The 55,170-nt window shown below is 72.7% G+C and carries 55 protein-coding genes and 2 tRNA genes (2 of these 57 only partly in view); 18 read left to right on the top strand and 39 right to left on the bottom strand.

The window, feature by feature from the left end; all coding sequences use genetic code 11:
* Window positions 1–192 carry the 3' portion of a hypothetical protein gene (locus tag IEZ24_RS14710; protein ID WP_129454729.1) on the top strand. It extends 150 nt beyond the left edge of the window, so 192 of the gene's 342 nt are visible here — the last part of the coding sequence; its start codon lies beyond the left edge, outside the window; it ends in the stop codon at window positions 190–192.
* A gap of 39 nt (window positions 193–231) precedes the next feature.
* Here IEZ24_RS14710 and IEZ24_RS14705 read toward each other — a convergent pair whose 3' ends face one another.
* From IEZ24_RS14705 to IEZ24_RS14685, 5 genes are all read right to left on the bottom strand, one after another.
* Window positions 232–591, bottom strand: coding sequence for a hypothetical protein (locus IEZ24_RS14705; RefSeq protein ID WP_129454728.1), 360 nt, complete (start codon window positions 589–591; stop codon window positions 232–234).
* The gene (gene ffh, locus IEZ24_RS14700; RefSeq protein WP_129454727.1) at window positions 588–2,177 is read right to left on the bottom strand and encodes a signal recognition particle protein; all 1,590 of its coding nucleotides are present in this window, start codon (window positions 2,175–2,177) and stop codon (window positions 588–590) included. The genes IEZ24_RS14705 and ffh overlap by 4 nt, the downstream gene beginning before the upstream one ends.
* Window positions 2,178–2,290: 113 nt before the next feature.
* Window positions 2,291–4,513: a [protein-PII] uridylyltransferase gene (locus tag IEZ24_RS14695; protein WP_129454726.1), complete on the bottom strand. Its 2,223-nt coding sequence runs from the start codon at window positions 4,511–4,513 to the stop codon at window positions 2,291–2,293.
* A 49-nt stretch (window positions 4,514–4,562) separates the two neighbouring features.
* Entirely contained in the window at window positions 4,563–4,901 is a 339-nt protein-coding gene (locus IEZ24_RS14690; protein WP_091196194.1) for a P-II family nitrogen regulator, read from the bottom strand.
* Window positions 4,898–6,220, bottom strand: coding sequence for an ammonium transporter (locus tag IEZ24_RS14685; protein WP_242498440.1), 1,323 nt, complete (start codon window positions 6,218–6,220; stop codon window positions 4,898–4,900). Before IEZ24_RS14685 ends, IEZ24_RS14690 begins: the two co-directional genes overlap by 4 nt.
* 201 nt (window positions 6,221–6,421) lie before the next feature.
* Between IEZ24_RS14685 and IEZ24_RS14680 the strand changes: the two genes are divergently transcribed.
* A complete protein-coding gene (locus IEZ24_RS14680; RefSeq protein WP_129454725.1) occupies window positions 6,422–7,366 on the top strand; it encodes a rhamnan synthesis F family protein in 945 nt (314 codons plus the stop codon).
* Entirely contained in the window at window positions 7,356–10,346 is a 2,991-nt protein-coding gene (locus IEZ24_RS14675) for a glycosyltransferase family protein (protein ID WP_129454724.1), read from the top strand. Before IEZ24_RS14680 ends, IEZ24_RS14675 begins: the two co-directional genes overlap by 11 nt.
* Window positions 10,347–10,546: 200 nt before the next feature.
* Here IEZ24_RS14675 and ftsY read toward each other — a convergent pair whose 3' ends face one another.
* The 5 genes from ftsY to smc form a co-directional block, all read right to left on the bottom strand.
* Entirely contained in the window at window positions 10,547–11,707 is a 1,161-nt protein-coding gene (ftsY, locus tag IEZ24_RS14670) for a signal recognition particle-docking protein FtsY (RefSeq protein WP_129454723.1), read from the bottom strand.
* Between the two features lie 12 nt (window positions 11,708–11,719).
* Window positions 11,720–12,631: a class I SAM-dependent methyltransferase gene (locus tag IEZ24_RS14665; RefSeq protein ID WP_165356053.1), complete on the bottom strand. Its 912-nt coding sequence runs from the start codon at window positions 12,629–12,631 to the stop codon at window positions 11,720–11,722.
* 66 nt (window positions 12,632–12,697) lie between these two features.
* A complete protein-coding gene (locus IEZ24_RS14660) occupies window positions 12,698–12,874 on the bottom strand; it encodes a hypothetical protein (protein ID WP_165356052.1) in 177 nt (58 codons plus the stop codon).
* 103 nt (window positions 12,875–12,977) lie between these two features.
* Window positions 12,978–13,436, bottom strand: a complete 459-nt coding sequence (locus IEZ24_RS14655; RefSeq protein ID WP_129454721.1) for an acyl-CoA thioesterase — start codon at window positions 13,434–13,436, stop codon at window positions 12,978–12,980.
* Window positions 13,433–16,987, bottom strand: a complete 3,555-nt coding sequence (gene smc / locus IEZ24_RS14650) for a chromosome segregation protein SMC (RefSeq protein WP_129454720.1) — start codon at window positions 16,985–16,987, stop codon at window positions 13,433–13,435. The genes IEZ24_RS14655 and smc overlap by 4 nt, the downstream gene beginning before the upstream one ends.
* 121 nt (window positions 16,988–17,108) lie before the next feature.
* On the opposite strand from smc, the gene IEZ24_RS14645 reads away from it, so the two are divergent.
* Complete coding sequence (locus tag IEZ24_RS14645; protein WP_129454719.1) at window positions 17,109–17,750, top strand: sensor domain-containing protein; 642 nt, start codon at window positions 17,109–17,111, stop codon at window positions 17,748–17,750.
* Window positions 17,751–17,790: 40 nt separating this feature from the next.
* Here IEZ24_RS14645 and IEZ24_RS14640 read toward each other — a convergent pair whose 3' ends face one another.
* The 4 genes from IEZ24_RS14640 to IEZ24_RS14625 form a co-directional block, all read right to left on the bottom strand.
* Window positions 17,791–19,335, bottom strand: a complete 1,545-nt coding sequence (locus IEZ24_RS14640) for an LVIVD repeat-containing protein (protein WP_129454718.1) — start codon at window positions 19,333–19,335, stop codon at window positions 17,791–17,793.
* A 96-nt stretch (window positions 19,336–19,431) separates the two neighbouring features.
* Entirely contained in the window at window positions 19,432–19,926 is a 495-nt protein-coding gene (locus IEZ24_RS14635) for a GNAT family N-acetyltransferase (protein ID WP_129454717.1), read from the bottom strand.
* Window positions 19,919–21,025 (bottom strand): pyridoxal-phosphate-dependent aminotransferase family protein, encoded by a 1,107-nt coding sequence (locus tag IEZ24_RS14630; RefSeq protein WP_129454716.1) that lies wholly within the window; start codon window positions 21,023–21,025, stop codon window positions 19,919–19,921. The genes IEZ24_RS14635 and IEZ24_RS14630 overlap by 8 nt, the downstream gene beginning before the upstream one ends.
* Window positions 21,026–21,053: 28 nt before the next feature.
* Window positions 21,054–22,415: an FAD-binding oxidoreductase gene (locus tag IEZ24_RS14625; protein ID WP_129454715.1), complete on the bottom strand. Its 1,362-nt coding sequence runs from the start codon at window positions 22,413–22,415 to the stop codon at window positions 21,054–21,056.
* 75 nt (window positions 22,416–22,490) lie between these two features.
* Here IEZ24_RS14625 and IEZ24_RS14620 point away from each other — a divergent pair, with 75 nt between their 5' ends.
* Window positions 22,491–23,366 (top strand): class I SAM-dependent methyltransferase, encoded by an 876-nt coding sequence (locus IEZ24_RS14620; RefSeq protein ID WP_129454714.1) that lies wholly within the window; start codon window positions 22,491–22,493, stop codon window positions 23,364–23,366.
* Here IEZ24_RS14620 and IEZ24_RS14615 read toward each other — a convergent pair.
* From IEZ24_RS14615 to IEZ24_RS14570, 10 genes are all read right to left on the bottom strand, one after another.
* Window positions 23,361–24,641 carry an MFS transporter gene (locus IEZ24_RS14615; RefSeq protein ID WP_129454713.1) on the bottom strand — a complete coding sequence of 427 codons (1,281 nt, stop codon included), beginning with the start codon at window positions 24,639–24,641 and terminating at the stop codon, window positions 23,361–23,363. The two genes, IEZ24_RS14620 and IEZ24_RS14615, sit on opposite strands and share 6 nt — an antisense overlap.
* A gap of 69 nt (window positions 24,642–24,710) precedes the next feature.
* On the bottom strand, window positions 24,711–24,905 hold the full coding sequence (locus IEZ24_RS14610) for a hypothetical protein (protein WP_129454712.1): 195 nt from the start codon (window positions 24,903–24,905) through the stop codon (window positions 24,711–24,713).
* A 94-nt stretch (window positions 24,906–24,999) separates the two neighbouring features.
* Window positions 25,000–25,857, bottom strand: coding sequence for a bifunctional DNA-formamidopyrimidine glycosylase/DNA-(apurinic or apyrimidinic site) lyase (gene mutM, locus IEZ24_RS14605; RefSeq protein WP_129454711.1), 858 nt, complete (start codon window positions 25,855–25,857; stop codon window positions 25,000–25,002).
* Between the two features lie 3 nt (window positions 25,858–25,860).
* Entirely contained in the window at window positions 25,861–26,667 is an 807-nt protein-coding gene (rnc, locus tag IEZ24_RS14600; protein ID WP_129454710.1) for a ribonuclease III, read from the bottom strand.
* Window positions 26,622–26,807 carry a 50S ribosomal protein L32 gene (gene rpmF / locus IEZ24_RS14595; RefSeq protein ID WP_129454709.1) on the bottom strand — a complete coding sequence of 62 codons (186 nt, stop codon included), beginning with the start codon at window positions 26,805–26,807 and terminating at the stop codon, window positions 26,622–26,624. The genes rnc and rpmF overlap by 46 nt, the downstream gene beginning before the upstream one ends.
* A 45-nt stretch (window positions 26,808–26,852) precedes the next feature.
* On the bottom strand, window positions 26,853–27,446 hold the full coding sequence (locus tag IEZ24_RS14590) for a YceD family protein (protein WP_129454708.1): 594 nt from the start codon (window positions 27,444–27,446) through the stop codon (window positions 26,853–26,855).
* 79 nt (window positions 27,447–27,525) lie between these two features.
* Window positions 27,526–28,014: a pantetheine-phosphate adenylyltransferase gene (gene coaD / locus IEZ24_RS14585; protein ID WP_129454707.1), complete on the bottom strand. Its 489-nt coding sequence runs from the start codon at window positions 28,012–28,014 to the stop codon at window positions 27,526–27,528.
* 39 nt (window positions 28,015–28,053) lie between these two features.
* Window positions 28,054–28,623 carry a 16S rRNA (guanine(966)-N(2))-methyltransferase RsmD gene (gene rsmD / locus IEZ24_RS14580; protein ID WP_129454706.1) on the bottom strand — a complete coding sequence of 190 codons (570 nt, stop codon included), beginning with the start codon at window positions 28,621–28,623 and terminating at the stop codon, window positions 28,054–28,056.
* Window positions 28,624–28,660: 37 nt separating this feature from the next.
* Window positions 28,661–30,868, bottom strand: a complete 2,208-nt coding sequence (locus IEZ24_RS14575) for an ATP-dependent DNA helicase RecG (protein WP_129454705.1) — start codon at window positions 30,866–30,868, stop codon at window positions 28,661–28,663.
* 17 nt (window positions 30,869–30,885) lie between these two features.
* Complete coding sequence (locus tag IEZ24_RS14570; protein WP_129454704.1) at window positions 30,886–32,538, bottom strand: DAK2 domain-containing protein; 1,653 nt, start codon at window positions 32,536–32,538, stop codon at window positions 30,886–30,888.
* 225 nt (window positions 32,539–32,763) lie between these two features.
* Between IEZ24_RS14570 and rpmB the strand changes: the two genes are divergently transcribed.
* Window positions 32,764–32,949: a 50S ribosomal protein L28 gene (gene rpmB, locus IEZ24_RS14565; RefSeq protein ID WP_056602600.1), complete on the top strand. Its 186-nt coding sequence runs from the start codon at window positions 32,764–32,766 to the stop codon at window positions 32,947–32,949.
* Between the two features lie 180 nt (window positions 32,950–33,129).
* Here rpmB and IEZ24_RS14560 read toward each other — a convergent pair whose 3' ends face one another.
* Window positions 33,130–34,080: a thiamine-phosphate kinase gene (locus tag IEZ24_RS14560; RefSeq protein ID WP_129454703.1), complete on the bottom strand. Its 951-nt coding sequence runs from the start codon at window positions 34,078–34,080 to the stop codon at window positions 33,130–33,132.
* A 117-nt stretch (window positions 34,081–34,197) separates the two neighbouring features.
* Here IEZ24_RS14560 and IEZ24_RS14555 point away from each other — a divergent pair, with 117 nt between their 5' ends.
* Both IEZ24_RS14555 and IEZ24_RS14550 read left to right on the top strand, forming a co-directional pair.
* Window positions 34,198–34,434: an Lrp/AsnC family transcriptional regulator gene (locus tag IEZ24_RS14555; RefSeq protein WP_129454702.1), complete on the top strand. Its 237-nt coding sequence runs from the start codon at window positions 34,198–34,200 to the stop codon at window positions 34,432–34,434.
* Window positions 34,435–34,439: 5 nt separating this feature from the next.
* Complete coding sequence (locus IEZ24_RS14550; RefSeq protein WP_165356051.1) at window positions 34,440–34,943, top strand: DUF3515 domain-containing protein; 504 nt, start codon at window positions 34,440–34,442, stop codon at window positions 34,941–34,943.
* Between the two features lie 16 nt (window positions 34,944–34,959).
* Here IEZ24_RS14550 and IEZ24_RS14545 read toward each other — a convergent pair whose 3' ends face one another.
* Window positions 34,960–36,105, bottom strand: coding sequence for a D-alanine--D-alanine ligase family protein (locus tag IEZ24_RS14545; RefSeq protein ID WP_129454700.1), 1,146 nt, complete (start codon window positions 36,103–36,105; stop codon window positions 34,960–34,962).
* Between the two features lie 32 nt (window positions 36,106–36,137).
* Here IEZ24_RS14545 and IEZ24_RS14540 point away from each other — a divergent pair, with 32 nt between their 5' ends.
* The 3 genes from IEZ24_RS14540 (at window position 36,138) to IEZ24_RS14530 (ending at window position 38,469) form a co-directional block, all read left to right on the top strand.
* The gene (locus IEZ24_RS14540; protein WP_129454699.1) at window positions 36,138–37,223 is read left to right on the top strand and encodes a trans-sulfuration enzyme family protein; all 1,086 of its coding nucleotides are present in this window, start codon (window positions 36,138–36,140) and stop codon (window positions 37,221–37,223) included.
* A gap of 86 nt (window positions 37,224–37,309) precedes the next feature.
* Window positions 37,310–37,867: an RNA polymerase sigma factor gene (locus IEZ24_RS14535; protein WP_129454698.1), complete on the top strand. Its 558-nt coding sequence runs from the start codon at window positions 37,310–37,312 to the stop codon at window positions 37,865–37,867.
* A complete protein-coding gene (locus tag IEZ24_RS14530; protein WP_129454697.1) occupies window positions 37,864–38,469 on the top strand; it encodes a hypothetical protein in 606 nt (201 codons plus the stop codon). The genes IEZ24_RS14535 and IEZ24_RS14530 overlap by 4 nt, the downstream gene beginning before the upstream one ends.
* 22 nt (window positions 38,470–38,491) lie before the next feature.
* On the opposite strand, the gene IEZ24_RS14525 is transcribed toward IEZ24_RS14530, so the two are convergent.
* Both IEZ24_RS14525 and IEZ24_RS14520 read right to left on the bottom strand, forming a co-directional pair.
* Window positions 38,492–39,493, bottom strand: coding sequence for an NAD(P)H-dependent glycerol-3-phosphate dehydrogenase (locus IEZ24_RS14525; RefSeq protein WP_129454696.1), 1,002 nt, complete (start codon window positions 39,491–39,493; stop codon window positions 38,492–38,494).
* Window positions 39,490–40,269: a lysophospholipid acyltransferase family protein gene (locus IEZ24_RS14520; RefSeq protein WP_129454695.1), complete on the bottom strand. Its 780-nt coding sequence runs from the start codon at window positions 40,267–40,269 to the stop codon at window positions 39,490–39,492. Before IEZ24_RS14520 ends, IEZ24_RS14525 begins: the two co-directional genes overlap by 4 nt.
* 128 nt (window positions 40,270–40,397) lie before the next feature.
* Here IEZ24_RS14520 and cofC point away from each other — a divergent pair, with 128 nt between their 5' ends.
* Window positions 40,398–41,084, top strand: coding sequence for a 2-phospho-L-lactate guanylyltransferase (gene cofC, locus IEZ24_RS14515; RefSeq protein ID WP_224745356.1), 687 nt, complete (start codon window positions 40,398–40,400; stop codon window positions 41,082–41,084).
* Between the two features lie 26 nt (window positions 41,085–41,110).
* Here the strand turns inward: cofC and IEZ24_RS14510 are convergent, their stop codons facing one another.
* From IEZ24_RS14510 to leuC, 3 genes are all read right to left on the bottom strand, one after another.
* The gene (locus tag IEZ24_RS14510; protein ID WP_129454694.1) at window positions 41,111–41,779 is read right to left on the bottom strand and encodes an HU family DNA-binding protein; all 669 of its coding nucleotides are present in this window, start codon (window positions 41,777–41,779) and stop codon (window positions 41,111–41,113) included.
* A gap of 112 nt (window positions 41,780–41,891) precedes the next feature.
* Window positions 41,892–42,491, bottom strand: a complete 600-nt coding sequence (gene leuD, locus IEZ24_RS14505) for a 3-isopropylmalate dehydratase small subunit (protein ID WP_129454693.1) — start codon at window positions 42,489–42,491, stop codon at window positions 41,892–41,894.
* A 2-nt stretch (window positions 42,492–42,493) separates the two neighbouring features.
* A complete protein-coding gene (leuC, locus tag IEZ24_RS14500) occupies window positions 42,494–43,906 on the bottom strand; it encodes a 3-isopropylmalate dehydratase large subunit (RefSeq protein WP_129454692.1) in 1,413 nt (470 codons plus the stop codon).
* Between the two features lie 80 nt (window positions 43,907–43,986).
* Between leuC and IEZ24_RS14495 the strand changes: the two genes are divergently transcribed.
* Both IEZ24_RS14495 and IEZ24_RS14490 read left to right on the top strand, forming a co-directional pair.
* Window positions 43,987–44,709 (top strand): IclR family transcriptional regulator, encoded by a 723-nt coding sequence (locus tag IEZ24_RS14495; RefSeq protein ID WP_090972091.1) that lies wholly within the window; start codon window positions 43,987–43,989, stop codon window positions 44,707–44,709.
* Window positions 44,710–44,777: 68 nt separating this feature from the next.
* Window positions 44,778–45,221, top strand: a complete 444-nt coding sequence (locus IEZ24_RS14490) for a hypothetical protein (protein WP_129454691.1) — start codon at window positions 44,778–44,780, stop codon at window positions 45,219–45,221.
* Here the strand turns inward: IEZ24_RS14490 and IEZ24_RS14485 are convergent.
* From IEZ24_RS14485 to IEZ24_RS14470, 4 genes are all read right to left on the bottom strand, one after another.
* Complete coding sequence (locus IEZ24_RS14485; protein WP_129454690.1) at window positions 45,218–45,700, bottom strand: methylated-DNA--[protein]-cysteine S-methyltransferase; 483 nt, start codon at window positions 45,698–45,700, stop codon at window positions 45,218–45,220. The two genes, IEZ24_RS14490 and IEZ24_RS14485, sit on opposite strands and share 4 nt — an antisense overlap.
* Before the next feature lies 1 nt (window position 45,701).
* Window positions 45,702–47,186 carry an AlkA N-terminal domain-containing protein gene (locus IEZ24_RS14480; protein WP_129454689.1) on the bottom strand — a complete coding sequence of 495 codons (1,485 nt, stop codon included), beginning with the start codon at window positions 47,184–47,186 and terminating at the stop codon, window positions 45,702–45,704.
* A gap of 64 nt (window positions 47,187–47,250) precedes the next feature.
* Window positions 47,251–47,943, bottom strand: coding sequence for a response regulator (locus IEZ24_RS14475; RefSeq protein WP_129454688.1), 693 nt, complete (start codon window positions 47,941–47,943; stop codon window positions 47,251–47,253).
* Window positions 47,940–49,565, bottom strand: a complete 1,626-nt coding sequence (locus IEZ24_RS14470) for a sensor histidine kinase (RefSeq protein WP_207206772.1) — start codon at window positions 49,563–49,565, stop codon at window positions 47,940–47,942. Before IEZ24_RS14470 ends, IEZ24_RS14475 begins: the two co-directional genes overlap by 4 nt.
* 109 nt (window positions 49,566–49,674) lie before the next feature.
* Here IEZ24_RS14470 and IEZ24_RS14465 point away from each other — a divergent pair, with 109 nt between their 5' ends.
* The 4 genes from IEZ24_RS14465 to IEZ24_RS14450 are packed head-to-tail and all read left to right on the top strand — an operon-like array spanning window position 49,675 to window position 53,151.
* Window positions 49,675–50,670, top strand: coding sequence for a Bug family tripartite tricarboxylate transporter substrate binding protein (locus tag IEZ24_RS14465; RefSeq protein WP_129454686.1), 996 nt, complete (start codon window positions 49,675–49,677; stop codon window positions 50,668–50,670).
* Window positions 50,667–51,209 carry a tripartite tricarboxylate transporter TctB family protein gene (locus tag IEZ24_RS14460; protein ID WP_242498439.1) on the top strand — a complete coding sequence of 181 codons (543 nt, stop codon included), beginning with the start codon at window positions 50,667–50,669 and terminating at the stop codon, window positions 51,207–51,209. Before IEZ24_RS14465 ends, IEZ24_RS14460 begins: the two co-directional genes overlap by 4 nt.
* Window positions 51,209–52,753 (top strand): tripartite tricarboxylate transporter permease, encoded by a 1,545-nt coding sequence (locus IEZ24_RS14455; protein WP_129454685.1) that lies wholly within the window; start codon window positions 51,209–51,211, stop codon window positions 52,751–52,753. Before IEZ24_RS14460 ends, IEZ24_RS14455 begins: the two co-directional genes overlap by 1 nt.
* Window positions 52,750–53,151, top strand: coding sequence for a universal stress protein (locus tag IEZ24_RS14450; protein WP_129454684.1), 402 nt, complete (start codon window positions 52,750–52,752; stop codon window positions 53,149–53,151). The genes IEZ24_RS14455 and IEZ24_RS14450 overlap by 4 nt, the downstream gene beginning before the upstream one ends.
* Window positions 53,152–53,210: 59 nt before the next feature.
* Here the strand turns inward: IEZ24_RS14450 and IEZ24_RS14445 are convergent.
* The 4 genes from IEZ24_RS14445 to gltX form a co-directional block, all read right to left on the bottom strand.
* Window positions 53,211–53,283, bottom strand: a tRNA-Glu gene (locus IEZ24_RS14445).
* An 89-nt stretch (window positions 53,284–53,372) separates the two neighbouring features.
* Window positions 53,373–53,444: transfer RNA gene (locus IEZ24_RS14440), tRNA-Gln, on the bottom strand.
* A 72-nt stretch (window positions 53,445–53,516) separates the two neighbouring features.
* On the bottom strand, window positions 53,517–54,524 hold the full coding sequence (locus IEZ24_RS14435) for a CPBP family intramembrane glutamic endopeptidase (protein WP_129454683.1): 1,008 nt from the start codon (window positions 54,522–54,524) through the stop codon (window positions 53,517–53,519).
* Window positions 54,525–54,531: 7 nt separating this feature from the next.
* A protein-coding gene (gene gltX, locus IEZ24_RS14430) for a glutamate--tRNA ligase (RefSeq protein WP_129454681.1) crosses the window boundary here: on the bottom strand, window positions 54,532–55,170 show its 3' end. It continues 828 nt past the right edge of the window; the window shows 639 of its 1,467 coding nt (coding positions 829–1,467); the start codon falls outside the window, past its right edge — the gene reads right to left on this strand; it ends in the stop codon at window positions 54,532–54,534.

Below are 55,170 nucleotides of genomic sequence, written 5' to 3'. Positions count from 1 at the left end.
GGAGCCGCTCCGGGCACGCTCAACGCGACGTTCTCGGACGGCACGGTGTGGAACGTGGCACCCTCCGCCGTCAACCAGAACGTGCAGCACTTCTACGTGTCGTCGACCGGCACGCTGGTCTCCGCCACCACCACGCTTCCCGGGAGGCTGGTGCTGTCCGACTTCTCGTGCGAGGACGTCAAGAAGAAGTGAGCCTGGCCCGCGTGGCCTGCTCGGCCGGTTCCCACGTGCTCACAACCGGTCGAGCAGCCACGCGGGACTGAGCACCTGCGCCGGCGCCACGTTGGCAGCGAGCGCGCGGTCGGCGGTCACCACGGTTACCCGGGCGCCGGCCTCGCCGGCGCGGCGGGCCTGCTCGCGGATCTCCGCGTCGCCGTCACGCGGCGCGTGCACGGTGCGTACGTGCCCGTCCTGCCCCGCGCGTACGCCGGCCTTGGCGCCGCCCTCGAGCACCAGGACGATCTCGTCGTACGCCGTGTCGGCGACCAGCAGCCGCTCGTGGAGCCGGCGCGCAGCCCCGGCGCGGTCCTTCCACCAGCCGTCGGGCACGGAGCCGACGACGTTGGCGCCGTCGACGACGAGGACGGTCACTTCAGGAACTGCGAGAAGTCCTTGGGCAGGTTGAGCTGCTCGGCGGCCTTCTCGTAGTCGACCGCCGTGCCGTCGGGGTTGCCGAAGGGGTTGGCGGCCTTCTCGGCTGCCGCGGCCTTGCCGGCGGCCTTCTGCTGGGCGGCCTTGGCGGGGTTGCCGGAGACGCGCTTCTTGCCCTTCTTGCCCTTCGCCTGCTGCTTGGCGCCGGACCGCTTGCCGCCGCCCAGGCCCGGCATCCCCGGCATCCCGGGCATGCCCGGCACCCCGCCTCCGCGGGCCATCTGCTCCATCATCTTGCGCGCCTCGAAGAAGCGGTCGACGAGCTGGTTGACGTCGGAGACCTGACGGCCGGAGCCGGCGGCGATGCGGGCGCGGCGCGACCCGTCGATGATCTTGGGGTTGTCGCGCTCGGCCGGCGTCATCGACTGGATGATGGCCTGGATCCGGTCGATCTCGCGCTCGTCGAAGTTCTCGAGCTGGTCGCGAAACTGACCCATGCCGGGGAGCATCCCCATGATCTTGGTCATCGAGCCGAGCTTGCGGATCTGCATCATCTGCTGGAGGAAGTCCTCCAGGGTGAAGCCGCCCTTGGTGGCGAGCTTCTCGGCCGCCTTCAGCGACTGCTCGGAGTCGAAGGCCTTCTCCGCCTGCTCGATCAGGGTGAGCATGTCGCCCATGTCGAGGATGCGCGAGGCCATGCGGTCGGGGTGGAAGAGGTCGAAGTCGGTCATCTTCTCGCCGCTGGAGGCGAACATGACCGGCTTGCCGGTGATCGAGCGGATCGACAGGGCGGCACCACCGCGGGCGTCGCCGTCGAGCTTGGTGAGCACCACGCCGTCGTAGCCGACGCCGTCGAGGAACGCCTGCGCGGTCGTGACCGCGTCCTGGCCGATCATCGCGTCGACGACGAAGAGCACCTCGTCGGGCTGCACGGCGTCGCGGATGTCGGCGGCCTGCTGCATCAGGGTCTCGTCGACGCCGAGGCGGCCGGCGGTGTCGATGATGACGACGTCGTGGAGCTTGCGCCTGGCCTCCTCGATCGACCTGCGCGCCACGTCCACCGGGTCGCCACCGTGCTCGATTCCCTGGGCGTTGCCGGGCTCTGGGGCGAAGACGGGCACGCCGACGCGCTCACCGTTGACCTGCAGCTGCTGCACGGCGTTGGGGCGCTGGAGGTCGGCCGCCACCAGCATCGGGGTCCGGTCCTGACCCTTCAGCCACAGCGCGAGCTTGGCCGCGAGCGTCGTCTTGCCGGCACCCTGGAGGCCGGCCAGCATGATCACGGTCGGCCCGGACTTGGCGTAGCGCAGGCGGCGGGTCTCACCACCGAGGATCTCGACGAGCTCCTCGTGGACGATCTTGATGATCTGCTGCGCCGGGTTGAGCGCGCCGCTGACCTCCTCGGAGCGGGCCCGCTCCTTCACCGCCCCGACGAACTCCTTGACGACCGGCAGCGCGACGTCGGCCTCGAGCAGCGCGATGCGGATCTCGCGCGCGGTGGCGTCGATGTCGGCCTCGGAGAGCCGTCCCTTGCCACGCAGGTTCTTGAAGGTGTCGGCAAGGCGGTCGGAGAGTGTGGCGAACACGGTGTGGGTCTGTCCCTCGCATCGATGGTGGATCCGGGCTGGATCCGGCTGGATCAGGGGTCGTACGACCACTCAGCCTAACGTCCGGATGCCCGTGGGCCTGCCTCGACGGGCTAGCCGCCGAGCGCAGTGCGTACGGCGTGGGCGGCAGCGGCGGCCCGCTCCTCGGTGGGGCGTACCCCGCCGACCTCCTGCACGTAGAACACGTCGACCGCCTGCGGGCCGAGCGTGGAGACGTGCGCGGAGGCCACTGTCAGGCCGAGGCGGGCGAGCGTGGTGAGCACCCGGTGGACCACACCGGGACGGTCGGAGGTGCGGATCTCGAGCACCAGCGACGCCCGTGAGGCGTCGGGGCGCACCTCCACGATCGGCGGCAGCTCGCCCTCGGGGCGGGCGGGCAGGTCGGGGAGCCGCTGGGTGCCCTCGACGACGCGGCGGATGCGCTCGCGGACCACGCTGGCGTCGAGGTAGGCGTCGGGCACCTCCCAGGCGCTCACGCCCCACTCGCCGTCGGCGTCGACCTGGGCCCAGGCGCGAGCGGCGTGGACCGGGACCCGCAGCGCCGCCAGTCCCCCGGCGACGTCGGCGAGCAGCCCGACGCGGTCGGCGGCGACCACCGTCACGGTGGCGCCGACCTCGTGCGGGGTGATCTCGACCGAGACGGCCCCCGGGTCGCGGCGTACGGCGTCCGGCACCGGCAGCGACCCGGTCGGGGTCACCTGGGCGATCTCGGCGCCGAGGGCCTGCCCGGCCCGGGAGACGAGCCGGTCGACCAGCGAGGCCCGCCAAGTCGTCCAGGCGGCGGGCGAGGCTGCCCTGGCGTCGGCCTCGGTCAGGGCGCGCAGGAGCTCGAGGCTCGCCGCGTCGGGGACGTGGGTGAGCAGCTCGGCGGTGGTCGCGGGGTCGTCCGGGTCGCGGGTGGTCGCCAGGTCGGCCAGCAGCAGGTGCCACCGCACGAGGGACGCCACGACCTCGGCGTCGAGGTCGCTGAACCCCATCCGCGCGACGATCTTGCGCGCGAGCGGCTCGCCGGCCACCGAGTGGTCGTGCAGGGAGCCCTTGCCGATGTCGTGGAGCAGCGCGGCGACCAGCAGCAGGTCGGGTCGCCGGACACGGCGGATCAGGGCGCCGGCCTCGGCGCAGGTCTCCACCACGTGCCGGTCCACCGTGAAGCGGTGGATCGCCGAGGCGTGCGGCAGCAGCCGGATCTGCTCCCACTCGGGGAGGAACGTCTCGATGCCGTCGATCTCGTCCAGCGTCTCCCACACCGGCAGCAGCCCGGGACCGCTGGCGAGCAGCCGGACGAGCGCGTCGCGGGCCGGGGCCGGCCACGGGACCGGGAGCTCGGCTCCCTCACGTACCAACCGGGCGGCCGTCGTCGGGGCGAGCACCGCGTCGCGGCTGGCGGCCTCCGCGGCGGCACGCAGCAGCAGGGAGGGGTCGTCGCCGGGCTTCGTGCCCGCGTCGAGCACCACCTCGCCGCGTGACAGCGCGATGCCCGGGGCGATCCGCTCGAGGGCGGGCGTACGGCGCCCCTTCTCCCCCGTCGTGCGTGCCATCACCGCGTCCGTACGCCGCCAGGCGAGGCGCGAGAGGTGCCCGATGCGGCGCCCGAGCGAGCGCACGTGGCGCTGCGCGGCCTCGGCGCCGTCGAGGTCGAACCTCTCGGCCAGCGGGCCCCACATCTCGGGGGCGATGCGGTCGCTCGGCCGGCCGGCCAGGTCTTGGACCTCGTCGCGCACGTCCAGGAGCATCTGCCGCGCCGCCTCGAGCGCGGGCGTCGAGGCGTCGACCAGCCAGCTGGCCTCGATCGCCTTGAGCACCCCGGCGTCGCGCAGGCCGCCCTCGGCCTCCTTGACGTCGGGGACCGAGACGTGGGCGAGCTCGCCGGTGACGTCGTGCCGCTTGTGCGTCATCGCCTTGAGCTCGGGCAGACGCGTGCGCGCCTGGCGGCGCCAGTCGGCGAGCATGGTGGTGCGCAGGCGGAGCGTCAGGCCCGGGTCGCCGGCCAGGTGGCGCGCGTCGAGCAGGCCCAGGGCGACCCGCAGGTCCGCGGCCGCCTCGAGCATCTCCCCCATGGAGCGCACCGAGTGGTCGAGCCGGCGCCCGGAGTCCCACAGGGGGTACCAGAGCGTGTGGCCGAGGTCGCCGATCGCGGCGTCGTCCTCGTGGACGAGCACGACGTCGAGGTCGGAGTGGGGCGCCAGCTCGCCGCGGCCGTAGCCCCCGACCGCGACCAGGGCCACCCCGGCGGCGGGCCCTGCTGAGGCAGCGTATGCCTCCCTGCAGAGCTCGTCGGCCGTGGTGGCCCTGGTCTGGCGTTGTGCTGCGGTCACGGGAGCACGGTCCCCTCGAACCCGAGAAGGTCTGCCATCAGAGCGCCAGTCACAACGCGCTGGCGTCCTGCTCGCCCGTGCGGACCCGCACGACGGTGTCGACCGGGCTGACCCAGACCTTGCCGTCGCCGATGCGACCGGTCTGCGCGGTCTTCACGATGATCCCCACGACGTCGTCGGAGTCGGCGTCGTCGACCACGATCTCGATGCGGATCTTGGGCACGAGGGCGATGTCGTACTCGGCGCCGCGGTAGACCTCGGTGTGGCCCTTCTGGCGGCCGTAGCCGCTGACCTCGGAGACCGTCATGCCGGCGACCCCGAAGGTCTCGAGCGCCTCGCGGACGTCCTCCCACTTGTGCGGCTTGATGACCGCGGTGACGAGCTTCATGCGCTGGCTCCTTCAGTCTTGGTGGTCGGGGCGGTGGCTGCGGCGAGGACGCTGTTGCCGCCGCCGCTGGTGCCGCTGTGCAGGTCGTACGCCGACTCGCCGTGGGCGGCCAGGTCGATGCCGTTGACCTCGTCCTCCTCGTCGAGGCGCAGGCCGATCGTGTACTTGATCGCCAACGCGATGACCGCGGTGAGGACGCCGGAGTAGATGACGGCCACGACGACGCCCAGGGACTGGTCGGCCAGCGAGCCGAAGCCGCCGCCGTAGATGAGGCCGTCGACGCCACCGGCACCGTCGGCCGTGGAGAAGACGCCGATCAGCACGGTGCCCACGATGCCACCCACCAGGTGCACCCCGACCACGTCGAGCGAGTCGTCGTAGCCGAGCTTGTACTTCAGGCCGACCGCCCAGGCGCAGACCGCGCCGGCGACCAGGCCGATGGCCACGGCACCGCTCACGTCGACCGCACCGGCGGCCGGGGTGATCGCGACGAGGCCCGCGACGATGCCGGAGGCGGCACCGAGCGAGGTGGCCTTGCCGTGCAGGAGGCGCTCGATCAGCAGCCAGCCCAGGATCGCGGCGAAGGTGGCGAGCGTGGTGTTGGCGAAGGTGCGCCCGGTCTCGGAGTAGAACTGGGCCAGGAAGGCGTCGGGGTCCTCGTCGAAGGTCGTGCCGAAGACGATCGAGCCCACGTTGAAGCCGTACCAGCCGAGCCACAGCATGCCCGCACCGAGCATGGTCAGCGTCAGGTTGTGCGGACGCATCTGCTCGCGGGGCCAGCCGATCCGCTTGCCGAGCAGCAGCACCAGGACGAGGGCCGCGACACCGGCGTTGATGTGCACGGCGGTGCCGCCGGCGTAGTCCTGCGCGCCGATGCGGCCGCAGATCAGCGAGTCGTCGGTGCAGCTGAACACCATGTGGGCCATCGGGAAGTAGACGATGAGCGCCCAGAGCGGGAGGAAGACCACCCACGCCGAGAACTTGAGCCGGTCGGCGACCGCGCCGCTGATGAGCGCGGCGGTGATGATCGCGAACGTCATCTGGAACATGACGTAGATGTAGTTGTCGGTGGTGACGCCGTCGAGCCAGAACAGCTCGAACGGGTTGGCGAAGAAGGTGCCCTCGCCGCCGAATCCCATCGACCAGCCGACAGCGACGTACAGGATGCCGACGATGGCGGTCGCGATGAACGACATCATCATCATGTTGAGCACGGACTTCGACCGAGACATGCCGCCGTAGAACAGGGCCAGCGCGGGCACCGTCATCATCAGGACGAAGGCAGTCGCCACCAGCATGAAGGCGTAATAGCCGTCCACAGAACCTCCAGGGAACGTACGGGGTGTGGGCCCGGCTCATGACGCCGCTGTCGTGACGGTGCCCACGCGTTGTCCCGTACCTTCCGGGGACGAGGTTTCACCCGCCCGCGACGGATGTTGCGCGCAGGCAACGGAATCGGCCCTCGTGTTACGGGTGTGTGAACGGACCGGCCCCGGACGCCGCCTTGTTAGTGTTCGGCCGTGTCCAGACTGGCCGTGATGGCGCACTACGACGTCGCCGGAGAGCTGCGGCCCCACGTGCGCGGTCAGGTGGAGGCGCTGGCCGCGTCGGTCGACACCCTGCTGGTGTGCACCACGGCCACCCTTCAGGACTCCGCCCGCGCCTGGCTCAACGAGCGCGCGAGGGTGGTGGAGCGCGCCAACTACGGCTACGACTTCTTCAGCTACAAGGTCGGCCTCGACGCCGCCGGCGACCTCACTGCGTACGACGAGGTGGTGGTCTGCAACGACACCTACGTCTTCGCGCTCGACTCCTACGACCCGGTCTTCGCCGAGATGGCGACCCGACCCTGCGACTTCTGGGGACTCACCGCCGCCGAGCGCCTCGCACCACACATCCAGTCGTTCTTCGTCGCGTTCCGCCCGTGGGTGGTCTCCTCGCACGCCTTCACGCGCTTCTGGGAGGAGATGGAGCCGATCTCCAAGCGCCGGCAGGTCATCCGCCGCTACGAGATCGGGATGTCGCGCCGCCTCTACGACGCCGGCTTCGCCTCCGACACCTACTTCGTCGAGACCCCGGAGGACCGCCGGATCGCCCGCGAGCGGATGCGCTGGTGGGCCGCGCACCGCTCCAGCTTCCCGCGTACGCGCGCGGAGGTCCGCGAGTGGCGCGAGCGCGCCAACGAGCCGTGGAACCCGGCCCGCAGCCTGGCCGACCGGGTGCTCGACAACGCCCGGCTGCCCTACGTCAAGATCGACACCCTGCGCTACGACCCCTACAACCTCGACGCCAAGCGCCTGCTCGAGCTGTGCGAGCGCCGCTTCCCCCAGCGCTTCGAGGGCGTGCGCGAGTTCCTCGAGGAGACCGCGCAGTACTACCCGCTCCGCGACACCGAGCGGCTGCTGCCGACGCCGCTGGCCCTCGAGCCGCTCTTCCCCCGCGTGAGGTACTCCGATGCGCGGTGAGCGTCGCCGGCCGGGACCGGTGAGGTTCGACGACGCCGCGGAGGTCCTGGTGGACTCCGGCCTCGTCGACGCCGACTACGTCGCCGCGCAGCTCGGCACCACGTTCGACTCGGTCGCCGAGGCGGCTCGAGCGGCGGTGGCCGCCGGCGACGTCTCCCCGCACCCGCTCTTCGAGGCCCAGTGGATCGGACGCCGCCGGTCGTGGCAGCGGCTGGGCCAGCACCCCGTGCTCTGGTACGTCTCGGAGCGCCGGCGCCGCAACCGGATCGCGCCGCACCCGCTGGTCGACCCGCGGATCATCTTCGCGACCCACCCCGAGGCCAGGCACCACCCCTACGGCGCGCTGTCCTACTGGCTCTCGGTCTCGGGCCCCGGTACGCCACTGCCGACCCGGATCCTGCCCCGCAAGGTGTCCTGGTCCACCTACCGCGCGGCTGCCATCGACGCCGCCGCCCAGTGGCGCGACGAGGTCGTACGCGAGCGACCCGCGCTGGTCGGGCCGGCGCCGGCGCTGCCCGCGACCCTCGGGACGTCCCCGGCCGTGACCGTGGTGATGGCCGCCCAGGACGCCGGCCCGATGGTCCACCGGACCGTCGCGTCGCTCCAGGCCCAGACCTTCACCGACTGGCACCTGGTCGCGGTCGACCGCGGGTCCCTCGACGACACCGCGGCCGTCCTCCAGGGCGTCGCGGCCTTCGACGACCGGGTGACCCTCGTCCGCGAGGGGCGGTGCGGTGAGGCCCGCGCGCTCAACGTCGCCCTCGAGCACGGCACGGCCGAGCACGTCGCGGTCCTCCCGCTCGGGCGCGAGTGGCTGCCGGAGATGCTCGCCGACCTGCTCGCCCACGCCCACCACACGGGCGCCGCGGCCGTCCTCGCCGGAACCGGAGCGGTCGCGCGCTCCCGCCTCGAGCTCGTCACGGGACGCCCGGTCGACCTCACCACCGCCCTGCTGCGCCGCGACGCCGTCAAGGACGTCGGCGGGTTCGACGAGAGCCTCGGCGGGGCCGTCGAGCGCGACCTGCTGCTCCGGCTCACCCGCGAGCACGACCCCCTCGCCGTCGACGTACCGGCACTCAAGCGCCCCGACGCCCCGCAGCCGGGGTTCGCCGACGACTGGGGCTCGGTCGTCCTCGAGCGTCAGCTCGTCGACTGGGACGCTGCCGCCGCGCGGGAGACCGAGGAGGACCTGGTCAGCCACGTCATGCCGGTGGGCACCGAGCCGCGACGCACCGTCGAGTGGCTGGGCTCGGTGCCGCGCGAGGGGTCCGAGCTGATCCTCGTCGGGGTGCGGCTGCGCCGCGCGCACCACGTCCTGGCCGCGTCGATCGCGGCGATCATCTCCGGCGCCCGCTTCGTCTCCGTGCCCGCGGCCGTCTCCACGTCCGCCGCCACCAACGTCGGCATCGCGGCGGCTGCCGGCAGCACCGTGCTGCTGGTCCGCCCCGAGGCGATGCCGCCGCGCCAGCCCATCGCGCACGAGCTGGCCGAGGTCGTCCGCGGCGCCGACGTCGCGGTGGCCCAGCCCCTCGTGGTGGACCTCGACGGCGTGGTGCTGAGTGCCGGCGCCCGCTTCGGTCCGGACAGCCCCCACCCGGAGCTGTTCCTCTCCGGGCTGCCCAGCAGCGACGCCGTACGGATCGGCCGGTGCGCGGTCGCCGCACCGGCGGCGCCGATGGTGGCGGTGCGCACCGAGACGGCGGTGGCGCTGCGCGGGCTGAGCGCCCGCTTCCACTCCGTCCTCGCCGAGACCGACCTCGGCCTGCGCGCCCGCCGGGCAGGACTGGGCGGCTCCGTGCTGGTGCCCGACACCGTGATCACCTCCCGCACCCCGTACGCGAGTGCCGAGGAGCTGGTCGGCGCACTCTCCTCGCTGCGGTCCACCGTGCACGCGGGGGCGGTGCCGCCCCCCGACACCGCCACCGAGCTGCTCGCCGCCGCCGGGCTCGAGGTGACCGACCAGCGCAACCGCCGCGTCTCCACCGACCCCGAGGACCGCGCCGCCCCGGCGGTGCTGGTGCCGGAGCTGGTCGTCCGCGCGATCGAGGGGATCCACGAGACCCCGCCGCGGCTGCGGTGGGCCGTCGACATCGCCGCGCCGGCGGCACAGCGCGGTGACCGGTGGGGCGACACCTACTTCGCGCGATCGCTCGCCGACGCCCTCGAGCGACGCGGCCAGCACGTCGCCATCGACCGGCGCGACGCCCGCGACCGCGACTCGCGCGACCACGACGACGTGCTGCTCGTGCTGCGCGGCCTCGACCGGGTGACCCCGCGCCCGGGCCTGCTCAACGTCGAGTGGATCATCAGCCACCCCGACATGATCACGCCCGACGAGGTCGCCGGCTTCGACCTCGTGTACGCCGCCAGCACCAGCTGGTCCACCCGGATGAGTCGCGAGTGGGGCACCCCGATCGAGCCGCTCCTGCAGTGCACCGACACCCGGTGGTTCCACCCCGACCGCGCCGAGCCCGACACCGGCCCAGCGCTGCTCTTCGTCGGCAACTCGCGCGGTGTCTACCGCTACGCCGTGCGCAGCGCGCTCGCGATCGGCGCCGACCTGACGCTCCACGGCAACGACTGGACCGAGTTCGTCGAGCGCGACCAGATCGCCTCCGGTGGTGTCGACAACCGCGAGGTCGGGGTGCTCTACGCCTCCGCCGGCATCGTGCTCAACGACCACCACCTCGACATGCGGCGCGACAGCTTCGCCTCCAACCGGCTCTTCGACGCAGCGGCGTGCGGAGCCCGGATCCTCAGCGACCGCATCGACGGCCTCGAGGAGATCTTCTCGGGCCTGGCGCTGCCGTTCGACAACGAGCACGAGCTCGCCCGGCTCGTGAAGCCCCCCTACGACGCGTTCCCCGACAACGCCACCCGCCGCGAGATCGCCCACCGGATCATCGCCGAGCACAGCTTCGACAAGCGGGCCGAGACGCTCGTCGACGACGCCGTACGCCGCCTGCTCGCCCGCCGCTGACCGGGCACTTCCGGCCCCCCCAGCCCGCTGACCGGGCACTTCCGGCCCCGCCCAGCCCGCTGACCGGGCACTTCCTGCGTCGCACGGGGTCAGGAAGTGCCCGCTCGGCGCGTCCAGAGGGTCAGGAAGTGCCCGCTCGGCGCGTCCAGGGGGTCAGGAAGTGCCCGCTTGGCGCGTCCAGGGGGTCAGGAAGTGCCCGCTCAGCCGAGCAGTGCGTCCACGAACGCCGACGCCTCGAACGGCGCCATGTCGTCGGGGCCCTCGCCGAGGCCGACGAGCTTGACCGGCACACCGAGCTCGCGCTGCACCTGCACCACGATGCCGCCCTTGGCGGAGCCGTCGAGCTTGGTGAGGACGATGCCGGTGACGTCGACGATCTCGCTGAAGACGCGGGCCTGGACGAGGCCGTTCTGTCCGGTGGTCGCGTCCAGCACGAGCAGCACCTCGGTGACGGCGGCCTGCTTCTCGATGACGCGCTTGATCTTCCCGAGCTCGTCCATCAGTCCGGCCTTGTTCTGGAGCCGTCCGGCCGTGTCGACGAGGACCGTGTCGACGCCGTTGTCGATGCCGTGCTTGACGGCCTCGAACGCCACGCTGGCGGGGTCGCCGCCCTCGGGCCCGCGGACGACCTCGACGCCGACGCGCTCGCCCCAGGTGGCCAGCTGGTCGACGGCGGCCGCACGGAAGGTGTCGGCCGCGCCGAGGGTCACGGTGAGGTCCTCGGCGACGAGGATCCGGGCGATCTTGCCGACGGTGGTCGTCTTGCCGGCGCCGTTGACGCCCACGACCAGCACCACGCCCGGCTTGCCGTCGGCCCCGGTGACCTGGACGCGGCGGTCGAGGTCGGTGCCGACGAGCTCGATGAGCTCCTCGCGCAGCACGGTGCGCGGGTCGGGCGCCTGGCCGCCCTCGACGCGCAGGCGCGTACGCAGCCTCTCGACGAGCGCCTGCGTGGGCGCGACGCCGACGTCGGCGGTGAGGAGGGTGTCCTCGATCGCCTCCCAGGTGTCCTCGTCGAGCCGGTCGCGGCTGAGCAGCGACAGCAGGCCCTTGCCGAGTCCGCCCTGGGAGCGCGAGAGCCGCTGGCGCAGGCGTACGAGTCGCGATGCGGTGCTCTCGGGCCTCTCGACGGCCGGCGGCTCCTCCACGGCCGGCTCCGCCACGACGGGCTCGGCGGTGTCGACCGCCGGCTCCGGTGGCGCCCCGGTCGCGGTGTCCGTCTCCGTCGGCGACGGGACGATCACGTCCTTCGTGCGGCTCGGCGGCGCGGCCTTGCGGCGACGTCCGGAGGTCAGCAGCCCGGCGAGCGTGAGGACGCCCACGACCGCGATGGCGATGATCAGATAGAGCCAGTCACCCATGGGGCAATCCAATCAGAGGTGCACGGCGCGACGCAGGCGGGTGAGCATCGGGGGCCCTGCCGAGGCCGGGGCGACCACCAGCCGCGCCCGCAAGGCGTCGCGCTGCGCCGCCAGCCGGTCGACCCGCGCCCGTGCGCGGTCGAGCCTGCCCTCGGCCCGCGCGAGGTCGGCGAGCAGCGCGTCGAAGGCCGCGGCCAGACCCGATCCGCTGCCCGGCAGCATCGGCGTGGCACAGCCGTGGCCCGGCCGGGCGACCCACACCACCTCGTGCTCCATCAGGTGGAACCACGACACGGCGGCGTCGCCGACCAGCGCTGGGGGCGTGACCCGGACCGAGGCGAGCCCGGCGGCCGCGAGGCGGTCGTCGAAGTCGTCGCCGTACCACCGCACGTGGTCGGCCTGGCCGAACCGGCGGACCCGGTCCTCGGGCGCGGCGAGCGGATCCTCCTCGGTCGCCACCCCCATCCTGATCGGCACCTCGAGCAGCGCGATGCCGCGTGGGCTGAGCACGCGGGCGATCTCGCGCATGGCGGTGCAGTCGTCGGGGACGTGCTCGAGGACGTGGTAGCAGACCAGGAGGTCCACGGAGGCGTCGCGCAGCGGCAGCGCGGTGAGGCTGGCGAGGGCGTCGACGTCCCGCTTGTCGTGCCCGAGGTCGAGGCGTACGCGACGGCGCGCGCCCAGCCGGTCGATGAGCGGCGTGGACTGCCGCGAGGGGGCGATCTCGACGACCGTGTCGAGGTCGCGCAGGTCGGGCCCGAGCGCACCGAGGAGGAGGGACAGGAACCGGTGCCGCTCGAGGCTCCCGCACCGCGGGCACTTCGCGCCGGGGCGTCCGTCCGGTCCCGGACGGAACTCGCGGGACACCCTCGTCCCGCAGGCCGCGCAGTAGGCCCTGTGCACGTCGTGGCGTGAGCCGGTCACGCCTTGCACGCTAGCCCTCCGCGACCCCGTCGTGCGGTGCCGCGCCGAACCGCCGGTCCGGCTTCGTCAGACGCGCGACTCCGAGTCCTCCAGCGTCGGGAGGGCGTCGACGCCCTTGCGCATGGCGTTGCCCAGCTGGGGGGCGACGGGCATCTCCTCGCCCCGGTGGGGGTAGGCGACATAGACGGCGACGCCGGCGGCGACGAGCACGCCGAGGGTCATCATCACAACGATCGCGAGCACGGAATTCCTCCGAGGTGGGCCGGTCGGGTCCCCTCCACCGTGCCACACCGGCGGTGCCGTCCGTGATTCGAGGGGGACGTACGGCGCGTCGCGGTGAGGACCGTCACGCAGGGTCGCGCAGCAGGGGGACGACGGCGGCGCGGACCACGTCGGGGACGGGCGTCACCGGCCGGTCCCCCGCGCCGCGGGAGTTGTCGACGTAGACGTGGACGAAGCGGCCCTCGGCCGCCGCCTCGTCGGACGCCCCCTGGAAGAGCCCGATCCGGTAGACGATCGAGCTGGTGCCGACCCGGTCCACCACCAGCCCCATCTCGATCGGCTCGGGGAAGCCGATCTCGCGGAAGTAGCGGCACCCGGTCTCGGCGACCACACCGATCTGGGGCAGCGCGCGTACGTCGAGACCGGTCGCCTCGTAGAGGTGGGCGTTGACCGCGGTGTCGAACAGCTCGTAGTAGGTGGCGTTGTTGAGGTGGCCGTAGGCGTCGTCGTCGCGCCACCGGGTGGTGGCCGTGCGCCACGCGACGTAGTCGGCCCGGGTCGGCCGGGCGGGACGGTCGCTCATGCAGGCTCCGCGTCGCGCAGGCGCTGGCTGATCACTGCCGAGACACCGTCGCCGCGCATCGTGACGCCGTAGAGCGCGTCGCCGACCTCCATGGTGCGCTTCTGGTGGGTGATGACGAGGAGCTGGGAGTTCTCGCGCAGCTCCTCGTAGATCTCCAGCAGGCGACCGAGGTTGGTGTCGTCGAGCGCGGCCTCGACCTCGTCGAGGATGTAGAACGGCGACGGCCGGGCCTTGAAGAGCGCGACGAGGAAGCAGACCGCGACCAGCGACCGCTCACCACCGGAGAGCAGCGACAGCCGCTTGACCTTCTTGCCGGCCGGTCGCGCCTCGACCTCGATGCCGGTGTTGAGCATGTCGCCGGGGTCGGTGAGCACCAGCCGGCCCTCACCGCCCGGGAAGAGCCGCGCGAAGGTCTGGTCGAAGGCCTTCTCCACGTCGGCGTACGCCTCGGTGAACACCTGCTCGACGCGTGCGTCGACCTCGCGGACGATGTCGAGGAGGTCCTTGCGGGTGCGCTTGAGGTCCTCGAGCTGCTCGGTGAGGAACTTGTGCCGCTCCTCCATCGCGGAGAACTCCTCCAGCGCGAGCGGGTTGACCCGCCCGAGCATGGACAGCGCGCGCTCCGCCGACCGGAGCCGCTTGACCTGCTCCTCGCGCACGAACGGGGTCGGCTCGGGCGGCTCCTCGCCGTCGGGCACCTCGCCGCTGAACGGGATCAGCGTCTCCGGGCCGTAGTCGGCGACGAGGCCGTCGGGGTCGAGACCGAGCTCCTCGAGCGCGCGCTCCTCGAGCTGCTCGATCCGCATCTTCTGCTGGGTGCGGGCCATCTCGTCGCGGTGCACGGAGCTGACCAGCTCGTCGTGCTCGCGCCCGAGGTCGCGCAGCCGGGTGCGCACGGTCATGAGCTGCTCCTCGCTCCCCCGGCGGGACTCCTCGACGGCGGCCCGCTCGTCGGCGGCCAGCATCACCGAGCGCTCGAGCTGGTGCAGCACGACGCGTACGGCGACCGCCACCGCCTGGGCGGCGCGCCCCTCGCGGAGCAGCCGCTCGCGGCGCTCGGCGGCGCGCGCCCGCGAGTCCCGCTCCGCCTGGGCGGCCCGGAGCAGGGAGTCGGCGCGCCCGTGCAGGGCGCGGGCCCGCTCCTCGGCCGTACGGAGGGCGAGCCGGGCGTCCATCTCGCCCTGACGGGCCTCGCGGGCGGCCTCCGCCAAGCGCTCGCGCTCGGAGGTGTCGGGCTCCTCGTCGGTGACGTCCTCGGCGGCGGCCAGCCGGGCCTGCAGCTCGGCGAGGCCGGCGAGGTCCTTCTCACGCGCCTCGCGAGCGGTGGTGATGGCGCGCTCGAGCCGGTCGGCCTCGCCCTTGGCGGCGCGGGCGGCGGAGCCGTACTGGCCGAGCTCCTCGGCCACCGCCGCCAGCGTCGCGTCGGACTCGTGCAGCTTGGCCAGGGCGACGTCGACGCGCTTGAGCGCGTCGTGGCGGGCGGCCTCGAGCCGCGAGATCTCGAAGCCGAGTCGCTCCGACGCCGCCGTGGCCTCGGCCAGCTTGCTGGTGGCCTCGTCGACGGCGGCCTGGATCTCGATGAGGCTGGGCTGGCTGCTGGACCCGCCGGCCGCGAAGTGGGCACCGAGCAGGTCGCCCTCGCGCGTCACCGCCACCACGTCGGGGAGCTCCTCGACCAGGCGGCGGGCGGCGTCGAGGTCGTCGACGACCGCGACCTTGTGCAGCAGGCGCACCAGCGCGGGGCGTACGTCCTCGGGCGCGGAGACGACGTCGACGGCGTAGGCGACGCCGTCGGGCAGGCCCGGCCAGTCGCGGTCGGCAGCGGGCGCTCCGCCGAGCACCAGCCCGGCGCGACCCAGGTCGTCGTCCTTGAGGTGGCCGATGGCCTCGATCGCGGCGTGGGGATCGGTGACCACGACCGCGTCGGCGGCGGTGCCGAGGGCGGCCGCGACGGCCGTCTCGTAGCCGTGGTCCACGTCGAGCAGGGCGGCGACGGAGCCGAGCAGGCCGCCGACCTTGTCGGTGGCCGCGAGCAGGGCGCCCGCGCCGTCCTTGCGGTTGAGGCCGAGCTCGAGGGCGTCGCGCCGCGCGACGAGCCCCGCGCGGTCGCGGTCGGCCTGCTGGGAGTCCTCCCGGGCCCGGGCGAGCTGCTCGTCGACCTCGTCGAGGACGGCCACGGCCTCCTCGTGCTCGGAGTCCAGGCCCTCCTCGCCGGCGTCGAGGCCGGCGACCTTGGTCTCGAGCGCGGTGAAGTCGCGCTGCGCCCGCTCGGCGCGCGCGACGGCCTCCTCCCGGGCCTCGGTGAGCCGCTGGATCTCGGCGTCGGCGGCCTCGGCGCGCGAGGTGAGGGCGTTGACCTGGCCGGTGAGGCGGGCCAGGCCCTCGCGCCGGTCGGCGGCGGCACGCTGGAGCCCGGCGATCCGCTTGTCCTCCTCGGCGGCGGCCTCCTCTGCCGCGCGCTTGGCGACGACCGCGGCGTCGAGCGCCGCGCGGTGCGCCTCGACCTGCTCGGCGATCTCCGCCTCCTGCCGGCGCACCCGCTCGGCCTGCGCCTCGAGGTCGTCGGGGTCGCGCCCCGAGTCGACGGTGTCACCCTCGGACGCGCCTGCGGCGTTGCGGATCCGCTCGTCGGCGAGCGACGCGGTGCCACGCAGCCGCTCCTTGAGGCCCGACAGCGCGAACCACGTCTCCTGCGCAGCCGCCAGCCGGGGCAGGTCGTCGCGCAGCGTCGCCTCGAGCCGGGCCTCCTGCTCGCGCCCGGCGGCGATCTCCGCCTCGACCTGCTCGCGCCGCTCCAGCAGCACCGACTCGTCGGCCAGCTCGGACTCGAGGGCCGTACGGGCGGTGACCAGGTCGTCGGCCAGCAGGCGGGCCCGCGCGTCGCGCACGTCGGCCTGCACGGTCTGGGCCTGCCTCGCCACCTCGGCCTGGCGCCCGAGCGGCTTGAGCTGGCGGCGGATCTCGGACAGCAGGTCGGCGAGCCGGGTGAGGTTGCCGTCGGTGGCGTCGAGCTTGCGGAGCGCCTTCTCCTTGCGCTTGCGGTGCTTGAGGACCCCGGCGGCCTCCTCGATGAAGCCGCGGCGGTCCTCCGGGGTGGCGTGCAGGATCGAGTCGAGCTGGCCCTGCCCGACGATCACGTGCATCTCGCGACCGATGCCGGAGTCGCTGAGCAGCTCCTGCACGTCGAGGAGCCGGCAGCCGCTGCCGTTGATGGCGTACTCCGAGCCGCCGTTGCGGAACATCGTGCGGCTGATGGTGACCTCGGCGTAGTCGATGGGCAGCGCGCCGTCCGAGTTGTCGATGGTCAGCTGCACCTCGGCGCGGCCCAGCGGCGGCCGGCCGGACGTACCGGCGAAGATGACGTCCTCCATCTTGCCGCCGCGCAGGCTCTTGGCGCCCTGCTCGCCCATCACCCACGCGAGCGCGTCGACGACGTTGGACTTGCCCGACCCGTTGGGGCCGACGATGCAGGTGATGCCCGGCTCGAGCTGCATGGTCGTCGAGGAGGCGAAGGACTTGAACCCCTTCAGGGTCAGGCTCTTCAGGTACAACGCGGGCTCCTCACCGGAAGGGAGACTGACGACTGGGGAAGCTCAGCGCCGCTCACCCTACGACACCGGCCGCTCGCGGAGGCCGTTGCGCACGGGCGTGGCACGCCGCCATGCTGGGGCGATGCGCGCGACCGCCCTCGCCCCGGTGTCCGTCCTGCTCTCCGTCCTGCTCTCCGTCCTGGCGCTGCTCGCACCCTCGTCGGCCGCGTCGGCGCCCGCGCCCGTCACCCGCGACGACCTGCTCACGGTCGCCGACTACCGCAGCGTCCATCCCGACATGCGCGACCCGTCGCGCATCGTGCTGCGCTCCCCGCTGTTCGCCCCGCGCGGCTGCGACGACCAGGACCTGCTGGTCCGGGGCACCAGCCGGATCCTGGGCAGCGTGTCGCCCGAGGTCCGCCGCCGCTCCGTGTCGCTCATCGACCAGAACGTCGTCCGCTTCGCCTCCGCGCGGGAGGCCAAGGACCTCCTCCGGCGCTACCGCCACTTCAGCGCGCGGTGCGTGGGGGACGTCGACACCGACGACGGGGAGGGCGGCGACGTACGCGTCAAGAACCGCGCCTGGTTCCCCCCGCGCGTCGGGGACCAGTCCGCGGGGATGCTGATCGGCTGGTTCCAGCGCGGCTCCGCCGACTGGCGCCGGGTGCTGGCGGTCCGTGTCGGTCGCACCGTCTCGGTCCTGGACGTGAGCTTCACCGACGTACGTCCCCCGAAGGACGACGTCGTCACGCTGGGCCGCCTGGCGGTCGAGCGCCTCCGCTGAGCAGGCGGGTCGAGCAGGCGGGCTGGGCGGGCCGGACCCGTCAGGCCCGGGCGACGAGGTGCCGGCGCCGCTTGTGCAGCAGCAGCGCCATCACCACGCTGCCGCCGAGGACCGTCCCGGGCACCATCGCCGCACCGGTGACGCCGGCCGCCGGCTCCACGGACGGCAGCGTGCCGATGCCGTCGCCCGGAACGTCGACGACGTAGACGTCGAGGCCGCGCACGAGGTCGACCGAGTAGACCAGGTTGGTCCTCTGGGACGTGGCGACGCCCTTGCGGTTGTAGACCGGGACCCACATCGAGTCCCACACCTCCGAGGCACCCCAGGTGGCGAAGCCGTGGCTGACGGGATTGGTCGGGTCCGTGACGTCGATCAGCTGCGTACCGCCGCCGTAGAAGCCCACGGCGGCGATGCCGCTGGGGTGGAAGTCGAACCAGTGCGAGGAGCAGAAGGCACCGGCCGGCACCGGGTAGGTGCCGAGGTCGGCGAGCTCGACCTTGGCGAGCGGCACGATCGACCCGTCGGAGCCGTCGAGGCGCTTGACGTGCCACGTCTGGAACGAGCCGGCGGTCGAGCAGTCGGGGTCCTCGTAGTCCTCCTCCGTCACGAGCAGGACGTTGCCGTTGGCCAGCGACGGGGGCGCGTCGGGCCGGAAGGCGTTCGCGTTGGGCCGGAAGCTGTTGTGGTGGATGAAGTCGTTGTAGTGGTTGACCGCGCCGTCGCGGGCCGAGTCGCCGGCGGCACCGGTGTTGGCGACCTCGACCGGGCGGAGGGGGTCGCGCACGTCGAAGACGTACGAGCCGCCGGCGCCGGTGTGGGTGGCGAAGCCGGCCTCGTCGACGTTCCACTTGTGCCCGCCCCAGCCGACGGCGTCGGAGCGGAACGGCTGGGTGCCGGGCGTGGCGGGGTCGCTGTCCACCTCGACCGGCCGGTCGAGGTCGGTGAGGTCGAAGATCGAGAAGCTGCCCTGTCCGGCGACCTCCGAGTCGTCGCCGGCGGAGTAGGCGTAGCGGCAGTCGGTGCCGTCGATGCAGGTGACCGTGTGGGTGCTGGTCGTGGACGCCACACGCGAGCGCACGTGAGGGTTCGTGGGGTCGCTGACGTCGACGACGACCAGCTCGTAGTCGCCGGTGACCGGGTCGTTGACGTGCTCGAGGTCGTCCGGGGACGCCTGGTAGAGGTCCACCCCGATCATGGCGAAGCGGTCGGTGCGGGTGCGGGAGACCTTCCGCTCACCACAGTTCATCGCCTCGTTCTCGAACTGGGCGCTCGGCATCGAGCCGACCTCGCGCGGGGAGACCGGGTCGCTCACGTCGTAGACGGTGACGTCGTCGAGGCCCGACATCACGAAGTAGGGCGCGGAGTGCAGGAAGCACCCCGAGATCCCCGCGCTGCCCGGCCGCACCGCGGCGAGGCGGACGTTGGGCGAGGCGACGAACGGCACGGTGAGCCCCGAGTCGTAGGTCTGCACCATCCGCTCGGCCCGCTCGCGGTCGCTGTGGGCGTGGGCGGACGTGCTGCTCAGGACGGGGGCGAGGGCGAGGACGCCGACGACGGCCAGGCGTACGGAGGTGGCGGGGCGCATGCCCGTCCAACGACGGCTCCGGACGCTCGTTACGGGCGGGCCGTGCCAGCGACCGCGCCGAGCACCGTCGACCGCCGTGCCCCCTGCTCCGACGCCTCAGAGGTCACGTCTCATCTCCTGGGACGTGACGCGGTAGCCGAGGGATTCGTACAGCCCGATGGCGGTGGTGTTGTGGCCGAAGACGTTCAGGCCGATCGTCGTCGCACCCAAGGCACGGGCGGCCTCGTGCAACGCCTCCATCGTCTGCCGTCCGATCCCCTGACCGCGGCGGTCCTCGTCGACGTGGACGTCGAAGATCCACGCCGATACCCCGGACTGCGTACGGCGCAGCTCGAGCCACGCGAGTCCGACCGGTTGCTCGGCGTCGTTTCCCCCTGGGCCGCCGACCACTGCGGTCCACAGGTACATCGCGGGGCTCGCGACGCCCTCCGGGAGCAGACCGGCGAACTCCCTCGCTGAGCGTTCTGCCGCCGCCTCCGGTGACATGGCGCCGGTGGCGGCCAGCTCGACGGCGTACTCGCGCCGGGACCGCTCACCGAAGGCGAGGAACTCGTCCTCGGTCATCGGCCGGAGCCACAGGCGGTCAGGCACGTCCCAGAACGTCCTTCAGCGCCGCCAGCACGAGCAGCACCGCGTCGGGCCGCGCGTTGGGGCCCATCAGGCCGATGCGCCACACGCTGGTGGCGTACGCGCCGGCGCCGGCGCCGATCTCGATGCCGTGCCGCTCGAGGAGCTCCTTGCGGACGGCGGCGGAGTCGACCCCCTCGGGGACCTTCACCGTGGTGAGGTCGGGCAGGCGGTGTCCCTCGGCCGCGAACAGCTCGAGGCCCATGTCCTGCAGCCCGGCCTGGAGGGCGTCGCCCGCGGCCTGGTGGCGGGCCCAGACGGCCTCGAGGCCCTCCTCGAGGATGCGCGTGAGGCCGGCGTGGAGGCTGGCGACCATGGCCGTCGGCGCGGTGTGGTGGTAGGTGCGCTGGCCGCCCTTGACGCCCGCCTCGCCGACGTAGCCGCCGAGCATGCCGAGGTCGAGGTACCACGACCGCGGCCTCTCCACCCGCCGGTCGAAGGCGCGGTCGCCGATCGTGAACGGCGCGAGGCCGGGGGCGACGCCGAGGCACTTCTGGGTGCCGGCGTAGCCGATGTCGATGCCCCAGTCGTCGGCGCGCAGCTCGATGCCGCCGATCGAGGTCACCGCGTCGACGAGCAGGAGCGCGTCGCTCCCCTGCGACCGCAGCCCGGCGCCGAGCGCGGCGACGTCGGAGCGTACGCCGGTGGACGTCTCGGCGTGCACCGCCGCGACGATCGCCGGCGACGGGTGGGCGGACAGCACGCGGTCGACGTCGACCGGCTGCCCCCACTCGTGCTCGACGGCGACGACCTCGGCCCCGCACCGGGCGGCGACGTCGGTCATCCGCTGGCCGAAGAGCCCGTTGACCGCCACCACGACGACGTCGCCGGGGTGCACCGTGTTGACGAACGCCGCCTCCATGCCGGCCGAGCCGGTCGCGCTGAGCGGGAGGGTACGGGCGTTGTCGGTGCCCCAGACGGTGCGCAGCATGTCGCAGGTCTCGTCCATGACCCGGAGGAACTCCGGGTCGAGGTGGCCGAGCAGCGGCTCGGCGAGGGCCCGGGTGGCCTCGGGGTAGGGGTTGGACGGACCAGGACCGAAGAGGTGGCGCTCGCGGATCATGGGAGCGACCGTAACGAACACCGGGTCGTCACAGCACCGCCCCCGGGTTGAGGATCCCGTCCGGGTCGAGCGCGTCCTTGATCCGACGGGTCAGCGCCATGACGTCGTCGCCGAGCTGCTCGGGGAGGGCCGCCTTCTTCGTACGGCCCACGCCGTGCTCGCCGGTGATGGTGCCGCCGAGCCGGATCGCTGCGCGCAGGATGTCGTCGAACGCGAGGCGGGCGCGACGCTCCGAGTCGGGGTCGGCGGCGTCGTAGACGATGATCGGGTGGGTGTTGCCGTCACCGGCGTGGGCGACGGTGGGGATCTCGACGTCGTGACGTGCGGCCACCTCCGCGACCGCGGCGAGCAGGTCCGGGAGCAGGGGCACGGGCGCCCCGACGTCCTCGAGCAGGAGCGCGCCGCGCGCCTCCACCGCCGGGAACGCCGCCCGCCTCGCCGCGACGAACATCTCGCCCTCCTCCGGGTCGTCGGTGACCACGACCTCGGTGGCGCCGGCGGCCGTGCAGGCGGCCTCCACCGTCGCGATCTCGGCCACGCGCGCGTCGCCGGGTGCGTCGGACTGCACCACCAGCAGCGCCCCCGCGTCCCGGTCGAGGCCACGTGGCGAGTAGTCCTCGACCGCGTTGATCGAGGCCCGGTCCATCAGCTCCATCATCGATGGCCGCAGCGTCCGGCGCACGGCGACGACGGCCTCCGCGGCGTCCACCACGGAGGCGAAGGACGCCACGAGGGTCGCTGCGGGCAGCGGCAGCGGGACGAGGCGGAGGACGGCGCGGGTGACGATGCCGAGGGTGCCCTCGGAGCCGACGAAGAGCTTGAGCAGCGACAGGCCGGCGACGTCCTTGATGCGGTTGCCCCCGAGCGTGACGAGGGTGCCGTCCGCGAGGACGACGTCGAGGCCGAGGACGTAGTCGGTGGTCACGCCGTACTTCACGCAGCACAGCCCGCCGGCGTTGGTGGCGACGTTGCCGCCGATCGAGCAGATCTCGAAGGACGAGGGGTCCGGCGGGTACCAGAGTCCGTGCTCGCGGGAGGCGGCCTTGACCTCGGCGTTGAACGCGCCGGGCTCGACCACCGCGACCTGGCAGTCGGGATCGATCTCGATCGCCCGCATCCGCTCGAGGCTCAGCACGATGCCGCCGTCGACGGCGCTGGCCCCGCCGGACAGGCCGGAGCCGGCCCCTCGGGGGACGACCGGAACCCGGTGCTTCGCAGCCCACCGGACGGCCACCTGCACCTGTTCGGCGTCCTCCGCACGGACCACGGCGACGGGGGTGCCGGCACCGGTGTCGCGCGACCAGTCGTAGCGGTATCCCTCGGTCGTGGCCGGGTCGGTGGCGACGACGCCGGGCGGCAGGGACTCGACGAGCTCGGCCAGGGCTTCCATCCGGCCATCGTGGCACGGCCGGGCGAGCAGGCGACGGGGCTCGACGGCTGCCGGCACGGCTGTCACGCTCGTCGGATGAGCGACCCGACCGGGCAGGAGAGCCAGCTTCCCAGCGAGCAGGAGCGCGAGAAGGCACGTGTCGCCGGCGTCTTCGACCGCGCCTCCGCGACGTACGACCAGGTCGGCATCGACTTCTTCGGAACGGCCGGGGCCGAGCTCGTCAGACGTACGGCCCCGCGCCCCGGGGAGGCGGTCCTGGAGCTCGGGAGCGGGCGGGGGGCGTCCGCGCTGCCCGCCGCACGCGCCGTGGGTCCGAGCGGCCGCGTGGTCGCGACCGACCTCGCTCCCGGGATGCTCGCCGCCCTGGACGCCCTGGCCGCGGACCTGCCGTGGCTCGAGGTCCGTGCCGGCGATGCCGAGCGCCCGCCTCCCGGGCCGTGGGACGTGGTGCAGGCCGGGCTCGTGCTGTTCTTCCTCCCCGACCTGGACGGCACGCTCGACCGCGTGCGCGACGTGCTGGGGCCGGCCGGGCGCTTCGGCTTCACCTGGTTCGGCGAGAGCGACGACTCGTGGGACGACGTCACCCAGCGGCTGCAGGCGCTCGCTCCTGCGCCGCCGGCGTCGGCGCACGGCATCGAGGACAAGGAGGACGACCCCGGTCCCTTCTCGTCGTTGGACGCCATGCACGCCGCTCTCGTGGACCACGGCTTCACCGACCCCACGACCTCCACGATCCGCATCAGGGTCGAGTTCGTCGACGTCGAGCACTGGTGGGCCTGGATCTGGTCCGCCGGGCTGCGGGCGCTGCTCGAGCGGCTCGAGTCGCACGGGCTGCTGGACCGCGCCCGGACCGAGGTGGACCCCGAGCTCGAGCGTCGCGCGGCGGACGGGACGCTGACGTGGTGGACCGACGTCCGGTGCACGGTGGCCAGGGGCCCCGCCGGCTCATGACCCGGACGTGCGCTCCTCGGCGACCCCGTCGGAGGCGCTCGCGCTCGCTGCCTCGTCGGCGTGGGCGATGTGCGCCAGCGAGCGCCACACCAGCGCCAGCGTGAGACCCGATCCGACGAAGGCGAACCACCACGGCGCAGTGAGGCCCCACACCTGCGCGATCACGCCGCCGAGCAGCGACCCTGCCAGCATGCCGCCCATCACGCAGATCATGTAGACCGAGCCGACCCGGCCCTGCAGCTCGCTCGGGACTGCGCGCTGGCGCACCGCCTGCGACAGCGTGCCCCACACGAAGGCGTACGCGCCGAAGAAGAACATCAGTGGGTAGGCCGCCCACGGCGAGGTCGTGAACGCCATCGCGAGGTGGAACAGCACCTCGGCCAGCAGCACCGTCCGCATCAGCGTCGCGAGGGGCACGCGCCGCTCGAGGCGGCCGTAGGAGAAGGTCGCCAGCAGGCCGCCCAGTGCGGCCGCGGTGGTGAGCAGGCCGAAGCCCGCCTCGTCGATGCCGACCCGCTCGAGGGCCCACAGGACGAGCACCGACCACGGCGCCGCCCAGGTGACGTTGAAGACCACGATGATGATGGCCAGGGTGCGCACCGGCGGGTTGCCCATCAGCCATGTGACGCCGTCGGCGATGTCCTGCCGGATGTGGGTGTCGACCTCCGCGCGGACGGCGCCGGGCGGCGTACCGATCCGGGACACCAGCACCACGCCGACAGCGATGCACACGACGGTGAGGGCGAAGGGCCACACCATGCCGACCGAGAACAGCAGGGCCCCGACCGCGGGGCCGACGAGCTGGTTACCGGTGATCACCCCGGTCATCAGCCGGGCGTTGGCGATGCCCAGGTCGCGCTTGTCGACCAGCATCGGGGTCAGCGTGCCGGCGGTCGCGTCGACGAAGGTCTCCGCCGTCCCCAGCGCCAGCATCGCCACGAGGACGACGGCGATGTTGACGTCGCCGGTGACGATCGAGACGCACAGGCCGGCGAGCACCGTGCCACGCACGGCGTTGGCGGCCATGATCACGAGGCGTCGGTCGAGCCGGTCGGCGAGCGCCCCGGCGAGCAGCCCGACGACGAGCCATGGCGCGGTCAGGGCCAGCATGGCCGCAGACACCAGCACCGGGTTGCGGGTCTGCGACGCGACCAGCAGGGGCCCGGCCGCGATGAGCATCCCGTCGCCCAGGTTGGTCACCCACGACGAACCGACCAGCCAGCGGAAGCCGGTGCCGAGACGGGCGGGGAAGACGGTCTCGACGAGGCGGGTCACAAGCACCGGAGCGTACGCACGCCGCCGGGGTCGCCGCACGCGATATCGCGGACCGGCGGGTGTCCGGGCTCAGACGGGCTGCAGGTCCTCGACCGTCAGCTGCTCGTCACGCGCGGCGGCGGCGAGGCGGTCGTTGTCGGCCTGGAGCCGCAGGACCAGCGCCTCGAGGTCGTCGACGCGGCGCCGGAGCCGGCGGTTCTCGACGGCGAGGGCCGTCGTGGTCCGCGCATCGCTGTTCAGATGACCCAACAGCGCCTTGGCCATGGGGAACCTTTCGACAAGGACGGATCGACCGGCCGGCGAACCGGCCGTCTACAAGAGTCCCACCGCTGTGGCGGTGGGTCAATCCGGGGACTGCTCAGCGCGAGCGGGGCGGACGCTGGCAGCGCGGGCAGAAGAACGACGAGCGGTTCATGAAGGCGACGCGACGGATCGGGGTGCCGCAGCGCCGGCACGGCTCGCCCTCCTGGCCGTACGCGTCGAGGGAGCGGTCGAAGTAGCCCGACTCGCCGTTGACGTTGACGTAGAGCGCGTCGAAGGACGTCCCGCCCTGGGCGAGCGCCTCGCCCATGACGTCGCGAACGTGGCCGAGCAGCCCCCGCAGGACGGGGCCGGTGAGCCGGTCCCCCGGACGCTCGCCGTGCAGCCGCGCACGCCACAGGGCCTCGTCGGCGTAGATGTTGCCGACGCCGGAGATGAGTCCCTGGTCGAGCAGGAGCCGCTTGACAGCGGACGTACGCCGGCGCGCGCGTCGGACGAACTCGTCGTCGTCGAACTCCGGGTCGATCGGGTCGCGCGCGATGTGCGCGATCTCGGTCGGCAGCCCGGCCCCGCCGGTCGAGACGACCAGGCCGCCGAACATCCGCTGGTCCACGAAGCGCATCTCCAGCGGGGCGCCGGCGGGCGTACGGAGCGTGAACCGGACGCGCAGGTGCCGCTCGTCGGGGGCCCCGGGCTCGTGGAGGAGCATCTGCCCGCTCATCCCGAGGTGGCCCAGGAGGGCGTCACCGCTCGCGAGGGCGAGCCAGAAGTACTTGCCGCGGCGGCGCACGGCCACGATGCGCTGGCCGGCGAGCGCGGCGACGAAGCCCGTCGACCCGCGGTGGTCACGGCGTACGGAGCGGGGGTGCAGCACCTCGACGGACTCGATGGTGCTGTCGACGACGTGGCGCTCGAGGCCGGCGCGGACGACCTCGACCTCGGGGAGCTCGGGCACGGGTCAGGCGTCGGCCGGGGCCTGCTCCGCCGCGGGCTGCTCGGCGGCGGGCTCCGTGACGGGCTCCGTGACGGACCTCGCCGCTGACTGCGCGGCCTTGATCTCGCGGTAGGCGGTCTCGGCGGCGCCCTGCTCGGCCTCCTTCTTGGAGCGGCCGGTGCCGTTGCCGAGGACCTGCTCGCCGACGCGGACGCGGGCGACGAAGGTCTTCATGTGGTCGGGGCCGTCGTCCTCGATGAGGTACTCGGGGACCCCCAGGCCGAGGTCGGCGGAGAGCTCCTGGAGGGAGGTCTTCCAGTCGAGGCCTGCGCCCATGGACGCGGCGGCCTCCATGACCGGGTCGAAGAGCCGGTGGACCACCTTGGCGGCCTCGTCGATGCCGCCGCTGAGGTGGATGGCACCGATGACCGCCTCGACCGTGTCGGAGAGGATCGACGCCTTGTCCCGGCCGCCGGTGGTCTCCTCGCCGCGGCCCAGCATGATGTGCTGGCCGAGCTCGATCTGGCGGGCGACCTCGGCCAGGGCGCGGGCGTTGACGACCGCGGCCCGGAGCTTGGCCAGCCGGCCCTCGGAGAAGTCCGGGTGGGCGCGGTAGAGCGTCTCGGTGACCACGACCCCGAGCACCGAGTCGCCGAGGAACTCCAGGCGCTCGTTGGTCGGGATCTGCCCGTTCTCGTAGGCGAACGAGCGGTGCGTCAGGGCACGCTGCAGCAGCTCGGGATCCAGGACCGGATCACCGAGCGCTGCGCGGAGCTCGTCGGTGGTCAGAGGACCTGGCGGCGGTCGGCCTTGGCGCCGTACTGGCCGCACTGGCCGCACGCACGGTGCGGGAGGTGCTTGGAGCCGCAGGCCGGGTTGGCGCACGTCACGAGGGTCGGCGCGACGGCCTTCCACTGCGAACGGCGGTGGCGCGTGTTGCTGCGCGACATCTTCCGCTTGGGAACAGCCATGGTTGTCTCCTGTTGCTTGCTCCCCGGGGACTCCCGGCGAGGTGGTCAGTCGTGTGGGTCCTGCTTGGTTTCTGCCTGCAGCTGCTGGAGTCCAGCCCAGCGCGGATCGATCGGCGCGTCGTGCGAGTGGTCCGGGTCGTCCGCGAGTCGCGCACCGCACTCGGTGCACAATCCCGGGCAATCGTCCATGCACAGCGGCTGGAACGGTAGTGCGAGCACCACCGCGTCCCGCAGCAGGGGCTCGAGGTCGAGCAGGTCGTCCTCGAGCAGGCTGGTCTCGTCGTCGAGGTCGTGGTCGTCGTGCTCCGCGGCCTTGTCGTGCTGGTCGGGGTAGACGTAGAGCTCCTGGAGCGTGACGTGGATCTCGTCCTCGATCGGCTCCAGGCACCGTACGCACTCCCCCGCGAGCCCGGCCGTGGCCGTGCCCGTGAGCAGCACTCCCTCCATGACCGCCTCCAGCCGCAGGTCGAGCTCGACCGGCGATCCTTCGGGGACAGAGAGGACTTCGATGCCAAGTTCTGCTGGTGCCGGAACGGAGAGCTCGAGCTCACGCTGGGACCCCGGGCGGCGGCCGAGCTCGCGAGTGTCAAGCACGAGCGGCGCCCTCGGGTCCAGGCTGTTCACGTCGAACTCCCACATCTGGACACCAACACAACCTCGGAATCGTATCCGCCGCCCGGGCAGCGGGGCAAAACGAGTGACGGGCGGAGCCGGCCGGTCATGGCGACGAGCGCTCCGCGAGCCGTGCCACGAGCTGCTCGCGGACCGCCTCGGGGACCAGCCCGCGTACGTCGCCGCCGAGGGCCGCGACCTCCTTGATCAGGCTGGAGGAGACGAACGCGTTGCCGACGGCACCGGGCAGGAACACGGTCTCGACGTCGGTGAGGTGGGAGTTCATCTGGGCCATCGGCAGCTCGTACTCGTAGTCGCCGGCCCCGCGCAGGCCCTTGACGATGGCCACGGCCCCGATCTCGCGGCAGAAGTCGACGATGAGGCCGTCGAAGCCGGAGACGCGCACGTTGGCGAGGTCGCCCGTGGCCTCCTCGAGCATCACGATGCGCTCCTCGGGCGTGAAGAGCCGGTTCTTGCTCATGTTGACGCCGACCGCGACGACGACCTCGTCGAACAGCTTGGCGGCCCGGCCGACGATGTCGAGGTGGCCGTTGGTCACCGGGTCGAACGACCCGGGGCAGACAGCGCGACGCACGCTGGACTCCCTTCGGTCAGGGGCTCCCGAGGGTGGAGGTCAGGGTGCCGGGGTGGCGTGACCGTACCAAAGCGCGGTCTCGCCGTAGCGCTTCGTCCGGTCCTCCTCGATCCCGCCGGGCCACGTGACGACGGTGCGCTTGGCGGCTCGCTCCACCACGACGAGCGCTCCCGGGACGAGCCATCCGTGGGTGACCAGCGCGACGAGGTCGGCGTCGACGTCCGCGTCGGACATCGGGTAGGGCGGGTCGGAGAACACGACGTCGTAGGGCGCCGCGGGGGGTGAGGCGAGGAAGGCGCCCACGGAACCCGCCACGACCCGGGCGCGCGAGAACCCCAGTGCCGCGGCGTTGCGCGAGATCAGCGCAGCCGTACGCCGGTCCTGCTCGACCATCGTCACGACGCCGGCGCCGCGCGACCACGCCTCGAGACCGACGGCGCCGGAGCCGGCGTAGAGGTCGAGGAACCGCAGGCCGTCGAGCGAGCCGGTGCGCGACTCGATCGCCGAGAAGAGCGCCTCTCGCACACGGTCGCTCGTGGGCCGGGTCGTCTGGCCGCGCGGCGTCTCCAGCCGACGCCCGCCGGCTGTTCCCCCGATGATCCGAGTCATGTCCCCGTGCTCAACCCTTCTCCGTTCAGTCCTCGCCTCAGCCCTTGTCCAGGTAGGCCGACGCCGCCGAGCGCTCGACCTCGGCGACGGCTGCGGCGAGGGCGGGCGCCTGCGCGAGCGCAGGATCCTCGGAGAGTAGCGCCTCGGCGGCTTCTCGGGCACGGACGATCGTCTTCTCGTCGCGCAATACCCGAAGTGTGACGAGACCGGACCGGAACCCGGACTGGCTGGCCCCCAGCACGTCGCCCTCGCGCCGCTGCTCGAGGTCGACGCGGCTCAGCTCGAATCCGTCGGTGGTCGCTGCGACGGCGTCGAGGCGGTCACGTGCGGGAGACCCGAGCTCCGCGTGGGAGACCAGCAGGCACAGGCCGGGGAGCCCGCCGCGACCTACGCGTCCGCGCAGCTGGTGGAGCTGGGAGACGCCGAACCGGTCCGCGTCGAGCAGCACCATCGTGGTCGCGTTGTGCACGTCGACACCGACCTCGATGACGGTGGTGGACACGAGGACGTCGACCTCGCCAGCCGCGAAGGCACGCATCGTGCGGTCCTTGTCGTCGGGCGGCATCCGGCCGTGCAGGACCGCTGTGCGCAGTCCCGCGAGCGGACCGGACGAGAGCTCGGCGTGGACCTCCTCGACCGCGGCCAGGGACCGCTTGGGCGCGACCTCCCTGCCCTCGTCGTCGAGGTCGACCTGGTCGGTCTCTCCCTCCTCCCCGGCATCGCCGGAGATGCGGGGGCACACGACGTAGACCTGGTGCCCCTTCTCGACCTCCTCGCGGACCCGTTGCCACACGCGCTCGAGCCACGTCGGCTGGTCGGCGAGCGGCACGACGTTGGTCTGGATCGGCGCCCGGCCGGCCGGCAGCTCGGCGAGGACGGAGGTCTCGAGGTCGCCGAACACGGTCATCGCGACCGTGCGCGGGATCGGGGTCGCCGTCATCACCAGGACGTGCGGCGGGGTGCCGGCCTTGTCCGTCAGCGCGGCGCGCTGCTCCACGCCGAAGCGGTGCTGCTCGTCGACCACGACGAGCCCGAGGTCGGCGAACTCGATCCTGTCCTCGAGCAGGGCGTGGGTCCCGATGACGATGCCGGCCTCGCCCGTGACGATCCGGAGCATCGCCTCCTGGCGCGCGGCCTTGCCCATCGACCCGGTCAGCAGCACGACCTGGGTCGCGTCCGGGTCGCCGCCGAGCATGCCGCCCTGGGCGAGGTCGCCCAGCAGGCCAGCGATGGAGCGGTGGTGCTGCTGGGCGAGGACCTCGGTCGGGGCGAGCAGCGCGGCCTGCCCCCCGGCGTCGACGACCTGGAGCATGGCGCGCAGTGCGACCAGGGTCTTGCCGGAGCCGACCTCGCCCTGGAGGAGCCGGTTCATCGGGTGGTCGCGGCCGAGCTCGTCGGCGACGAGGTCGCCGATCTCACGCTGGCCGCCGGTGAGCTCGAACGGCAGCCGCGCGTCGAACGCGGCGAGCAGCCCGTCGTCGCGGCGTACGCGCGCCCGGGCACCCTGGGCACGGTGGGCTGCGCGGCGCCGGGCGAGCACGAGCTGCAGCACCAGCGCCTCCTCGAACCGGAAGCGCTTCTGCGCCGCGCCGAGCTGGCTCCACTCGTCGGGGGCGTGGATCCAGCGCAGCGCCTGCATGACGTCGAGCACCTCGAACCGCTCGCGGAGCTCCGGGGTGAAGACGTCGGGCACCCCGGTGACCAGGTCGAGGGCGGCGGTGACGACCTTCTGGATGTCCCAGGTGTAGAGCTTCGCGGTGAGCGGGTAGACCGGCATCAGCTTGCTGAGCGTGGCCGCCTCCGGGCCGTCGAGCGCGAACCCGTGGGGCTGCTCGAGCTGCCAGCTGCCCCGGAACTGCTTGGCCTTGCCGGTGAAGACCGCCCGGCAACCCGGCCGGAACTCCGCCTCGTGCCTGTCGGCCAGGTTCTGGTAGGGGCTGAACAGGGTGACGGAGAAGTCGGGTCCGTCGGTGCGCAGCCGCACCGTGGTGCGGAACTGGCGGCGGTTGCCGCTGAAGAACGCCGCACTGTCGCACGAGCGCACCTCGCCGACGATGGTCAGCTGCTCACCGACGGCCGGCGTGGCGACCTCGGACAGCTCGGTGGCGGCGACGTAGCGGCGCGGGAAGTGGCGCAGCAGGTCGCCCACCGTGGCGAGCCCGAGGCCCTCCTCGGCGAGCTTGCGCTTCTTGTGGTGGTTGCCGAAGACCGACCCGATCGGGCTGTCCGGCGTGATCGCGACCATGGTGACTTCCTAGCCGTTCACTCCACGCTGACCAGCAGGGGGTAGCGCGGCTGGCCGCCGTCGTGGACGGCGACGTCGACCGTGGGGTGGCGCTCCTCGACGTGGGCCGCCACCCGTTCGGCGAGCTCGGCACCGCCCTCCCCCGCCACGATCGTCACCAGCTCACCGCCGCCGGCGAGCAACCGCTCGAGGACGTCGGTGGCGACGACCTCGAGGTCGGAGCCCACGACGGCGAAGTCGCCGGCGATGACGCCGAGCGCGTCGCCGGGCTCGCACGGACCGGCCATCGTGATGGCCTGGCGGGACGCGACGGTGACGGCACCGTGGCGGGCGTGCCGCGCGGTGGCGGTCATCTCGCGGACGTCGGCGTCGAAGGCGCGGCCCGGCTCGTGCACCGAGATCGCCGCCAGCCCCTGCACCTGGGCCTGGGTGGGGATGACCTCGACCGAGACGTCGTGCTCGGCCTCGGCGGTGCGGGCGGCGATCTCGGCCGCGCGCACGGTGTCGCCGTCGTTGGGCAGCACGACCACCTCGGCGGCCCCGCAGGAGGTGATGGCCTCGAGGAGCTGCCCGGTCGAGGGACGCTGGCCCGGCCCACCCGGCACGACGACGGCGCCCGCCGACTCGAACAGCGCCGTGAGCCCGGGCCCGGCAGCGACCGCGACGACCCGGCGGCCCGTACGGGTCGAGGTCCGCTGCCGGGTGGCGGCGACCTGCTCGGCGAAGTGCGTCACCCGGATGCGGTGCGGACGGCCCGCGGTGATGCCGGCCTCGATCGCGGCACCGACGTCGTCGACGTGGACGTGGACGTTCCACAGGCCGTCGCCGCCGACCACCACGAGGCTGTCGCCGAGCCCGGCGAGGGTCTCGCGGAGCACGGCGATGGCGTCGTCCTCGACCTCGGGGCCGGCGTCGAGGAGGTACATCACCTCGTAGCCCGGCCCGTCCTCGGTGAGGTCGTCGCTCGGCACGGCCGCCGCCACCGGGATGTGGTGGGTGCCGATCGGGGGCGACCACGGGGTCGGCCTGCGTCCGGTGGCCGTCGTCTCGACGGCGTCGAGGACCACGCAGAGCCCCCGGCCACCGGCGTCGACGACGCCCGCCTGGGCGAGCACCTCGAGCTGCTCGGGCGTACGGGCGAGCGCGGCGCGTGCGGCCGCTGCGGCCGCCGTGAAGACGTCGCGGGTGCGGACCCCGCGCCCGGCGGCCTCCAGCGCCGCGTCGGACGCGGCCCGCGAGACCGTGAGCATCGTGCCCTCCACCGGCGTGCCGACCGCGGCGTAGCTCGCCTCGGTGGCCTCGGCCATCGCTGCGGCGATCGTCTCGGCCGGCCGGTCCTCGATCGCGGCGCCGGCGAGGTGGCGTACGTAGGCGCGCAGCATCTGGCTGAGGATCACGCCCGAGTTGCCGCGGGCGCCCATCAGCGCGGCGCGGGCGAGGACCGCCATGCCGTCGCCGAGCGAGAGGTCGGGGGTGGCCGCCCGGGCCTCGCGCAGCGCGTCGCGGGCGGCGGAGACGGTGAGGAACATGTTGGTGCCGGTGTCGCCGTCGGGCACGGGGTAGACGTTGAGAGCGTCGATCTCCTCGCGGGCCGAGGAGAGGGCGTCGGTCGCGATCTCGACGAAGCGCGCGACGCCGTCCAGCGTGATGCCGTGGGTGACGTGCTCCATCGCGTCGGTGCTCTCCCCGTGTCTGCGGTCTGACGTGTGCTGCGTCGTACGATGTGGTGCGCGCCACAGGGTAGTGCCCTGCTCCGACGCGGCCGACCACGACGCGGCTTCCGATTTCCTCCCCGCGCGGGTCCTCGGCTACTGTTGCCCGGTTGCCTCGTGCCGCTTCCTGCGGCGTGCAGGCCTCTCGAACATCTATCAACCTCGAACGGATCGGAGTGCACGGTGGCTGCCGTCTGCGACATCTGCGCCAAGAAGCCGGGCTTCGGAAACAACCGTCCCTGGTCGCGCAAGATCACGAAGCGTCGCTTCAACCCCAACATCCAGCGCGTCCGGGCGACCGTGAACGGCACGCCCAAGCGCCTCAACGTCTGCACCGGCTGCCTCAAGGCCGGCAAGGTCTCCCGCTGACCTGACCAGACTCGTACGTGAGCCCCCGTCGCTGATGCGGCGGGGGCTTCGTCGTCCGTCCGGCCGGACCTGCGCGGCGGCCCGCTCGCAGAGTCCCCGCTCGAGCGGGGACTCCGTCACCTGGAGGCCTGTACAACCCCCTCCAGGTGTCGGACTTCCCCACCAGGTCACGCGGGACGCTCAGAAGTGCGTCCAGCCGGTCGGCCCCTCGTAGGTCCCGCCGTCGACGGTGACGCCCTCGCCCTCGGTCACCTCGCCGACGACGTGCCACCCGGTCGGCACCGAGGCGAGGTCGGGGAAGGTCGCGAGCAGCGCGTGGTCGTCTCCCCCGCCGAGGATGAACTGGAGGGGGTCGGCCCCGAGGGCGGCGCCGACGGCCTGGAGCGGCTCGGGGATCTCGAAGGTGCCGGTGCGCACGTCGATCGCGACACCGCTCGCCTCCGCGAGGTGCCGGGCCTCGGCGAGGAGTCCGTCGGAGACGTCGATGAGCGCGGTCGCGCCCGCCTCGGCGGCCTGCCTGCCCGCGGTGTACGGGGGCTCCGGGCGGCGGTAGGCCTCGACGAGCACCCGCGGCGAGCGGAACCCGCGGCCGAGGACGGCCAGCCCTCCGGCCGCCCAGCCCTGGCGGCCCGTGACGGCGAGCACGTCTCCGGGCTGCGCACCCGAGCGCAGGACGGGTGACTGGTAGCACTGGCCGAGCACCGTCACGGCGATGACGATCTCGTCGGCGCGCGTGACGTCGCCGCCGACGACGGTCGCGCCGACGCTCGCGCACTCCTCCGCGAACCCGCGGGCGAAGTCCAGCGCCCACGCCACCGGGAGGTCCGCGGGGGCGGCCAGGCCGATCGTGAGGTGACGGGCGGTGCCGCCCATGGCGTTGATGTCGGAGAGGTTCTGGGCGGCCGCGCGGTGGCCCACGTCGGTGGCACTGGCCCAGTCGCGGCGGAAGTGGCGGCCCTCGACCATGAGGTCGGTGGACACCACGACGTGGCCGTGCTTGATGCGCAGGACGGCGGCGTCGTCGCCGGGTCCGACGAGCACCTGCTCGTCGCCCTCGAAGATCTCCACGAGCTCGGAGATCAGGCCGAACTCCCCTGCATCGCCGAGGGTCGCGTCCGCGTCGAGTGCCATGACCCCATCCCACCAGACGCGCACTGTGACGACAGGCACCCATCCCCTGTCCGCCCGCCCGCGTGGCGCGGTAGGTTGTGCCGGTCACACCCGTTGAACGAGACCGAGGAGTCCACGATGGTCGTCCAGGCCTACATCCTGATCCAGACCGACGTCGGCAAGGCCGCCGAGGTTGCCCGCGAGATCGCCCAGGTCAAGGGCGTCACCCTCGCCGAGGACGTGACCGGTCCCTACGACGTGATCGTCCGAGCCGAGGCCAAGAACGTCGACGAGCTCGGCAAGCTCGTCGTCTCCAAGGTGCAGAACCTCGACGGCATCACCCGCACGCTGACGTGCCCGGTCGTCCACATCTGACCCGAGTGCCACCCGCACGACGCCTCGGCTCCGCGCGGAGCCGGGGCGTCGTCGCGTCCGCTGCCGCCTGCCTGGTGCTCGCCGGGTGCAGCAGCACCCCCACCATCGAGGACCACGACCTCTCCGCCGCCGATCGCGCCGCGTGCGAGGCGCTGGTCGCCGACCTCCCGGAGACGCTCGCCGGGGAGGACCGGGTGGCCGTCGAGCCCGAGGGCGCGCTGGGTGCCGCGTGGGGCGACCCGGCGTACGTCCTCACGTGCGGGGTCCCGGAGCCGGCCGACTACGAGCCGACCGCCGAGTGCAACGTGATCGCCGGCGTCGGGTGGTACGTCACCGACGACCAGCTGGCAGACCAGGGCGAGGACGCGACACCGATCGCGCTCAGCCGTACGCCCTACGTCGAGGTGCTGGTGCCGGCCGACTACCGCACCCTGGGCATCGACCGCGCGCTCGCGGAGCTCGCACCGGCGCTGGAGGAGCACCTCGCCGAAGGGCTGTCCTGCCTGTAGGTCCCCGGGCGAGGGTTCAGCGAAGGCCGGTGTCGCGGCGCAGCGCCAGCTGCACGAGCCGGTCGACGAGCTCGGGGTAGGCCATGCCGGTGGCCGCCCAGAGCTGGGGGTACATCGACGTGGGGGTGAAGCCGGGCATCGTGTTGAGCTCGTTGATCACCAGGGACCCGTCGGGCATGACGAAGAAGTCGACGCGGGCCAGGCCCTCGCACGAGAGCGCCTCGAAGGCGCGGACCGCCATCGCCCGCAGCTGCTGCTCGACCTCGGCGGGCAGGTCGGCGGGGATGTCGATCTCGGTGTGCTGGTCGGCGAGGTACTTGGCCTCGAAGTCGTAGAACTCATGGTCACCGCCGGTGCGGACCTCACCCGGCCGCGACGTCTCGGCCGGGCCCTCGAGGGTGCCGAGGACGCCGCACTCGACCTCACGGGCGCCCTCCATCGACTGCTCCACGAGCACCTTGGGGTCGTGGCGGAAGGCCTCCTCGAGGGCGTCCTCGATCTCGGAGGCGTCGTGGACCTTGCTGATGCCCATGCTCGACCCGGCCCGGGCGGGCTTGGCGAAGGAGGGGAAGCCGAGCTCCTCGACACGGGCGCGTACGCCGACCGGGTCCTGCTCGAGCTCGGCGCGGGTGACGACGATGCCGGGCGTCACCGGCAGGCCGGCAGACTGGAGGACGACCTTCATGAAGGCCTTGTCCATGCCGACCGCCGACGCCAGGACGCCGGACCCGACGTAGCGCACGCCTGCCATCTCGAGCATCCCCTGCAGGGTGCCGTCCTCGCCCCACGGCCCGTGGAGCAGCGGGAAGACCACGTCGACCTCACCGATCACCGACGGGACGCTCGACGGCTCGGTGACCACGAGGTCGGTGCCGGTGGTCGCGCCCATCAGGGCGACGGGCGAGCGGTCGGCGTCGACCTCGGGGAGGTCCTTGCCCCGGATCGCGAGCCGGCCGGGCTCGTCGGCCTCGAGCACCCAGCGGCCGTCGGTGGCGATGCCGACCGGCACCACGTCGTACGCCTCGCGGTCGATCGCGGCCAGCACGCTCCCCGCGGTGACGCACGAGATGCCGTGCTCGGAGGAGCGGCCGCCGAACACCACGGCGACGCGCGGCTTGCGCCCGTGCTGGTCGGCGGTCTTGTCAGGGGAGGTGTCGTTCATCGGCACGACCCTATCCACCTACGCTGGCGAGCATGGCTGCAGACCCGTCCCCGACCTCGTCCCTCCGGCCCGGCACCATCGCCGTCACGGCCGGGCGCCCGGACCGGGAGCCAGACGCCCCGCTCAACACCCCGATCACGATGGCGGCGACCTACGTCGCCGGCGGCGAGGTGGAGTACGGCCGCTACGGCAACCCCACGTGGACGGCGCTCGAGGACGCCCTCGGCGCACTCGAGGGCGGCCGGTGCCTGACCTTCGCCTCCGGCCTCGCGGCCGTGGCCACCGTCCTCGACCTGGTCGGCAAGGAGGGCAGGGTCGTGGTGCCCAAGCACGCCTACACCGGCACGATCATGCAGCTCGCCGACCTCGAGTCCCGCGGCCGCCTGACGGCCGAGATGGTCGACATCACCGACACCGATGCCGTCGTCAAGGCGTGCGACGGCGCGGCCCTGGTGTGGCTCGAGTCGCCGACCAACCCCGCGCTGGAGATCGCCGACATCCCCACGATCACCGCCGCGGCGCACGAGGCCGGGGCGTACGTCGTCGTCGACAACACCTTCGCCACTCCCCTGCTGCAGCGGCCGCTCGAGGACGACGTGGACCTCGTCGTGCACTCCGCGACCAAGTACCTCGCCGGCCACTCCGACGTGCAGATGGGCGCCATCGTGACCCGCGACGACGAGCTCTGGACCGTGCTCAAGGGGCGGCGCGACCTGGTCGGTGCGATCCCCGGCCCGTTCGAGGCGTGGCTCACGCTGCGCGGCCTGCGGACGCTCCACCTGCGCGTCGAACGCTCCCAGGCAAACGCCCAGGAGCTCGTACGCCGCCTCGGTGAGCACCCGGCCCTCTCCGAGGTGCGCTACCCCGGCTTCGGCGGGATCGTCAGCATCGTGCTCGCCCAGGGCGAGATGGCCGCCGACCTGCTCAGCCGCAAGACGCGCGTGTGGGTGCACGCCACCTCCCTCGGCGGCGTGGAGTCGAGCCTCGAGCGCCGGCGTCGCTGGAAGGCGGAGGCCGCGACGATCCCCGACGGGCTGGTCCGGCTGTCGGTCGGCATCGAGGACGTCGAGGACCTCTGGGAGGACCTGCGCGCCGCGCTCGACGGGTGCGTCGGCTGACGCGAGTCCGCCGCGCGTGCGCGCGCCGTGTCGGCGTGGACACGCGCCGGGTGTAACGCTTCGGCACCATGGGGCGAAGAACTGGCATGGAGACCCCCTCGGACATCCCCGCCATCGGCCGGGACCCCGACGCCTTCGAGTCGTTCTACCGCGAGCACCTGCCGTGGGTGCGTCGCTTCGTCGCGCGCCGCGTCGACGACCCGCACGCCGCAGCGGACCTGACGGCCGACATCTTCCTCGCAGTGGTCGACGGTGCCGCCGGCTATCGCGAGGACCTCGGCAACCCCTCGGCCTGGCTCGCGGGGATCTCGCGCAACGCCGTCGCCGACCACCACCGGCGACGGGCCCGCGAGTCACGCGCGAACGCCCGCATCAGTGGCCGTGCACTTCTCGACGACCACTCCACCGAGCTGCTCTCGGACCGCATCGACGGTGAGCGCCTGGCCCGCGAGCTCTACGTCTCGCTGGCGTCACTGCCCGACAACCAGCGCGCCGTCGTCGAGCTCGTCGCCGTCGACGGCCTCAGCCTCGCCGAGGCGGCGCAGGCACTCGGCATCTCCGCCGGCAACGCCCGGGTCCGCTACCACCGGGCCCGCGCCCGGCTCAAGGACGTCCTCCCCAGCCCCTTCGAGGTGATCGCATGAACACCCAGCTCGACACGTACGAGACCCGGCTGCTCGCCGAGCTCCGGCGCGAGGTCGCCACCGCGACGGCCACCGAGGCCGTCCCCGCTCCCGGGCGTACGCACCGTCGCGCCCTCGCCATCGCGGCGGGCGTCGCCGCTGCCACGGTGGTCGGCGTCGTCCTGGTGCCCGGGCTCGGCACCACGCCGGCGTACTCCGTGCAGGAGGGCAACGCCGGCGAGGTCGAGGTGCAGGTCAACCGACCCGAGGACGCCGCTGGGCTCGAGCGGGCCCTCGAGGACCGCGGCATCGCCGCCGACATCACGTACCTGCCGGAGCTGCAGCAGTGCGCCGAGGGGCGCTTCACCGAGGTCGCGCGTGAGGTGGGCCTGTCGCTGTCGATCGGCGAGGACCTGGTGCGCGTGACGCTGCCACCCGGCGCGGTGCGTGACGGCGAGACCTTCGTGATGGTCCTGTCGGTCGAGGCGATGACGCAGGACGAGCTCGCCGAGGTCGCGGAGCGCGAGGGGCAGCGGGTGGTGGAGGGGACGAGCTCCTCGGTGTCGGCGGAGGTCGCGAGCGGGACCGTCGGCGCGTGCACACCAGTGCCGGCATCGGGCTGAGGCCGCTCGACCACCGGCAGACCTAGCCCATCTCGGCCTTGGTGTCGCGGGCGATGAAGGAGTTCATCATGTCGAGCGCGGTCATCTTGCCGTCGACGACGGCGTCGACCGCCTCGGCGATCGGGGCGTCGACGCCCGTACGGCGGGCCAGCTCGAGCAGCGACTTGCAGGACTTCGCGCCCTCGGCGACCTGGCGGGTCGAGGCGTAGATCTCCTCGGTGGTCATTCCCTGGCCGAGCCGCTCGCCGAAGGTGCGGTTGCGCGACAGGGGCGAGGAGCAGGTGGCGACCAGGTCACCGAGGCCGGCGAGACCCATCAGCGTCAGCGGGTTCGCGCCCTGCGCGGTCGCGAGTCGGGCGGTCTCGGCGAGGCCGCGGGTGATGACCGAGGCCGTCGTGTTGTCGCCGAAGCCCAGCCCGACGGCCATTCCGACGGCGAGGCCCACGACGTTCTTGTAGGCCCCTCCGATCTCGCAGCCGAGGACGTCCACCGAGGTGTAGGGCCTCCACGACGGGCCGTGGGTGATGGCCTGGATGTGCTTGGCTCGCTCCTCGTCGAGGCAGGCGACCACGGAGGCGGCCGGCTCACGGCGGGCGATCTCGCGCGCGAGGTTGGGTCCGCTGACGACGGCGATCCGGTCGGCGGAGGCGTCGGTGACCTCCTGGATCACCTCGCTCATCCGCATCAGGGAGCCGAGCTCGACACCCTTCATCAGCGACACCAGCGTCGCCTTCTCCGGCAGGACCGGGGCCCAGGCAGTGAGGTTCTCGCGCAGGCTCTGCGACGGCACCGTGAGCACCACGACGTCGGCGTCGGCCGCGACCTGCTCGGGATCGGTGGACGCCGTGATCGACGGCGGCAGCTCGATGCCGGGGAGGTAGTCGGTGTTCTCCCGGCGTTCGTTGATCGCCTCCACGACCTCGTCGCGCCGGGCCCACAGCGACACGTCGTTGCCGGCGTCGGCGAGCACGAGCGAGAACGCGGTGCCCCACGATCCGGCACTGAAGACTGCGATCTTGGTCATCGGCTGCGCTTCCTCTTCGTTCGGTGGCGTTCGTCGTAGGGGTTGCCGATCTCGCGCACCCCGCTGGCACGCGGGTCGTAGCGCCGGTCCGGGGCCGGCTCGTGACGGATGTCGGCGACGAGTGCGGTGATGGCCGACATGATCCGTTCGGTGGCCTGCGCCGTCGTCTCGGCCGACGGTGGTCTGGCGACCAGGTCGTCGAGCGGCACGGGGTCGCCCGCCTTCATCACGATGTTCTTGCGCGGGACCAGGTGCGGCCGCTTGGTGTAGGGCGGCAGCACCTCCTGTGCGCCCCACTGCCCGACCGGGATGACCGGGCAGCCGGTGGCGAGGGCGATCCGGGCGGCACCCGTCTTGCCCTTCATCGGCCAGAGGTCCGGGTCGCGGGTGAGGGTGCCCTCGGGATAGATCACGATGCACTCGCCGTCGCCGATCGCGCGCACCGCGGCGTCGTACGCGCCGATCGCGTTGCGCGTCAGCCGCTCGACAGGGATCTGGCCGGCGGAGGTCAGGAACCCGCCGAGGTACTTGTTGGTGAAGAGGCTCGACTTGGCGAGGTAGCGCGGGAGCCGGCCGTGGTCGTACACGAAGTGCGCCGACAGCAACGGGTCCACGTGCGAGATGTGGTTGATCGCGACGATGCACCCGCCGGTGGCGGGGATCTTCTCCCCGTCGATCCACGTGCGCGACGTGGCCGAGAGCAGGGTGGGCTTGAGGATGGCCGCCGCGACGGTCATCGCCCAGCCGCGCGGCTGCTCCAGCTTCCTGACGCGCACCGTCTCCCTCTCGACCAGATCTCCCGCGGGCCGTGCCCGGACGCTCCCTGCGTCGCGAGCAGGCTACTCGGTCACCCCGGTGCGCGGACCCCACCGGCACGCTGGTCGGGGATGGGAGAATCGCCGCGATGGTTGCTCCGATGCCCGCTCCCCCGCCGCCCGCGTCCGTCCCGCCCCGGTGCGTGGTCGTCGTGCCCGTCAAGCCGCCTGCCGTCGGCAAGTCCCGCCTGGCCGGGCTGAGCGACCCGGCACGCCGCGACGTGGCGGAGGCGTTCGCGCTCGACACCGCGCAGGCAGCCGCGGCGACGCCCGGCGTGGAGGCCGTGCTGGTCGTCACCGACGACTTCCGGCTGGCGTCCTCGATGCGCGCGCTCGGCTGCGAGGTGATGCCCGACGGGACCAGCGAGGACCTCAACGCGACCCTCGTCCAGGCCGTCGCCGAGGTCGCGCGTCGCTGGCCGGGCGCGGTGCCGGTCGCCCTGTGCGCGGACCTGCCCGGGGTTCGGCCGGTCGAGCTCGCGACGGTGCTCCGAGAGGTGGCCTGGCACGTGGCTGCCGGACGGTCCGCGTTCGTGCCCGACCGCGCCGGCACCGGCACGACCCTGTACGCCGCGCCCGTCGAGCACTTCGACCCCCGCTTCGGCGTGGAGTCGGCCGCGCGCCACCGCGGCGCCGGCGCCGTCGAGGCGGGCACCGCCGCCACCAGCGTGCGTACGGACGTCGACGACCTCGCCGACCTCGACGCCGCACTGCTCGCGGGCGTCGGGCCCCACACCTCGCGTGCATGCGAAGGGCGGGCCACCCCGCTGGGGTGACCCGCCCTCTGCTCCGAGCCCGCGGCTCAGGACTTCTTGGCGGTCTTCTTGGCCGGCGCCTTCTTGGCCGGTGCCTTCTTGGCGGGCGCCTTCTTGGCGGCGGCAGTCTTGGCCGGTGCGGTCTTCTTGGCCGTCGTCTTCTTGGCGGCGGTGGCGGCGGAGGCCGACGTCGACTTCTTGGCGGCCGTCGTCTTCTTGGCCGGCGCCGACTTCTTGGCGGCGGTCTTCTTGGCGGGGGCCGCCTTCTTCGCCGGGGCGGACTTCGTGGCGGTCGCCTTCTTCGCCGGCGCCGCCGACTTGGACGCCGTCGACTTCGCCGGGGCGGCCTTCTTGCCGGTGGCGCTGGCGACGGCGGCGGCCGCGGCTCGTACGCCGGGCGGCTTGGGCATGGTGGCGGCGGTCAGCTTCGGGAGCTTCTTCGCACCCGAGATGACGTCCTTGAGCTCCTTGCCGGCGGAGAACTTCGGCACGGCCTTCTTCTTGGACTTCATCCGCTCGCCCGTCTGCGGGTTGCGCACCCAGCGCGCGTTGCGGACGGCCTTCTCGAAGGAGCCGAAGCCCGTGATCGCGACCTTCTCGCCCTTGGCGACCTCACGGGTGATGGTGTCGAGCACCGACTCCAGTGCGTGGGCCGCCTGCTTGCGGTTCCCCTCGTAACGCGCGGCGAGCGCGTCGATGAGCTCTGACTTGTTCACTAGCTTCCCTTCCCAATGAACCTGGCGCCGAGCTCGTGCTCGACTCTCCAAGGCACGCTAGGCACATGGAAGGGTGAGAACAATCACCAAAGCCCCTGTTTGTAGGGGTTTTTCAGGCGGTGACGGGCTTCCAGCCCGGCCGTCCCACCTCGAAGGCGGTGATCGTGTCGTCGTGCGAGAGCGTGATCCCGATGTCGTCGAGGCCCTCGAGGAGCCGCCAGCGCGTGTAGTCGTCGATGTCGAAGGAGTCCTCGACGGCGTCCTCGCCGGCGCCTGCGCGGACCGTACGGCTCTCCAGGTCGACGGTGATCTCGCCGCCAGGGTTGTCCTCGAGCCAGTCCCACAGGCGCTGCACGACCTTCTCGTCGACCTGCGCCGCGAGCAGGCCGGCCTTGCCGGAGTTGCCCCGGAAGATGTCGGCGAAGCGCGAGGAGATGACGACCTTGAAGCCGTAGTTCTGCAACGCCCACACGGCGTGCTCGCGCGAGCTGCCAGTCCCGAAGTCGGGACCCGCGACGAGCACGGAACCGCCGGCGTAGGTGGGGTTGTTGAGCACGAAGTCGGGGTCGTTGCGCCAGGCGGCGAACAGCCCGTCCTCGAAGCCGGTGCGCGTCACGCGCTTGAGGTAGACGGCCGGGATGATCTGGTCGGTGTCGACGTTGCTGCGCTTGAGCGGGACGCCGACGCCGGTGTGGGTGGTGAACTTGTCCATGGTCAGGCTCCGATCGGCGTGAGGTCGGCAGGGGACGAGAGGGTGCCGCGCACCGCCGTCGCGGCGGCGACGGGGACGGACACGAGATGCGTACGACCGCCCTTGCCCTGCCGGCCCTCGAAGTTGCGGTTGGACGTCGACGCGCTCCGCTCGCCGGGTGCGAGCTGGTCGGGGTTCATGCCCAGGCACATCGAGCACCCCGCGCCGCGCCACTCGGCACCGGCGGCGATGAAGACCTTGTCCAGTCCCTCCGCCTCGGCCTGGAGGCGTACGCGCACCGAGCCGGGCACCACGAGCAGGCGGGTGTCGGCGGCGACCGTACGGCCCTCGAGGATCGACGCGGCCAGGCGCAGGTCCTCGATGCGGCCGTTGGTGCAGGAGCCGACGAAGACGGTGTCGACCTTGACCTCGCGCAGCGGGGTGCCGGCCTCGAGACCCATGTACTGGAGGGCCTTCTCGGTCGCGACCTTGTCGTTGGGCTCGTCGAAGTCGTCCGGGCTCGGCACGGAGGCGCCGAGGGGTGCGCCCTGGCCGGGGTTGGTGCCCCACGTGACGAACGGCGTCATCGTGGACGCGTCGAGCTCGATCTCCTTGTCGAAGACGGCGTCGTCGTCGGTGCGCAGCGTCTTCCAGTGCGCGACCGCGGCGTCCCAGTCGGCGCCCTTCGGGGCCTCCGGCTTGCCCTCGATGTAGTCGAAGGTCGTCTGGTCGGGGGCGATCAGGCCAGCCTTGGCGCCCCACTCGATCGACATGTTGCACACGGTCATCCGGCCCTCCATCGAGAGCTCCTCGATGGCCTGGCCGCGGTACTCGACGATGTAGCCCTGGCCGCCGCCGGTGCCGGTGTGGGTGATCAGGGTGAGGACGAGGTCCTTGGCGGTGACGCCCTCGGGCAGGCTGCCGTTGACGGTGACGGCCATGGTCTTGGGCCGGGCCTGCGTCAGCGTCTGCGTGGCCAGGACGTGCTCGACCTCGGAGGTGCCGATGCCGAAGGCGATCGCGCCGAACGCGCCGTGCGTGGAGGTGTGCGAGTCGCCGCACACGATGGTCATGCCCGGCTGGGTCAGACCGAGCTGCGGACCGACGACGTGGACGATGCCCTGCTCGACGTCGCCGAGCGGGTGGAGTCGTACGCCGAAGTCGGCGCAGTTCTTGCGCAGCGTCTCGACCTGCGTGCGGCTCACCGGGTCGGCGATCGGCTTGTCCCAGTCGACGGTCGGGACGTTGTGGTCCTCGGTCGCCAGCGTGAGGTCGGGGCGGCGCACCGTACGGTTGGCGAGGCGCAGGCCGTCGAAGGCCTGCGGCGAGGTCACCTCGTGGAGGAGGTGGAGGTCGATGTAGAGCAGGTCGGGCTCTCCGGGGGCGCTCCGGACGACGTGCTCGTCCCAGACCTTCTCGGACAGGGTCTTGCCCATGACACAAACTCCTTCTGCTGCATTGCGGTGGGACGACGCTACATCTTGCATCCCACTCTCTGAGATGAGAATATCGGCATATGGACAACGGATCTGGTGTCGGAGTGCTGGACAAGGCCGCTCTCGTGCTCGCGGCCCTCGAGGCCGGACCGGCCACGCTGGCCGGGCTGGTGGCCGGCACCGGGCTGGCCCGACCGACCGCGCACCGCCTCGCGGTCGCGCTCGAGCACCACCGTCTCGTGGCCCGCGACATGCAGGGTCGCTTCGTGCTGGGCCCGCGCCTCGCGGAGCTCTCCGCTGCGGCCGGCGAGGACCGCCTGCTGGCGGCTGCCGGCCCGGTCCTGGCCCGATTGCGCGACATCACCGGCGAGTCGGCTCAGCTCTGGCGCCGGCAGGGCGAGCACCGCGTGTGCGTCGCCGCCGCCGAGCGCCCGTCGGGCCTGCGCGACACGATCCCGGTCGGCTCGCAGCTCACCATGAACGCCGGCTCGGCCGCCCAGATCCTGCTCGCCTGGGAGGACCCGGAGCGGATGCACCGCGGCCTCCAGAACGCCGCGTTCTCCGCGACGGCGCTCTCGGGCATCCGCCGCCGCGGCTGGTCCCAGTCGGTCGGCGAGCGCGAGCAGGGCGTCGCCTCGGTCTCGGCCCCGGTCCGCTCCCCCGGCGGCAAGGTCATCGCCGCGGTGTCGGTCTCCGGCCCCCTCGAGCGGCTCTCGCGCCAGCCCGGCCGGATGCACGCGCCCGCGGTCCTCGCCGCGGCCGACCGGCTCTCGGAGTCGCTGCGGCGGGCCGCCTCGGAGTAATCCGCGCTGATCGCGGCCTGAGTACGCCGGCGGTGTCGTCTCGCAGCAACGAGGGGCAGGCTGGCGACATGGGACATCCCGCCGTCGTCATCGCCGTCCGAGTCGTTGTCCGCCTGGTCGTGATGGGTGCCGCCCTGACCGGCTACTACGCTGCCAACCCCATCCTCTTCCCGGACGACGGCGGTGGGGCGAACATCGGCGCGGGCCTGATCGGCTTCGGCCTCGTCGTGCTCGTCAGCTTCGCATGGGCGAACGTCGACGGCAGGCGTCGGGGCGCGGGGCCGACTGCGGCGACTTGGGCGATCGTGGCCATGGCGTTCGGGCTGCTCTGGCTGCTCGGTCTTGCGACGATCGAGGCCGACGACAGCATGAGCCTGGCCGAGCGCGTGCGGTTCGATGCCTTCCTTGCCGTCTGGACCGCCGGCCTGGTCTTCCTGCCTGCCGGGGTGGGGGCGGCAGTCGGCGGCACGGCTCACCGTCCGGACGGCCGGCGCGGGCCCGACGAGACCTAGAACAGCGCGTCCTGCTCCAGCTCGAGGAGCTGCTGCTTGCGCTCGAGCCCACCGGCGTACCCGGTGAGGGTGCCGTTGGCGCCGATGACGCGGTGGCACGGCACGACGATGGGGATGGGGTTGCGGCCGTTGGCCAGCCCCACCGCACGCGAGGCGGCGTTGGTCATGCCGAGCCGTCCGGCGACCTCGCCGTAGGACGCGGTCTCGCCGTAGCCGATCTGCGCCAGCTGGCTCCACACGCGACGCTGGAAGTCCGTGCCGGTGGGCGCGAGCGGCAGGTCGAAGTCGGTGAGCTCGCGGTCGAAGTACGCCGTGAGCTGGCGTACGGCCTCGGCGAGCACGGGCTCGTCGTCGGACCGGGCGCCGAGCGGGCGGCCGTCGGACGGGGGCAGGAACGGCGAGAACTCGATCGCCACGATCGAGCCGTCCCGCTCGACGATGCGCAGGTCGCCCACGGGCGAGGGCATCACGGTCCACATGTCAGTTCTCCTCCGGTGAGCCGGTGGGCTCGGGCGTGTCGGGCATCAGGGTGTTCCACAGGTGCATCAGGGCGTACGAGCGCCACGGCCGCCAGCCGGCGGGGTCGGGGTCGCCGCCGAGGTCGGCCAGGACCCGGCGCACCGCCAGGTCCGTCGGCAGGAAGACGTCGGGGTGCCCGAGCGCGCGCATCGCCACGTAGTCGGCCGTCCAGGGGCCGATCCCGGGCAGCTCCAGCAGCGCGCGGCGTACGTCGTCGCGGTCGGGACCCCGGTCGAGCAGGACCCGGCCGTCTGCCAGCGCCGCGGCGAGGCCGACGAGGGCACGGCCCCGGGCGCGCGGCATCGGCAGCGTGGCCGGGTCGACCGCGGCGAGCGTCGCGGCGTCGGGGAAGAGGCGGGTCAGGCCCGGCACGGTCGTCGCGACGGCCCTGCCGTGCTCCGCCACGATCCGGCCCGCGACGGTGCGCGCGCCCGTGACACTGACCTGCTGGCCGATGACGGTGCGGATCGCGGTCTCGTCCCCGTCGACCTGGCCCGGCACGCGCAGGCCCGGTGTCGCGCGGACGAGGACGCCGAGGACGGGGTCGGCTCGCAGGTGCTCGTCGACCGCGCGCGGGTCGCAGTCGGCGTCGAGCAGGCGGCGTACGCGCTCGCTGGCGGCCGCGGTGTCGCGCAGGTCGTCGAGGCGGAACTCCGCCGTGACGAACCCGGTGCCGCCCTCGGCGAGGTCGGCGAGCTCGAGCCGTACGGTGCCCGCCCCGTGGGGCAGGTCGAGGGTGCGGGCGTACCACCCCGGACCGGCGACCTCGACGCCCGGCACGAGGTGGAAGGCGAGGAAGTCGAGCAGCCGTCGACCGGCGAACGGCGTGCGCACGGGCAGGCGCATGGTGACGGCCCCGGCGCTCGGGGCGCCCGTGCGCCGCCCGCGCAGCTCGCTCGGCGAGGCGGCGTAGATCTCGCGCAGGGTCTCGTTGAACTGGCGCACGCTGGCGAAGCCCGCGGCGAACGCGACGTCCGTCAGCGGGAGGTCGGTGGTCTCGATGAGGACCCGGGCGCTCTGGGCGCGACGGGCGCGCGCCAGCGCGAGCGGCGCGGCACCGAGCTCCTGGGTGAGCAGCCGGCCGAGGTGGCGCGGGGTGTAGCCGATGCGACGGGCGAGGCCCTCGACCCCCTCGCGGTCCACGAGGCCGTCGGCGATGAGCCGCATCGCGCGGCCCGCGACGTCGGCGGCGACGTCCCACTCCGGGCTGCCGGGTGTCGCGTCGGGCAGGCAGCGCTTGCAGGCGCGATAGCCGGCGGCGTGCGCACTGGCCGCGGTGGGGTGGAAGGTCACGTTGCCGACGGCGGGGGTCCGGGCCGGGCACGACGGCCGGCAGTAGATGCCGGTCGTGCGCACCGCGGTGTAGAACACGCCGTCGAAGCGGCGGTCCCGGCTCCGGACCGCGCGGTAGCACGCGTCGGTGTCGAGGTGTCCGGTCGGCGTCATGCCCCGAGCCTGTCAGTCCGGGGCACGCCGCACCAGCGGAAAACGGACACCGCCGTGACCGGCCTCAGGAGCCGCCTGCGCGGTAGCGGCGCTCGGGTCGGCCCGCCCCGCCGTACTGCAGTCGTACGGTCGCCGACCCACGGGCGACGAAGTGCTCGAGGTAGCGCCGCGCCGAGACCCGCGAGATCCCGACCAGGTCGGCGCACTCCGCCGCCGAGAGCTCACCGCTCCCGCGCAGGGACGACAGCACCGCGTCGGCCGTCTCGGGACTCAGGCCCTTGGGCAGGCTCGCGGCAGGAGCCGGTGCGACGGCCGCACCGAAGACGGCGTCGATGTCCTGCTGGCCGGGTGCGCCCGCCCCGGACAACGCCAGCCGCGCCGCCCGGAACGCCTCCAGGCGTACGCGCAGGTCCTCGTAGTCGAACGGCTTGACGAGGTAGTGCACCGCTCCCCCGGACGCTGCGGCGCGGACGGTGTCGGCCTCGCGGGCGGCGGTGACCACGAGGACGCCCACGTCGTCGCCGGCGGCGCGGAGCCTGCGCAGCACGTCGATGCCCGTCATGTCGGGCAGGTGCACGTCGAGCAGGACGAGGTCCGGCCGCAGTCGCGCGACGTCGTCGAGGGCCGCCTGGCCGCTGCTGGCGACCCCGACGACGACGAACCCCTCGGTCCGCTCGACGAACTGCGTGTGGATGCGGGCGACCATGAAGTCGTCGTCGACGACCAGCACCTTCACCGCGTCGGCCGGTCCCGTCATCGCGCCTCCACTCCTGCTCCCACTCCGGGGAGCCGCGCCTCGAACACCGCGCCCGTGCCGTCCGGTCCGGGGCGGACGGTCACGGAGCCGCCCCGACGCTCGCAGACCACCTGCACCAGCGCCAGTCCGACACCCCGGCCCTCCGCCGTCGCCGCCTTGGAGCTCCACCCCCGCCGGAAGATCTGCCCGACCAGCTCCGGCGGCACGCCCGGTCCGGTGTCGGCGACCGACAGGTGCACGGCGTCGTCGCCGACGAGGCGCAGGTCGACCTCGACGCTCGCGCCGCCGACGGACACCGACGCGTCGACGGCGTTGTCGACGAGGTTGCCGAGCACGGTGCCGACGTCGGTGGACGCCTCGGGGTCGAGTCGCGGGAGATCGCAGTCGGCGGCCATCACGAGGTCGACACCGCGCTCGGCGGCAAGGCTGGTCTTGGCGATCAGGAGCGCCGCGACAGCAGGGTCCTCGACGTGCGCCGTCACGGCGTCTGAGATCTCGCGGCGGCGCCGGCTGAGGGTGCCGACGAGCCGGGACACCTCGTCGTACTCACCGAGCTGCACGAGCCCCGAGATCGTGTGGAGCTGGTTGTGGAACTCGTGGGTCTGGGCGCGCAGGGTGTTGGTGATCGACTCGCGCGCGCTCAGCTCGCTCTGGAGGGCAAGCAGCTCGGTGCGGTCGCGCAGCGTGGTCACCGACGCGACCCTGCGGCCGCGCTCGACGACCGGGTTCCGGTTGACGACCAGCACCCGCTCCCCGAGCACGACGACGTGGTCGCGGATCTCCACGTCGTCGGCGAGCAGCTCCCGGACCGCCGGGTCGAGGTCGAGGTCGTCGACCCGACGGCCCTCGACGTCGCCCTCGAGTCCGATGAGCTCGCGGGCGCTGTCGCTCAGCACCGTCACGGTGCCGTCGTCGGCGACCGCGACGACCCCCTCGCGGATCGAGTGCAGCAGCGCCTCGCGCTGGTCGGCGAGCGCGGCGATGGCCGCCGGTTCCAGTCCGCGCGTACGCCGCCGGATCAGGCGCGACAGCAGGAACGAGCCGGCCACGCCGAGTCCGAGACCGAGGCCCGCGAAGGTCAGCAGGTCGGGCAGCACGCTGCGGGCACGCTCGCCCCACGTGGGGTACTCCTCGGCCACCATCGCGATGCCGGCGAGCTCGCCGTCGTCGTCGATGATCGGTACCTGCGCGGCGATCGACGGCGTGCCGAAGTCGTCGACGTCCCCGGTCCAGGTGCGCAGCTGCTGCACCGTGCTGTCGTCGAGGTCGATGCGTCGTTCGCGGCCGCCGAAGTCGCTGCTGACGAGGACGACGCCGTCCGGGTCGGTGAGGTAGACGCCGCTGGCCTGGGCCCTGGTGCGCACCTGCTGGGTGTAGGACGTCAGCGATGCCCGCCGCTCGGCGACCTGGCCGTCCAGGTAGGGATCACGGACGGCTGGGATGTTGGCCAACGACTCCGCCTGGGCGCGCATCCGGGCGCCACGGGTCTCACGGAAGTCAGCGTCGCTCTGCTGCACCGACACGATGCTGGCGACGACCACCACGACCAGCAGCACGGTGAGCTGCAGCACGAGGAACTGCCCGGCGAGCGTCGCCGGCCACCACCGCGAGCGTGACCACAAGTTCCACAACCTCCATTGCTTACCCAAGCGTGACGAGCACCACATGCAGTCTCCACCATCGTCGTGGGCGGACCTGCGTGCCGCCCCCACGAACCCGAGAGGAGTGCACATGAGGCACCGAAGGACGACGCGAGCCATCGCCACTGCGGTGGCGCTCGGCAGCGCGCTGGTGCTGGCCACCGGCTGCGGGGTGACTCGCGGCGACGAGAGCCGGGACCTGACGATGCTCATCCCCAACAGCCCCGGCGGCGGCTACGACCAGACCGGCCGCGCGGCCGTGGCGGTGATGGAGAACGGCGACATCACGGGTGGCTCCTTCGAGGTCACCAACGTGATCGGCGCCGGTGGGTCGGTCGCGATGACGCGGCTGATGAACGCCAAGGGCGACGAGCGCACCCTGATGACCGCCGGGCTCGGCGTGGTCGGGTCGCTCTACTCGTTCGGCGCGCCCTACGCGCTGGACGACGCGACCCCGCTCGCCCAGCTGATCGAGGACCAGGAGGGCGTCCTCGTCCCGGCGGACTCCCCCTTCCAGACCATCGACGACCTGGTGGAGGCCTGGCAGGAGGACCCCGACTCGGTCGTCGTGGGCGGCGGCTCGTCCCCGGGCGGCCCCGACCACCTCTTCCCGATGCAGCTCGCGAGCGCGGTGGACGTCGACCCGCGAGAGCTCCGCTACGTCCCGTACGACGGAGGTGGGCCGCTGACCAGCGCGCTGCTGGGCGACAAGATCGACGTCGGCTTCTCCGGTGTCGGCGAGTTCGAGGGCCAGCTCTCCTCCGGCGAGCTGCGGCTCCTGGCCGTCTCCGGTGAGGAGCGCCTCAAGGGCGAGGGCATCAGCGACGCCCCCACCCTCACGGAGGCCGGGATCGACCTGGTCTTCACCAACTGGCGCGGCGTCTTCGCGCCTCCCGGCATCAGCGAGGAGCGCCGCGACGAGCTGATCGCGATGCTCGAGGAGATGCACGACACCCCCGAGTGGCAGCAGGCCCTCGAGGACAACGGCTGGATCGACGAGTTCAAGACCGGCGACGACTTCGCCCAGTTCCTCCGGGAGCAGGACGAGCGCGTCGCCACCACCCTCGAGGACCTGGAGCTGCTGTGAGCACACCACTCGACACCCACCCGGACACCCCGGGCACCCCGGCCGCCGCGGCGGCCGAACCCCAGCGCGACATGGCGCAGCTCGGCCTGGCGGCCGTGCTGGTCGTCGTCGGCGCCTACACCTTCTACGACGCGACCACCTTGCGGATCGGCTTCGGCGACCCCGTCGGCCCCCGCGTGTTCCCCTACGTCATCGGCGCGGTGACCGTGCTGCTCGGCGCGCTGCTGGCCGTCGCGACGATGCGGGGCGACGTCCCCGAGGCCGAGGGCGGCGAGGACGTGGACCTGCGCCAGCCGGCCGACTGGCTCACGGTCGCCAAGCTCGTCGGCGTCCTCATGGTCACCGTCCTGACCATCTCGTTCCTGGGCTGGGCCGTCAGCGGCGCGATCCTGTTCGTCGGATCGGCCTGGTCGCTCGGCAGCCGCACGCTGGTCCGCGACGTCATCGTCGGCTTCGTGCTGTCGGTGAGCAGCTGGTACGCCTTCCACGAGGGACTGGGCGTCATCCTGCCCGCAGGGATCCTGGACGGGGTGCTGTGATGGACAACCTCTCCCTGCTCATGGACGGCTTCGGAGCCGTCCTCACCCCGCAGAACCTGCTCTTCGCCTGCATCGGCGTGCTCCTGGGCACCTTCGTCGGCGTGCTGCCCGGCATCGGTCCCGCCATGGCCGTGGCCCTGCTGCTGCCGGTCACCTACGGCCTCGACCCGATCGGCGCCTTCATCATGTTCGCCGGCATCTACTACGGCGGCATGTACGGCGGTTCGACGACGTCGATCCTGCTCAACACGCCGGGCGAGTCCGCCTCGGTGATGACCGCGCTCGAGGGCAACCTGATGGCCCGGGCCGGGCGGGCGTCCCAAGCGCTGGCGACCGCCGCGATCGGCTCCTTCATCGCCGGCACCATCGGCACCCTCCTGGTGGTGTTCTTCGCCCCGGCGCTGGCATCGGTGGCGGTCGAGATCGGCGCACCGTCCTACTTCGCGCTGATGGTGCTCGCCATGATCATGGTGACCAGCGTGCTCGGCGGATCCCCGCTCCGCGGCTTCATCGCCCTGTTCCTCGGCCTCACCATCGGGCTGGTCGGGCTCGACCTCAACACCGGTCAGCCACGGCTCAGCTTCGACCAGCCGCTGCTCGCGGACCGGATCGACGTGGTCGTCGTCGCGGTCGGCATCTTCGCCCTCGGCGAGGCCCTCTGGGTGGCCGCGCACCTGCGCCGCAGCCCCCTGCACGTGATCCCCGTCGGTCGTCCCTGGATGGACCGCGCGGACCTGCGACGCTCCTGGGGCCCGTGGCTGCGCGGCACGGCGTACGGCTTCCCGTTCGGCGCGTTGCCCGCGGGCGGCGCCGAGATCCCGACCTTCCTGTCGTACCTGACCGAGAAGCGGATCGCGAAGCGCAAGGGCGTGGACGAGTTCGGCAAGGGCGCCATCGAGGGCGTCGCCGGGCCGGAGGCCGCCAACAACGCCTCGGCCGCAGGCACCTTCGTCCCGCTGCTGGCGCTCGGCCTACCGGTCACCGCGACCTCGGCCGTGATGCTGGCCGCCCTCCAGGGCTACGGCATCGAGCCCGGTCCAGGCCTGATGACCGACCAGCCCGAGCTCGTGTGGGCGCTCCTCGCCAGCCTGCTGATCGGCAACGCGCTGCTGCTCGTGCTCAACCTGCCGCTCGCGCCCGTGTGGGCCAAGCTGCTGCGGATCCCCCGCCCCCAGCTCTATGCCGGCATCCTGTTCTTCGCCGCGCTCGGGGCGTACGCCGCCAACCTGCAGGCCTTCGACCTGTTCCTGCTGGTGCTGCTCGGCCTGCTGGGCCTGGCGATGCGGCGCTTCGGCCTGCCGGTGCTGCCGCTGATCCTGGGCGTCATCCTCGGCCCGCTGATGGAGTTCCGGCTCCGTGAGGCGATGGCCATCTCGGGCGGCGAGGTCGCCGGGCTCTGGAGCGAGCCCCTCGCGGTCGTGATCTACGTGGTCGTCGCGCTCGCCGTCATCGCTCCCCTGGTGCTGCGCCGCGTACGACCGGCCCCGGCCGCTGTGGCCGAGGACCTCGACATCCCCGCCGTGGAAGAGGAGAAGGTGCGATGAGCCCGACGACGATCGTGGTGGGCTGGTCCCCCGACCTGTACGGCGAGGCGGCCCTGGCCCGGGCCGTCGAGGAGGCCCGGCTGCGGTCGGGGCGCGTGGTGGTCGTCAACGCCACCCGCGGCGACGCCCTCGTCGACGACCGGTACGCCGACGACGAGCAGCTCGCCCGGCTGACGGCCGGTCTGGCCGACAGCGGACTCGAGGTGGACGTACGCCGCTCGATGGGCTCCGACGTCGGGGACCAGGTGCTCCAGGTCGCGGCCGACGTCTCGGCCGACCTGGTCGTGATCGGCCTGCGCCGTCGCTCCCCCGTCGGCAAGCTGCTGATGGGCAGCGTGGCCCAGCGGATCCTGCTCGGCGCGGACTGCGCCGTGCTGGCGGTGAAGCCTCCGCACTGATCGCAGGTGCTGCACGACGACGAAGGACCCGGTCTGGTGACCGGGCCCTTCGTGTGCTGTACCCCCGACCGGATTCGAACCGGCGCTACCGCCTTGAGAGGGCGACGTGCTAGGCCGCTACACAACGGGGGCTTGCAGTGCTGCTCCGAGGAGCAACGGAGCTGAACTCTAGCGGTGCCGGAGTTGTCGCTCCAAATCCTGGCCCGGGGGCCGGGATCTTGCTGGGGTACTAGGACTCGAACCTAGAACAACTGAACCAGAATCAGCCGTGTTGCCAATTACACCATACCCCATGGGGGTATCGGATCGTCTCCGACCACCCACGACGTCCGGCAGTGGTGACCACTGCGGAACGACCCCGAACGTTACACGCGCGGTGGCGGCACGGCCAAAACGGGGTCCCCCGACGGCGGCGGGAGCGCCGGTCCCCCGACCGGCGGCCCGACGTTGACGAGCCCCATCGCCCGCGCGACCCACGTGGCGAGCCCGAGGTAGACCAGCGACTGCGTGAGCGTGGACAGGATCGTCCACCAGCTGCCGCCGCCTTCGGCATTGAGCGCCGACGTCAGGTCACCGAAGGCCAGCGCGAGACCGAAGGCGAGGAAGTTGTTGAGCACGTGCATCGCGATGGGTGCCTCCAGCCCGCCCGTACGGATGACGAGGATGCCGGCGACCACGCCGAAGGCGAACCGGTCGAAGAACACCGGCCAGTCCTGGGAGAGGCCGTGGAACAGCGCGAAGACCAGCGCCGGGACCAGCACCGCCAGTGCCTGCGAGGCCCGTCGGCCCCACACCAGGGAGCCGCACGCCTGGGTCAGGTAGCCGCGGAAGAGGTACTCCTCACCGGCCGCCTGGAGCGGCGTGAGCAGCAGGATCACGATGATGAAGTCACGGGTCTGCGTCGTGAAGTCGTTGACCTCACCGACCGGTGCGTCACCGGCCTGCAGTGGCAGCAGCAGGCCGACCCCCAGGGACGCGAGGAGCGCCACCACCGACAGCCCCACGCAGACGAGGAGGTAGCCCCAGCGCAGCCTGGGGGCGACCGAGGAGACCCACCGCGGCTTGAGCCGGTGGAGCCACCACGTGACCAGGAAGGTCAGCGGGATCGCGGCGGCGATGATCGCGTTGAGCAGGGCCAGCCCGGCCGGCGTCGCCTCGGCGGTGATGTCCAGGACGCGACCCGCCTCCTCCATGCTGCTGCCGGTCAGCAGGAGGACGGCGAACGCGACGCCGCCGGCGACGAGCGGGACGACGCCGAAGACCAGGACGAGCAGGAGCAGCGCGCCCACGATGGAGCGCCACTCGCCGGGGCGACCGACGCGGTGCAGCTCGTGGTACTGCGGCTGGTAGTCGGGCGGCAGTGCTCTGGCCATGGGCGGGTCAGGCCAGGGCCGACTGGAGGCGCGCGAGACTGCGCTCGCGGCCCAGCAGCTCCATCGACTCGAACAGCGGCGGGCTCACGCGCCGTCCGGTGACGGCCACGCGTACGGGGCCGAACGCCACCCGGGGCTTGAGCTCCATGCCCTCGATCAGCGCCACGCGCAGCGCCTCCTCGATCGCGGCGGTCGACCACTCACGGAGCCCCGAGAGGGCGTCGTACGACGCCTGGACGACGCCGCGTCCGGTCTCGTCGAGCACCTTGGCGACGTCGTCGGGGTCGCGCTCGAAGTCGGCCTCGTCGACGAAGAGGAAGGCGAGCATCGGAGCCGCCTCGGTGAGCTTGTTGATCCGCTCGGCCACCAGCGGCATCGCGAGCTCGAGCATCTGCGCGTCGGCGTCGTTGACCGGGTCGCTGACGACCCCCGCCTCCTTGAGGAACGGCAGCACGCGGTGGGTGATGTCGTCGAGCGGCAGCAGGCGCATCTGCGAGGTGTTGATGGCCTCGGCCTTCTTGAGGTCGAAGCGCGCCGGGTTGGGGTTGACGTCCTTGATGTCGAACGCCTCGACCATCTCCGCCACCGAGAACACGTCGCGGTCCGCGGCGATGGACCAGCCGAGAAGCGCGAGGTAGTTGAGCAG

It is taken from the genome of Nocardioides ganghwensis (assembly GCF_014779655.1).
In the GTDB taxonomy this organism is placed as follows: Bacteria; Actinomycetota; Actinomycetes; order Propionibacteriales; family Nocardioidaceae; genus Nocardioides; species Nocardioides ganghwensis.
This window is presented reverse-complemented; position numbering and strand designations above follow the sequence as displayed.

Excerpts from the sequence above, each read along its gene's own strand:
- IEZ24_RS14540 (WP_129454699.1), top strand. The coding sequence starts at position 36,138 with ATGGCTGCAGACCCGTCCCCGACCTCGTCCCTCCGGCCCGGCACCATC.
- IEZ24_RS14435 (WP_129454683.1), bottom strand. The coding sequence starts at position 54,524 with ATGGCCAGAGCACTGCCGCCCGACTACCAGCCGCAGTACCACGAGCTG.
- rsmD (WP_129454706.1), bottom strand. The coding sequence starts at position 28,623 with ATGACTCGGATCATCGGGGGAACAGCCGGCGGGCGTCGGCTGGAGACG.
- IEZ24_RS14475 (WP_129454688.1), bottom strand. The coding sequence starts at position 47,943 with ATGACGGGACCGGCCGACGCGGTGAAGGTGCTGGTCGTCGACGACGAC.
- IEZ24_RS14535 (WP_129454698.1), top strand. The coding sequence starts at position 37,310 with ATGGAGACCCCCTCGGACATCCCCGCCATCGGCCGGGACCCCGACGCC.
- IEZ24_RS14610 (WP_129454712.1), bottom strand. The coding sequence starts at position 24,905 with ATGGCCAAGGCGCTGTTGGGTCATCTGAACAGCGATGCGCGGACCACG.
- IEZ24_RS14560 (WP_129454703.1), bottom strand. The coding sequence starts at position 34,080 with ATGGCACTCGACGCGGACGCGACCCTCGGCGATGCAGGGGAGTTCGGC.
- IEZ24_RS14675 (WP_129454724.1), top strand. The coding sequence starts at position 7,356 with ATGCGCGGTGAGCGTCGCCGGCCGGGACCGGTGAGGTTCGACGACGCC.
- IEZ24_RS14655 (WP_129454721.1), bottom strand. The coding sequence starts at position 13,436 with ATGAGCGACCGTCCCGCCCGGCCGACCCGGGCCGACTACGTCGCGTGG.
- IEZ24_RS14490 (WP_129454691.1), top strand. The coding sequence starts at position 44,778 with ATGGGACATCCCGCCGTCGTCATCGCCGTCCGAGTCGTTGTCCGCCTG.
- rpmF (WP_129454709.1), bottom strand. The coding sequence starts at position 26,807 with ATGGCTGTTCCCAAGCGGAAGATGTCGCGCAGCAACACGCGCCACCGC.
- IEZ24_RS14620 (WP_129454714.1), top strand. The coding sequence starts at position 22,491 with ATGAGCGACCCGACCGGGCAGGAGAGCCAGCTTCCCAGCGAGCAGGAG.
- IEZ24_RS14530 (WP_129454697.1), top strand. The coding sequence starts at position 37,864 with ATGAACACCCAGCTCGACACGTACGAGACCCGGCTGCTCGCCGAGCTC.
- IEZ24_RS14485 (WP_129454690.1), bottom strand. The coding sequence starts at position 45,700 with ATGTGGACCGTGATGCCCTCGCCCGTGGGCGACCTGCGCATCGTCGAG.
- IEZ24_RS14575 (WP_129454705.1), bottom strand. The coding sequence starts at position 30,868 with ATGGTCGCGATCACGCCGGACAGCCCGATCGGGTCGGTCTTCGGCAAC.
- IEZ24_RS14630 (WP_129454716.1), bottom strand. The coding sequence starts at position 21,025 with ATGATCCGCGAGCGCCACCTCTTCGGTCCTGGTCCGTCCAACCCCTAC.
- leuC (WP_129454692.1), bottom strand. The coding sequence starts at position 43,906 with ATGGGCAAGACCCTGTCCGAGAAGGTCTGGGACGAGCACGTCGTCCGG.
- IEZ24_RS14525 (WP_129454696.1), bottom strand. The coding sequence starts at position 39,493 with ATGACCAAGATCGCAGTCTTCAGTGCCGGATCGTGGGGCACCGCGTTC.
- IEZ24_RS14495 (WP_090972091.1), top strand. The coding sequence starts at position 43,987 with ATGGACAACGGATCTGGTGTCGGAGTGCTGGACAAGGCCGCTCTCGTG.
- IEZ24_RS14465 (WP_129454686.1), top strand. The coding sequence starts at position 49,675 with ATGAGGCACCGAAGGACGACGCGAGCCATCGCCACTGCGGTGGCGCTC.
- IEZ24_RS14590 (WP_129454708.1), bottom strand. The coding sequence starts at position 27,446 with ATGTGGGAGTTCGACGTGAACAGCCTGGACCCGAGGGCGCCGCTCGTG.
- IEZ24_RS14625 (WP_129454715.1), bottom strand. The coding sequence starts at position 22,415 with ATGGAAGCCCTGGCCGAGCTCGTCGAGTCCCTGCCGCCCGGCGTCGTC.
- leuD (WP_129454693.1), bottom strand. The coding sequence starts at position 42,491 with ATGGACAAGTTCACCACCCACACCGGCGTCGGCGTCCCGCTCAAGCGC.
- IEZ24_RS14640 (WP_129454718.1), bottom strand. The coding sequence starts at position 19,335 with ATGCGCCCCGCCACCTCCGTACGCCTGGCCGTCGTCGGCGTCCTCGCC.
- IEZ24_RS14690 (WP_091196194.1), bottom strand. The coding sequence starts at position 4,901 with ATGAAGCTCGTCACCGCGGTCATCAAGCCGCACAAGTGGGAGGACGTC.
- IEZ24_RS14450 (WP_129454684.1), top strand. The coding sequence starts at position 52,750 with ATGAGCCCGACGACGATCGTGGTGGGCTGGTCCCCCGACCTGTACGGC.
- IEZ24_RS14570 (WP_129454704.1), bottom strand. The coding sequence starts at position 32,538 with ATGGAGCACGTCACCCACGGCATCACGCTGGACGGCGTCGCGCGCTTC.
- IEZ24_RS14455 (WP_129454685.1), top strand. The coding sequence starts at position 51,209 with ATGGACAACCTCTCCCTGCTCATGGACGGCTTCGGAGCCGTCCTCACC.
- IEZ24_RS14480 (WP_129454689.1), bottom strand. The coding sequence starts at position 47,186 with ATGACGCCGACCGGACACCTCGACACCGACGCGTGCTACCGCGCGGTC.
- ftsY (WP_129454723.1), bottom strand. The coding sequence starts at position 11,707 with ATGGGTGACTGGCTCTATCTGATCATCGCCATCGCGGTCGTGGGCGTC.
- IEZ24_RS14545 (WP_129454700.1), bottom strand. The coding sequence starts at position 36,105 with ATGAACGACACCTCCCCTGACAAGACCGCCGACCAGCACGGGCGCAAG.
- IEZ24_RS14645 (WP_129454719.1), top strand. The coding sequence starts at position 17,109 with ATGCGCGCGACCGCCCTCGCCCCGGTGTCCGTCCTGCTCTCCGTCCTG.
- cofC (WP_224745356.1), top strand. The coding sequence starts at position 40,398 with ATGGTTGCTCCGATGCCCGCTCCCCCGCCGCCCGCGTCCGTCCCGCCC.
- IEZ24_RS14555 (WP_129454702.1), top strand. The coding sequence starts at position 34,198 with ATGGTCGTCCAGGCCTACATCCTGATCCAGACCGACGTCGGCAAGGCC.